Origin of the sequence: Streptomyces sp. NPDC127092, from assembly GCF_042722475.1 — a bacterium.
Classification (GTDB): domain Bacteria; phylum Actinomycetota; class Actinomycetes; order Streptomycetales; family Streptomycetaceae; genus Streptomyces.
This window is the reverse complement of the sequence record NZ_JBHXFE010000008.1, coordinates 134,581-192,251: the sequence shown is the minus strand read 5'-3', so window position 1 is coordinate 192,251 and position 57,671 is coordinate 134,581. Positions and strand designations below refer to the sequence as shown.

46 protein-coding genes (1 of these 46 running past the window's edge) are annotated in these 57,671 nt (G+C 72.6%); 38 read left to right on the top strand and 8 right to left on the bottom strand.

Translation table 11 applies throughout. The features are described from left to right. The 11 genes from ACFWJO_RS09815 to gatB form a co-directional block, all read left to right on the top strand. Nucleotides 1–817, top strand: partial view of an alpha/beta hydrolase gene (locus tag ACFWJO_RS09815; RefSeq protein WP_386864202.1) — the 3' portion only. 995 nt of this gene lie to the left of the window's left edge; only the last 817 of its 1,812 coding nucleotides appear in the window; its start codon lies off the left edge, out of view; the stop codon is at nt 815–817. 98 nt (nt 818–915) lie between these two features. Continuing rightward, entirely contained in the window at nt 916–1,395 is a 480-nt protein-coding gene (locus ACFWJO_RS09810) for a hypothetical protein (RefSeq protein WP_386864201.1), read from the top strand. 24 nt (nt 1,396–1,419) lie between these two features. Beyond that, nucleotides 1,420–2,109, top strand: coding sequence for an SDR family oxidoreductase (locus tag ACFWJO_RS09805; protein ID WP_386864200.1), 690 nt, complete (start codon nt 1,420–1,422; stop codon nt 2,107–2,109). Nucleotides 2,110–2,116: 7 nt separating this feature from the next. Beyond that, the gene (locus ACFWJO_RS09800; RefSeq protein ID WP_386864199.1) at nt 2,117–4,162 is read left to right on the top strand and encodes a tetratricopeptide repeat protein; all 2,046 of its coding nucleotides are present in this window, start codon (nt 2,117–2,119) and stop codon (nt 4,160–4,162) included. Further along, on the top strand, nt 4,159–5,181 hold the full coding sequence (locus ACFWJO_RS09795; protein WP_386864198.1) for a methionine synthase: 1,023 nt from the start codon (nt 4,159–4,161) through the stop codon (nt 5,179–5,181). The genes ACFWJO_RS09800 and ACFWJO_RS09795 overlap by 4 nt, the downstream gene beginning before the upstream one ends. Before the next feature lie 32 nt (nt 5,182–5,213). Further along, entirely contained in the window at nt 5,214–7,391 is a 2,178-nt protein-coding gene (gene ligA, locus ACFWJO_RS09790) for an NAD-dependent DNA ligase LigA (protein ID WP_386864197.1), read from the top strand. Nucleotides 7,392–7,744: 353 nt separating this feature from the next. After that, nucleotides 7,745–9,868, top strand: coding sequence for a putative bifunctional diguanylate cyclase/phosphodiesterase (locus ACFWJO_RS09785; RefSeq protein ID WP_386864196.1), 2,124 nt, complete (start codon nt 7,745–7,747; stop codon nt 9,866–9,868). A 164-nt stretch (nt 9,869–10,032) separates the two neighbouring features. After that, nucleotides 10,033–10,329: an Asp-tRNA(Asn)/Glu-tRNA(Gln) amidotransferase subunit GatC gene (gene gatC / locus ACFWJO_RS09780; RefSeq protein ID WP_046905390.1), complete on the top strand. Its 297-nt coding sequence runs from the start codon at nt 10,033–10,035 to the stop codon at nt 10,327–10,329. Between the two features lie 6 nt (nt 10,330–10,335). Continuing rightward, nucleotides 10,336–11,838, top strand: coding sequence for an Asp-tRNA(Asn)/Glu-tRNA(Gln) amidotransferase subunit GatA (gene gatA / locus ACFWJO_RS09775; protein WP_386864195.1), 1,503 nt, complete (start codon nt 10,336–10,338; stop codon nt 11,836–11,838). Next, nucleotides 11,835–12,080: a hypothetical protein gene (locus ACFWJO_RS09770; protein WP_386864194.1), complete on the top strand. Its 246-nt coding sequence runs from the start codon at nt 11,835–11,837 to the stop codon at nt 12,078–12,080. The genes gatA and ACFWJO_RS09770 overlap by 4 nt, the downstream gene beginning before the upstream one ends. A gap of 15 nt (nt 12,081–12,095) precedes the next feature. Continuing rightward, nucleotides 12,096–13,607: an Asp-tRNA(Asn)/Glu-tRNA(Gln) amidotransferase subunit GatB gene (gene gatB, locus ACFWJO_RS09765; protein ID WP_384422872.1), complete on the top strand. Its 1,512-nt coding sequence runs from the start codon at nt 12,096–12,098 to the stop codon at nt 13,605–13,607. 93 nt (nt 13,608–13,700) lie between these two features. Here gatB and ACFWJO_RS09760 read toward each other — a convergent pair whose 3' ends face one another. Beyond that, the gene (locus tag ACFWJO_RS09760) at nt 13,701–14,165 is read right to left on the bottom strand and encodes a peptidase inhibitor family I36 protein (protein WP_386864193.1); all 465 of its coding nucleotides are present in this window, start codon (nt 14,163–14,165) and stop codon (nt 13,701–13,703) included. Between the two features lie 101 nt (nt 14,166–14,266). Next, nucleotides 14,267–15,226 (bottom strand): hypothetical protein, encoded by a 960-nt coding sequence (locus tag ACFWJO_RS09755; protein ID WP_386864192.1) that lies wholly within the window; start codon nt 15,224–15,226, stop codon nt 14,267–14,269. A gap of 129 nt (nt 15,227–15,355) precedes the next feature. On the opposite strand from ACFWJO_RS09755, the gene ACFWJO_RS09750 reads away from it, so the two are divergent. The 6 genes from ACFWJO_RS09750 (at nt 15,356) to ACFWJO_RS09725 (ending at nt 25,207) form a co-directional block, all read left to right on the top strand. After that, entirely contained in the window at nt 15,356–16,366 is a 1,011-nt protein-coding gene (locus ACFWJO_RS09750) for an ArsR/SmtB family transcription factor (protein WP_386864191.1), read from the top strand. A 250-nt stretch (nt 16,367–16,616) separates the two neighbouring features. Beyond that, nucleotides 16,617–18,305: a TROVE domain-containing protein gene (locus ACFWJO_RS09745; protein ID WP_386864190.1), complete on the top strand. Its 1,689-nt coding sequence runs from the start codon at nt 16,617–16,619 to the stop codon at nt 18,303–18,305. Nucleotides 18,306–18,960: 655 nt separating this feature from the next. Next, the gene (locus tag ACFWJO_RS09740; RefSeq protein ID WP_386864189.1) at nt 18,961–21,210 is read left to right on the top strand and encodes an MMPL family transporter; all 2,250 of its coding nucleotides are present in this window, start codon (nt 18,961–18,963) and stop codon (nt 21,208–21,210) included. Continuing rightward, the gene (locus ACFWJO_RS09735) at nt 21,188–21,790 is read left to right on the top strand and encodes a GNAT family N-acetyltransferase (protein ID WP_386864188.1); all 603 of its coding nucleotides are present in this window, start codon (nt 21,188–21,190) and stop codon (nt 21,788–21,790) included. The genes ACFWJO_RS09740 and ACFWJO_RS09735 overlap by 23 nt, the downstream gene beginning before the upstream one ends. A gap of 153 nt (nt 21,791–21,943) precedes the next feature. Then, nucleotides 21,944–22,117 carry a hypothetical protein gene (locus ACFWJO_RS09730; protein ID WP_386864187.1) on the top strand — a complete coding sequence of 58 codons (174 nt, stop codon included), beginning with the start codon at nt 21,944–21,946 and terminating at the stop codon, nt 22,115–22,117. A 48-nt stretch (nt 22,118–22,165) separates the two neighbouring features. Beyond that, nucleotides 22,166–25,207, top strand: a complete 3,042-nt coding sequence (locus ACFWJO_RS09725; protein ID WP_386864186.1) for an AAA family ATPase — start codon at nt 22,166–22,168, stop codon at nt 25,205–25,207. On the opposite strand, the gene ACFWJO_RS09720 is transcribed toward ACFWJO_RS09725, so the two are convergent. The 3 genes from ACFWJO_RS09720 to ACFWJO_RS09710 all read right to left on the bottom strand — a co-directional run bounded on the left by ACFWJO_RS09720 (nt 25,091) and on the right by ACFWJO_RS09710 (nt 27,819). After that, entirely contained in the window at nt 25,091–25,492 is a 402-nt protein-coding gene (locus ACFWJO_RS09720) for a DUF6191 domain-containing protein (RefSeq protein ID WP_386864185.1), read from the bottom strand. The two genes, ACFWJO_RS09725 and ACFWJO_RS09720, sit on opposite strands and share 117 nt — an antisense overlap. A 44-nt stretch (nt 25,493–25,536) precedes the next feature. Continuing rightward, nucleotides 25,537–26,625 carry a PQQ-dependent sugar dehydrogenase gene (locus ACFWJO_RS09715; RefSeq protein WP_386864220.1) on the bottom strand — a complete coding sequence of 363 codons (1,089 nt, stop codon included), beginning with the start codon at nt 26,623–26,625 and terminating at the stop codon, nt 25,537–25,539. A 192-nt stretch (nt 26,626–26,817) separates the two neighbouring features. Next, a complete protein-coding gene (locus ACFWJO_RS09710; protein WP_386864184.1) occupies nt 26,818–27,819 on the bottom strand; it encodes an aldo/keto reductase in 1,002 nt (333 codons plus the stop codon). A gap of 74 nt (nt 27,820–27,893) precedes the next feature. Between ACFWJO_RS09710 and ACFWJO_RS09705 the strand changes: the two genes are divergently transcribed. The 9 genes from ACFWJO_RS09705 to ACFWJO_RS09665 all read left to right on the top strand — a co-directional run bounded on the left by ACFWJO_RS09705 (nt 27,894) and on the right by ACFWJO_RS09665 (nt 41,122). Then, nucleotides 27,894–28,856 carry a 2-hydroxyacid dehydrogenase gene (locus ACFWJO_RS09705; RefSeq protein WP_386864183.1) on the top strand — a complete coding sequence of 321 codons (963 nt, stop codon included), beginning with the start codon at nt 27,894–27,896 and terminating at the stop codon, nt 28,854–28,856. Nucleotides 28,857–29,584: 728 nt separating this feature from the next. Then, a complete protein-coding gene (locus ACFWJO_RS09700; RefSeq protein WP_386864219.1) occupies nt 29,585–32,350 on the top strand; it encodes a putative bifunctional diguanylate cyclase/phosphodiesterase in 2,766 nt (921 codons plus the stop codon). 241 nt (nt 32,351–32,591) lie between these two features. Next, nucleotides 32,592–34,445 (top strand): acetolactate synthase large subunit, encoded by a 1,854-nt coding sequence (locus tag ACFWJO_RS09695; RefSeq protein ID WP_386864182.1) that lies wholly within the window; start codon nt 32,592–32,594, stop codon nt 34,443–34,445. Nucleotides 34,446–34,474: 29 nt separating this feature from the next. Continuing rightward, on the top strand, nt 34,475–35,002 hold the full coding sequence (ilvN, locus tag ACFWJO_RS09690) for an acetolactate synthase small subunit (protein ID WP_128978596.1): 528 nt from the start codon (nt 34,475–34,477) through the stop codon (nt 35,000–35,002). 125 nt (nt 35,003–35,127) lie between these two features. Beyond that, the gene (gene ilvC, locus ACFWJO_RS09685; RefSeq protein ID WP_385692667.1) at nt 35,128–36,129 is read left to right on the top strand and encodes a ketol-acid reductoisomerase; all 1,002 of its coding nucleotides are present in this window, start codon (nt 35,128–35,130) and stop codon (nt 36,127–36,129) included. A 235-nt stretch (nt 36,130–36,364) separates the two neighbouring features. After that, nucleotides 36,365–37,954 (top strand): phosphoglycerate dehydrogenase, encoded by a 1,590-nt coding sequence (gene serA / locus ACFWJO_RS09680; RefSeq protein ID WP_386864181.1) that lies wholly within the window; start codon nt 36,365–36,367, stop codon nt 37,952–37,954. 80 nt (nt 37,955–38,034) lie between these two features. After that, complete coding sequence (locus tag ACFWJO_RS09675) at nt 38,035–38,613, top strand: TetR/AcrR family transcriptional regulator (protein ID WP_386864180.1); 579 nt, start codon at nt 38,035–38,037, stop codon at nt 38,611–38,613. A gap of 378 nt (nt 38,614–38,991) precedes the next feature. Continuing rightward, nucleotides 38,992–39,942, top strand: a complete 951-nt coding sequence (locus ACFWJO_RS09670; protein WP_386864179.1) for a hypothetical protein — start codon at nt 38,992–38,994, stop codon at nt 39,940–39,942. A gap of 4 nt (nt 39,943–39,946) precedes the next feature. After that, the gene (locus ACFWJO_RS09665; RefSeq protein ID WP_386864178.1) at nt 39,947–41,122 is read left to right on the top strand and encodes a hypothetical protein; all 1,176 of its coding nucleotides are present in this window, start codon (nt 39,947–39,949) and stop codon (nt 41,120–41,122) included. 42 nt (nt 41,123–41,164) lie between these two features. Here the strand turns inward: ACFWJO_RS09665 and ACFWJO_RS09660 are convergent, their stop codons facing one another. Beyond that, entirely contained in the window at nt 41,165–42,637 is a 1,473-nt protein-coding gene (locus ACFWJO_RS09660) for a PucR family transcriptional regulator (protein WP_386864177.1), read from the bottom strand. A gap of 194 nt (nt 42,638–42,831) precedes the next feature. Between ACFWJO_RS09660 and ACFWJO_RS09655 the strand changes: the two genes are divergently transcribed. Next, entirely contained in the window at nt 42,832–43,758 is a 927-nt protein-coding gene (locus ACFWJO_RS09655; protein ID WP_386864176.1) for a proline dehydrogenase family protein, read from the top strand. 33 nt (nt 43,759–43,791) lie between these two features. Then, nucleotides 43,792–45,423: an L-glutamate gamma-semialdehyde dehydrogenase gene (gene pruA / locus ACFWJO_RS09650; RefSeq protein WP_386864175.1), complete on the top strand. Its 1,632-nt coding sequence runs from the start codon at nt 43,792–43,794 to the stop codon at nt 45,421–45,423. Between the two features lie 79 nt (nt 45,424–45,502). Here pruA and ACFWJO_RS09645 read toward each other — a convergent pair whose 3' ends face one another. Next, a complete protein-coding gene (locus ACFWJO_RS09645; protein ID WP_386864174.1) occupies nt 45,503–46,384 on the bottom strand; it encodes an alpha/beta fold hydrolase in 882 nt (293 codons plus the stop codon). Nucleotides 46,385–46,497: 113 nt separating this feature from the next. Between ACFWJO_RS09645 and ACFWJO_RS09640 the strand changes: the two genes are divergently transcribed. From ACFWJO_RS09640 to ACFWJO_RS09625, 4 genes are all read left to right on the top strand, one after another. Next, on the top strand, nt 46,498–47,034 hold the full coding sequence (locus ACFWJO_RS09640; protein WP_386864173.1) for a GNAT family N-acetyltransferase: 537 nt from the start codon (nt 46,498–46,500) through the stop codon (nt 47,032–47,034). Between the two features lie 242 nt (nt 47,035–47,276). Next, on the top strand, nt 47,277–47,408 hold the full coding sequence (locus ACFWJO_RS09635) for a hypothetical protein (protein WP_386864172.1): 132 nt from the start codon (nt 47,277–47,279) through the stop codon (nt 47,406–47,408). 77 nt (nt 47,409–47,485) lie between these two features. After that, on the top strand, nt 47,486–48,526 hold the full coding sequence (locus tag ACFWJO_RS09630; protein ID WP_385692677.1) for a 3-isopropylmalate dehydrogenase: 1,041 nt from the start codon (nt 47,486–47,488) through the stop codon (nt 48,524–48,526). Between the two features lie 249 nt (nt 48,527–48,775). Beyond that, the gene (locus ACFWJO_RS09625) at nt 48,776–49,867 is read left to right on the top strand and encodes a branched-chain amino acid aminotransferase (RefSeq protein WP_384416886.1); all 1,092 of its coding nucleotides are present in this window, start codon (nt 48,776–48,778) and stop codon (nt 49,865–49,867) included. Nucleotides 49,868–49,882: 15 nt separating this feature from the next. Here ACFWJO_RS09625 and ACFWJO_RS09620 read toward each other — a convergent pair whose 3' ends face one another. After that, a complete protein-coding gene (locus ACFWJO_RS09620) occupies nt 49,883–51,328 on the bottom strand; it encodes a cytosine permease (RefSeq protein ID WP_386864171.1) in 1,446 nt (481 codons plus the stop codon). Between the two features lie 204 nt (nt 51,329–51,532). Between ACFWJO_RS09620 and ureA the strand changes: the two genes are divergently transcribed. From ureA to ACFWJO_RS09590, 6 genes are all read left to right on the top strand, one after another. Next, nucleotides 51,533–52,267 (top strand): urease subunit gamma, encoded by a 735-nt coding sequence (gene ureA / locus ACFWJO_RS09615; protein WP_386864170.1) that lies wholly within the window; start codon nt 51,533–51,535, stop codon nt 52,265–52,267. Next, nucleotides 52,267–53,949, top strand: a complete 1,683-nt coding sequence (locus ACFWJO_RS09610) for an urease subunit alpha (protein ID WP_386864169.1) — start codon at nt 52,267–52,269, stop codon at nt 53,947–53,949. The genes ureA and ACFWJO_RS09610 overlap by 1 nt, the downstream gene beginning before the upstream one ends. A gap of 20 nt (nt 53,950–53,969) precedes the next feature. Next, on the top strand, nt 53,970–54,989 hold the full coding sequence (locus ACFWJO_RS09605; RefSeq protein ID WP_386864168.1) for an agmatine/peptidylarginine deiminase: 1,020 nt from the start codon (nt 53,970–53,972) through the stop codon (nt 54,987–54,989). 45 nt (nt 54,990–55,034) lie between these two features. Then, the gene (locus tag ACFWJO_RS09600) at nt 55,035–55,478 is read left to right on the top strand and encodes a hypothetical protein (protein WP_386864167.1); all 444 of its coding nucleotides are present in this window, start codon (nt 55,035–55,037) and stop codon (nt 55,476–55,478) included. 113 nt (nt 55,479–55,591) lie between these two features. Beyond that, the gene (locus ACFWJO_RS09595; RefSeq protein WP_386864218.1) at nt 55,592–56,131 is read left to right on the top strand and encodes a TetR/AcrR family transcriptional regulator; all 540 of its coding nucleotides are present in this window, start codon (nt 55,592–55,594) and stop codon (nt 56,129–56,131) included. An 81-nt stretch (nt 56,132–56,212) separates the two neighbouring features. After that, complete coding sequence (locus ACFWJO_RS09590) at nt 56,213–57,565, top strand: MFS transporter (protein ID WP_386864166.1); 1,353 nt, start codon at nt 56,213–56,215, stop codon at nt 57,563–57,565. Nucleotides 57,566–57,671 lie beyond the last annotated feature (106 nt).

Sequence of the window (57,671 nt, the reverse complement as noted above, 5' to 3'; positions counted from 1 at the left end):
GCTGGGCATCGGGGACGAGGGCAACGGCCGCGCGATCGTGGCGTACGGCAACCCGGACACGTCGAAGAACGTGTCCGCGTACGTGCCGGGTCTGGGGACCAAGCTCGACGACGAGTTCGTCAAGGAAACGATGATTCGCGCTCAGGACACGGCGCTCGGGGCGCGGGAAGTGGATCCGTCCAGTGCGGCGATCGTCTGGCTGGGGTACGACGCTCCCCAGAGCGTGGACGTCATGACCAAGGGTGATGCCGAGCGAGGCGCCCCGGCGTACAACCGGTTCATGGCCGGGCTGTCGGCGACGAACGAGAGCCCGGACCCGCACGTGACGGCCATCGGGCACTCCTACGGTTCGCTCACCGTGGGCACGGCGGCCAAGCAGTCCGGAGGAATTCCGGGAGTGGACGACATCATCCTGCTCGGCAGTCCGGGCGTCGGCGTGGACAAGGCGCAGGACCTGGGAGTCGGCAAGGACCATGTCTTCGTGGGCTCCGCGGAGAACGACCCCGTCACCCACCTGCCCACGAAGGACGAGGTCGTCCTCGCCGGACCGATCGGCTCGCTCATCTACGGCGACGTGTTCGACTGGGGCGACGACGACATCTACTTCGGCAAGGATCCGTCGAGCGAGGCCTTCGGAGCCCGTCGCTTCAAGGTGGACGACGGACCCCATCCTGTTCTCGAACTGGGAGGCTTCGACGCCCACTCCCAGTACTTCACGCCGGGGTCGGGCCCGGGGACGGACCAGGAGTCGGCGGACAACATCGCCTTCATCGTCGGCGGGAGTCCCCACAAGATCAGCACGGAGGAGTACCGGTGAATCGACGAGGACGGCAGTTTCGGGCTGCCCTCGCCCTGGCTCTGGCGAGCGTGGTGCTGACGGGGTGTGGAATGGTGAGTGAGGGAGCCAAGGCCGACATGAACATGCAGGAAGCGGCAGAGCGTGCAGACTCGATGCTGGACGCCACCTTCAAGGGGATCGTCCCCGAAGTCGTATGGGTCCATGGCACGACCACGACACACAAGTGCGACGTGATCCGACGGCGAACGGTGATGACCATCGTCTCCGAGCAACGGCGTGGAGGTTTCCTCGGCGTGGTTCAGCGGCATTGGGAGCAGAGCGGCTACACCATCAAGAGCATCAGGCCGGACAGGGAGATGCCGGCCGTTTACGCCGTCTCGCCGGACGGGTTCCAGATCCGCCTCCTTTTCGGGTACAAGGGGCAAGCGTTCCTGCAGGTCAACACGCCCTGCGTGGAGCAGTCCGAGGTCGCCGAGCCCTCCAGCAGGGCCAACGGCCCCTCCTACCCTCCGCCGGCCGAGATCCCCACCCCCAACGTCCGCTCCGACTTCTGGTCCGCCACCGCGCCCCTGCCCTCGCCCGCCCCCTCCTCCTGACCCGGCGGTGAGAGCATGGGCCCCATGGCTACTCATGTGATCACCGGAGCCGGCTCCGGCATCGGCGCGGCCGTCGCGCGGCGGCTGCACGTGCGCGGGGACGAGCTCGTGCTGCACGCGCGCGATGCCGGCCGGGCCAAGGAGCTGGCGGCGGAGTTTCCCGGCGCCCGGACGCTCGTCGGGGACCTGGCGGACCCGGACCGGCTGTCCTGGGCCTTCTCGCACCAGTCGCTGCCCGAGCGGGTCGACACCCTCCTGCACATCGCGGGCGTCGTCGACCTCGGCCCGGTCGGCGAGCTCACCCCGAAGACCTGGCACCACCAGCTCAACGTCAACCTCGTCGCCCCCGCCGAGCTGACCCGGCACTTCCTGCCCCAGCTGCGGGTCTCCAAGGGCCACGTGCTCTTCGTCAACTCGGGCGCCGGGCTCAACGCGCACGCCGAGTGGAGCGCGTACGCCGCCTCCAAGCACGGGCTCAAGGCCCTCGCCGACTCGCTGCGCCACGAGGAGCACGGCAACGGCGTGCGGGTCACGTCCGTCTACCCGGGGCGGACCTCCACGCCCATGCAGGCGAAGGTGCATCAGCAGGAGGGCAAGGAGTACGACTCCGAGAAGTGGATCGACCCCGAGTCGGTGGCCACGACCATCGTCATGGCGATCGATCTGCCGCGCGACGCCGAGGTCAACGACCTGACGGTACGGCCCGGACACTGACGGCGCGATGACCACGGGGGCGGGCGGCAACTCGATCACCGGCGGGACCCAGGGGACCGTCGTCCAGGCCGGGCACATCGAACACCTGGTGGTGCGTCAGGCGCCGCCCCCGGCCGACGAGGTGACCGTCGCCCCGCCCTGGGGCCTGCGCGGCGCCCCGCTGCGCGGCCGCGCCGAGCTGCTCGCCCGGCTCCGCGCCGCGTCCGGCACCCACGTCCTGTACGGCCTCGGCGGCGTCGGCAAGACCAGCCTCGCACTGGCGGTCGCCGACGTCCTGGCGGCGGACGGCGCGCCCGTGTGGTGGGTGGCCGCGCAGGACGCCGGGCGGCTCGCGGGCGGGCTCCGGGCGGTCGCCCGGCGGCTCGGGCTGAGCGAGGACGAGCTGGCCGCGGGCCAGACCGCCGACCTGCTGTGGGAGCGGCTCGCCGGCCTGCCCGGGCGCTGGCTCCTCGTCCTCGACAACGCCGACGATCTCGCGCTGCTCGACGGGCCCGGCTCCCTAGCCGCCGGTACGGGCTGGGTGCGCGCCCCCGCCGGGGCCGCCGGGCTCGTCCTCGTCACCACCCGCGACGGCGACCCCGCCGCCTGGGGCACCGGTCCCGTCCTCCACTCGCTCGGCGCCCTGCCCGCCCCCGAGGGCGCCCGCGTCCTCGCCGACCGGGCGGGCGCGGAGGCCGGCGCCGAGACGGACGCCGCCGACCTCTCCGCACGCCTCGGCGGCCTGCCGCTCGCCCTGGACAGCGCCGGTCGCTACCTGGCCTCGGTCGCCGAACGCCCGGCCTTCCTCCGTACGGACGGCGAGCCCGCCACCTACGCCGCCTACCTGGCCGCCCTCGGCGCGGGCGACCTCGCCGTCGACGGCGACGGCACCCTCGCCCGCATCTGGGCCATGTCGCTGCGGCTGCTGCGCGACCGTGGGCACGCCCGCGCCGAGGAGCTGCTGCGGCTGCTCGCCGGCTTCGCCGACGCGCCGGTACCGCTGCGGGTGTGCGCACCGGGCCGGGTCGCCGTCCCGCCGGGGGAGCTGTGGGCGTGCCTGCAGGCCCTGGACCGGCTGGGCCTCGCGTCGCTGCGGACGGAGGGCGAGCCGGTGGTGACGCTCCATCCGCTGGTGCGGGACGCGTTCCGGGGGGAACGGGAGCGGTTGTCGGCGGCGCTGGCGCTGGAGCTGAAGAACCCGGAGGAGCAGGAGCCGTTGTGGCCGCTGCTCGTCCCGCACCTGCTCGACGACCTGGGGCCGGAGGTGCCCGAGGAGTGCTGGGAAGCAGCGATCTACGCCCTCCGCTCACTGGGCGCGCGCGGACTGGTGCACGAGACGGTGACCGCGGCCCGGGCGGTGTGTGACGGCGCGCGGCGCGCGCTGACGGCGGGGCACCCTCTCGTGAGCGTCGCCTCGGTGGAGCACGGCCGGGCGCTGTTGAAGGCCGGCCGCACCCGGGAAGCCCTCGCCGTGCTCGGGGCGCTGGCCGAGGCGTGCGCCGCCGCGTTCGGGCCGGAGAACGCGTTCACCCTGGAGGTCCGGTACGAGCGAGCGATGGCCCTCCAGTTGTCCGGTGACGTAGAGGGCGCGCTGCGGGAGAACGAGACGATTCTCCGGGTCCGCTTGCGAACGGAGGGGCCGCAGCACGAGGGCACGCTGTTCGCACGGCACAACCGGGCCATGTGCCTGGCACGGCTCGGCCGCGGGCGGGAGGCGCTCGCCGAGCTGGACACGGTGCTCGCCGCCGAGAGCCGCGCCCTCGGGGCGGACCATCCGAGAACACTGATCACCCGGGAGAACCGCGCCTGCGTTCTGCGAGGCCTGGGAGACCGGGCAGCGGCCCGTCCGGAACTGGAGGCCGTCGCCGAGGCCCGGCACCGTCTCCTCGGCCCCGATCATCCCGACACCCTCTCCGCCCGGTACAACCTCGCCACCGTCCTGCCGCCCGGCCCCGCCCGCACGGAACTCACCGCGGTTCTCGAGGCCCGCACCCGCGTCCTCGGCCCCCGCCACCCCGTCACCGTCGCCACCCGCGAGTCGCTGGAGGCGTCGGCACGTACGCTTCCCGGGTGAGCGAGAACAGCGAGAAGAACCCATTCCCCTGGGGCCCCGCCACCGGCGTCGGGTCCATGCCCGGCGGCGACGCCCGGGAGGCCGCCAAGACCGTGACCGGGTCCTTCGAGGACTTCCCGTTCCTCGCGGAGCTGCCCGCCCGCGGGCCCGGCGCGGACATGATCGGGCGGACCACCGGGATGCTCGTCGAGCTGTACGCGCACGTGGAGCCGAGCGGCTGGCGGATCAGCGACCGGCCCGGGCGGGACACCCGCCGCGCGCGGTCCTGGCTCGGGGAGGACCTGGACGCCCTGGAGGAGTTCACCCAGGGGTACGAGGGCGCGCTGAAGGTGCAGGCCGTGGGGCCGTGGACCCTGGCGGCGGCCCTGGAGCTGCGCGGCGGCGAGGCGGCGCTCGGCGACGCGGGGGCCTGCCGGGACCTGGCCGGTTCGCTCGCCGAGGGACTGCGCCTGCACCTCGCCGAACTCGGGAAGCGCGTGCCCGGCGCCCGGATCGTGCTCCAGCTGGACGAGCCCTCGCTGACCGCGGTCCTGCTCGGGCAGGTCCGCACGGCGAGCGGCTACCGCACCCACCGGGCCGTGGACCGGCAGGTCGTGGAGGGCGCGCTGCGGGACGTGATCGCGGTCCACGACGGGCCCGTGATCGTGCACTCGTGCGCGCCGGGCGTGCCGTTCGGGCTGCTGCGGCGGGCCGGGGCCGCCGGGGTGTCGTTCGACTTCTCCCTGCTCACCGAGCGTGACGAGGAGCCGGTCGGGGAGGCCGTGGAGGCCGGGACGAAGCTCTTCGCCGGTGTGGTGCCGTCCACGGACCCGGCCTCGGGGGCATTGTCAGACCCGGGAGGTAGCGTCATGGGTGTCAGGACGCTGTGGCGCAGGCTGGGGCTGAATCCGGGGACTCTCGCGGAGTCCGTCGTGGTCACACCCGCCTGCGGTCTCGCGGGTGCCTCGCCGGCGTACGCCCGCAAGGCCCTCGCGCACTGCGCCCGGGCGGCGAGATCGCTCGCGGACAACCCAGAGTGACCGGGTTTCAGGACACGGGAGGACGAGGAACGGTGGCAGTCGAACAGGGGGCCCCCGCCGAGGCGCGGGAGAAGCACGCCGAGCTGGCGGAGCAGGTCGAGGAGCACCGCTTCCGGTACTACGTGAAGGACCAGCCGGTCATCAGCGACGCGGAGTTCGACAGGCTCCTGCGGTCCCTGGAGGCCCTGGAGGAGGAGTATCCGGAGCTGCGGACGCCGGATTCGCCGACCCAGAAGGTCGCGGGGTCGTACGAGACGGAGTTCACCTCCGTGGAGCACCGGGAGCGGATGCTCTCGCTGGACAACGCGTTCGACGACGCGGAGCTGTCGGCCTGGGCCGACCGGGTCGCGAAGGACGTCGGTACGTCCGACTACCACTTCCTGTGCGAGCTCAAGGTCGACGGCCTCGCGGTGAACCTCACGTACGAGCACGGCCGGCTGACCCGGGCGGCGACCCGTGGCGACGGGCGTACGGGCGAGGACATCACGTCGAACGTGCGGACGATCGCGGACGTCCCGGAGCGGCTGCGCGGCGACCGCATCCCGGCGCTCGTGGAGATCCGCGGCGAGGTCTACTTCCCGATGGAGGCCTTCGAGGGGCTGAACGCGCGCCTGGTGGAGGCCGGCGACAAGCCCTTCGCCAATCCGCGGAACGCGGCGGCGGGGTCGCTGCGCCAGAAGGACCCGAAGGTGACGGCGACCCGCCCGCTGCACATGGTGGTGCACGGGATCGGCGCCCGCGAGGGCTTCGACATCTCGCGCCTCTCGGAGACGTACGAGCTGCTGCACGAGTGGGGGCTGCCCACCGCCCGGCACAACAAGGTCGTGGACTCCCTCGACGGGGTGCGGGAGTTCATCACGCACTTCGGCGAGAACCGGCACTCGGTGGAGCACGAGATCGACGGTGTCGTCGTCAAGCTCGACGAGATCGCGCTCCAGGGCCGCCTCGGCTCCACGGCGCGCGCGCCGCGCTGGGCCATCGCGTGGAAGTACGCGCCGGAGGAGGTCAACACCAAGCTGGTCGACATCAAGGTCGGTGTCGGCCGCACCGGCCGCGTCACGCCGTACGCGCAGGTGGAGCCGGTGACGGTGGCCGGCTCCGAGGTCGAGTTCGCCACCCTGCACAACCAGGAGGTGGTGAAGGCCAAGGGCGTGCTGATCGGCGACACGGTCGTGCTGCGCAAGGCCGGTGACGTGATCCCGGAGATCCTGGGCCCGGTGGCGGACCTGCGGGACGGCACCGAGCGCGAGTTCGTGATGCCGGCCGAGTGCCCGGAGTGCGGGACGCCCCTGAAGCCGATGAAGGAGGGGGACATCGACCTGCGCTGCCCCAACGCGCGGTCGTGTCCGGCCCAGCTGCGCGAGCGGCTGTTCTTCCTGGCGGGCCGCCAGTGCCTGGACATCGAGAACTTCGGCATGGTCGCCGCGGCGGCCCTGACCCGGCCGCTGGAGCCGGCGGAGCCGCCGCTCCTCGACGAGGGCGACCTCTTCGACCTGACGATCGAGCAGCTGCTGCCGATCCGGGCGTACGTCCTGGACCCCGACAGCGGGCTCCCGAGGCGCGACCCGAAGACCGGCGAGGAGAAGATCGTCTCCGTCTTCGCCAACCAGAAGGGCGAGCCGAAGAAGAACGCGCTGGCGATGCTGGAGAACATCGCGGCGGCGAAGACGCGCCCGCTGGCCCGGTTCCTCAACGGTCTGTCGATCCGTCACGTGGGCCCGGTCGCCGCCGAGGCGCTGGCCCGCGAGTTCCGCTCCCTGGAGCGGATCGAGCAGGCGACGGAGGAGGAGCTGGCGGCGGTCGACGGCGTCGGCGGGATCATCGCCGCCGCCGTGAAGCAGTGGTTCGCCGAGGAATGGCACCGGGAGATCGTGCGCAAGTGGCGTGCGGCCGGGGTCAGTTTCGAGGACGAGGGCGCGGGCGAGGAGCAGGGGCCGCGTCCGCTGGAGGGCCTGACCGTGGTGGTCACGGGCACCCTGCAGAACTACACGCGGGATGGCGCAAAAGAGTCGCTGCAATCCCTCGGAGCCAAGGTCGCCGGTTCCGTTTCGAAGAAGACCTCCTTCGTCGTGGTCGGTGACAACCCGGGCTCCAAGTACGACAAGGCGATGCAGCTGAAGGTTCCGGTTCTCGACGAGGACGGGTTCGTGATCCTGCTCGAACAAGGTCCCGAAGCCGCTCAGGAGGCCGCTCTGCCCGTCGCGGAGTAGCCGCCCGCCCGCCGTCGCCCGGGGGCGGCGGCGGGCGCGGAAGAGGCGCGCGGGGGGCGCGAAAGGGCCGCGGAGGTTCACCCGTTCGGCGCATACCAGATCGTTACGGGTGGCCGGGTCGCATTCGGGCAAGAGATGGAGAGCGCTGCCCGTAGCAGCCCTCCGCGGCCTAGTGTGGTGACCGTGCGTCCGTCGCACACGGCCGTGCGAGGGCCCTGCCGGCGCGCAGGAGCAGGACACGCGGTACGGCGCGCGACGGGACGACGACCCAGTGGCATGACACCAGTGCATGACAGTGGCATCACGACGGCCCCCGCGTTGCGACGGCACCGCCGGCTGTGAGAGGGACGGGAATGAAACCGACCGAGAGTGCCGCCCCGGTCGCACGGCCCCAGGGCCGTGCGGCGTTCGTGGGCATCACCTCCGGGCTGCCCGGAGCGCTCGTGGGCATCGCCGCCGTCGTGCTCACCGCCGGTCTCTACCGGACGCTGAGCACCGGGCAGGGCCTCTTCCCCGGCGGCGCCACCGGCTGGTCCCTCGCCGTCCTCACCGGCCTCATCGTGGGCCACCTGGTCGCGCTCGGCCGCGACCGCTGGTGGGGCGGCACGGGCTCCGGCGCCGCCCTCACCCTCGCCGTCCTGCTCCTGTACGGCTGGGTGCCGGCCTGCCTGGTCTCCGTCACCGTCGTCGTCCTCGTCGCCGCCGCCCGCCGGCACCGCTGGCGCCAGGGCCTGCTGCACGGCGCCGTGGACGTCATCGGCGCGGGCGCCGCCGCCCTCGTGCTCGCCACCTTCGGCGACGTCCCCACCGTCGCCGAGCCCTGGCAGCCCCTCGACTGGGGGATCGCCGACGTACCGGAAGTGATGCTCGCCGCCGTCGCCTATCTCGTGGCGACCCGCCTCCTGCTGTGGTACGCGCTCGCCCCGCACGGCGGCGGGCTGCCCACCGCCGCCCGCACCGCCCTGCTCCGCCAGGGCCTGGTCGCCGTCGCGCTGCTCGGGATCGCCCCGCTCATCTGCGTCGTCGCCGCCTCCCGGCCCCCGCTCCTGCCGCTCTTCGCCGTACCGCTCATCGCCCTCGACTCCACCCTGTGGATCGCCCGGGCCCGCGCCGAGGAACAGCTGCGCGACCCGCTCACCGGACTGCCCAACCGCCAGTGGCTCCTGGAGCGCACCTGGACCGCCCTGGAGGAGGCCGAGGGCGAGGGCGTCCGCTCCGCGCTCGTCCTGATCGACCTCGACCGCTTCCGGTCCGTCAACGACACCCTCGGGCACCTCGCCGGCGACCGGCTGCTCCTCCAGATCGCCGAGCGGCTCCGGCTCGCCCTGCCGCGCGGCGCCGAGACCGCACGGCTCGGCGGCGACGAGTTCGCGGTCCTGCTGCCCACCGCCGACTCCACCACCAGCGCCCAGCGCGTCGCCCGTCACCTCGTCGCCGAGCTGTCCTCGCCGCTCGACCTCGACGGGCTCACGCTCGTCCTGGAGGCCAGCGCCGGCGTCGCCGTCTTCCCCGACCACGCCCTCGACGCCGAGGGCCTGCTGCGCCGCGCCGACGTGGCGATGTACCAGGCCAAGCGCGACCGCACCGGTGTCGAGGTCTACGAGTCCAAGCGCGACTCCAACACGCCCGACCGCCTCGGCCTGCTCGGCGACCTGCGGCGCGCCCTCGACGCCGGCGAGGTCGAGCTGCACTACCAGCCCAAGGTCCGCTTCGACGGCCAGGTCGCCGGCCTGGAGGCCCTGGTCCGCTGGGTCCACCCGGAGCGCGGAAAGGTCCCGCCGGACGAGTTCATCGCCATCGCCGAGTCCTCCGGTCTCATGCCGCACCTCACCGAGTACGTCCTGGAGACCGCCCTCGCCCAGGTGGCCCGCTGGCGCGCCCAGGGCCTCGACGTGCCCGTCGCCGTGAACGTCTCCCCGCGCGACGTCCACACCCCCGGCTTCGCCGGCGCCGTCGCCGCCCGTCTCGCCCGGCACGGCGTCCCGGCCGGCGCGCTGCAGCTGGAGATAACGGAGCACGTGCTCCTGGAGGACCCGCAGCGGGCCGCCGACACCATGGCCGGCCTCACCGGCCACGGCGTGAAGATGTCCCTCGACGACTTCGGCACCGGCTATTCCTCCCTCGTACACCTGCGCCGCCTCCCGGTGAGCGAGCTGAAGATCGACCGCTCCTTCGTCGCCCGGCTCGCCGTCGACACCGAGGACGCCGAGATCGTCCGCTGCACCGTCGACCTCGCCCACTCGCTCGGCCTGCTCGTGGTCGCCGAGGGCGTCGAGGACGACGAGACCTGGGAACGCCTGCGTGACCTGGGCTGCGACGCCGTCCAGGGCTGGCTGGTCGCCGCCGCCATGCCGCCCGCCGAGACCACCGCCTGGCTCCGCGCCCGCGGCGAGCACGGCTGGCGCCGCCCTTCGGAGATCGCCGCGAGCGCCGCGATCGTGGAGGTCGACCACTCCTCCGGCCAGGTCGTACAGTGACGGCCTCCCCCGTTGCGGGGGATGCTCCCAGCGAGGAACTCGACCATTTCGCCGGGCAACTCTGCTCCCCGCCCAAGCGGGGATGAACGGGCGTGTTCGTGGCGATGGCCCGCGCCCCATAGGATTGCGGTACATCCGACAAGACTCACCCTGAGGATCGCTGCATGCCTGGCATCACGCGCGAGGAGGTCGCCCACCTCGCTCGGCTGGCGCGTCTGGAACTCGCCGACGAAGAGCTCGACCACTTCGCCGGTCAGCTCGACGACATCATCGGCGCGGTCGCCCGCGTCTCCGAGGTCGCCGACCAAGACGTACCGCCGACCTCCCACCCGCTGCCGCTGACCAATGTCATGCGCGCGGACGAGGTCCGTCCGTCGCTCACCCCCGAGCAGGCGCTCTCCGGCGCCCCGGCCCAGGAGCAGCAGCGTTTCAAGGTGCCGCAGATCCTGGGGGAGGACTAACAAGCCATGACGGACAACAGCACCATCATCAAGCTCACCGCCGCCGAGATCGCGGCGAAGATCGCCTCCGGCGAGCTCACCGCCGTCGAGGTGACCGAGGCCCACCTCGCCCGCATCGACGCCGTCGACGAGAAGGTCCACGCCTTCCTGCACGTCGACCGCGAGGGCGCCCTCGCCCAGGCCCGCGCCGTGGACGAGAAGCGGGCCCGCGGCGAGAAGCTGGGCCCGCTGGCCGGTGTGCCGCTCGCGCTCAAGGACATCTTCACCACCATGGGCGTGCCCACGACGGTCGGCTCGAAGATGCTCGAGGGCTGGATCCCGCCGTACGACGCGACCCTGGTCAAGAAGCTCAAGGCCGCCGACGTGGTCATCCTGGGCAAGACCAACATGGACGAGTTCGCGATGGGCTCCTCCACCGAGAACAGCGCCTACGGCCCGACCGGCAACCCCTGGGACCTCACCCGCATCCCGGGCGGCTCCGGCGGCGGCTCCTCGGCCGCCCTCGCCGCGTACGAGGCCCCGCTCGCCATCGGCACGGACACCGGCGGCTCGATCCGCCAGCCCGCCGCCGTCACCGGCACCGTCGGCGTCAAGCCGACCTACGGCGCGGTCTCCCGCTACGGCATGGTGGCCTTCTCCTCCTCGCTCGACCAGGGCGGCCCCTGTGCCCGTACGGTCCTCGACGCGGCCCTGCTGCACGAGGCGATCGCCGGGCACGACCCGCTCGACTCGACCTCCATCGACGCGCCGGTCCCGCCGGTCGTCGAGGCCGCCCGCAACGGCTCCGTGGCCGGGATGCGCGTCGGCATCGTCAAGCAGTTCCGCGGCGAGGGCTACCAGGCCGGCGTCGTGCAGCGCTTCGACGAGTCCGTGGAGCTGCTCAAGTCGCTCGGCGCCGAGATCGTCGAGCTGGACTGCCCGTCCTTCGACCTCGCGCTCTCCGCGTACTACATCGTCGCGCCGTCCGAGTGCTCCTCGAACCTGGCCCGCTTCGACGGCCTGCGCTACGGCCTGCGCAGCGGCGACGACGGCACCCGCTCGGCGGAGGACGTCACGGCGCTCACCCGCGAGGCCGGCTTCGGCCCCGAGGTCAAGCGCCGCATCATCCTCGGCACCTACGCCCTGAGCTCCGGCTACTACGACGCCTGGTTCGGCTCGGCGCAGAAGGTCCGCACGCTCATCACCCGCGAGTTCGAGAAGGCCTTCGAGCAGGTCGACGTCATCGTGTCGCCGACCACGCCGACCACCGCCTTCCCCATCGGCGAGCGCGCCGACGACCCGATGGCGATGTACCTCGCGGACCTGTGCACCATCCCGACCAACCTGGCGGGCAACTCCGCCATGTCGCTGCCCTGCGGCCTGGCGCCGGAGGACGGTCTGCCCGTCGGTCTGCAGATCATCGCCCCCGCCCTGAAGGACGACCGTCTCTACAAGGTCGGTGCCGCCGTCGAGGCCGCCTTCGTGGAAAAGTGGGGCCACCCGCTGCTCGAGGAGGCTCCGTCGCTGTGAGTACCAGTGCACTGCAGAAGGCCAAGGGCTTCAAGAAGTCCAGGACCGGCACGTACCTGTCCATGGGCACCACCGCCTTCGGCGCCATCACCGTGTTCAAGCAGATCAAGAAGGCGCGCGCCGAGCACGACACGCTGAAGCTCGTCGACGCCGTGGTGTCCGGCGCCGCCATCGTCACCGGCCTCGCGATCCTGTACCGCGAGCTGAAGCGCCTCGGCGACGACGACGTCCTGCTGGGCTGAGAGGGAAGTTCCACCGTGACTGTCACTGAACTGCTGTCGTACGAGGCGGCGCTCGCCGAGTACGACCCCGTCATGGGCCTGGAGGTCCATGTCGAGCTCGGCACGAAGACCAAGATGTTCTGCGGCTGCTCGACCGAGCTCGGCCAGGACGCCAACGCGCAGACCTGCCCGACCTGCCTCGGCCTGCCCGGCGCGCTGCCGGTCGTCAACGCCGTCGGCGTCGAGTCCGCCATCAAGATCGGTCTCGCGCTGCACTGCGAGATCGCCGAGTGGTGCCGCTTCGCCCGGAAGAACTACTTCTATCCGGACATGCCGAAGAACTTCCAGACCTCCCAGTACGACGAGCCGATCGCCTTCAACGGCTATCTGGACGTCCAGCTGGAGGACGGCGAGGTCTTCCGCGTGGAGATCGAGCGCGCCCACATGGAGGAGGACACCGGCAAGTCCACCCACATCGGTGGCGCGACCGGTCGCATCCACGGCGCCTCGCACTCGCTGCTCGACTACAACCGGGCCGGCATCCCGCTCATCGAGATCGTCACCAAGCCGATCGTCGGTGCCGGCGAGCGTGCCCCCGAGGTCGCCAAGGCGTACGTGGCCGAGCTGCGCGAGCTGATCCGCGCCCTGGGCGTCTCCGAGGCGCGCATGGACAAGGGCCAGATGCGCTGCGACGTCAACCTGTCGCTGATGCGCAAGGGCGCGCCGGAGTTCGGCACGCGCTCGGAGACGAAGAACGTGAACTCGCTCCGCTCGGTCGAGCGGGCGGCGCGCTTCGAGATCCAGCGCCACGCGGCGATCCTGGAGGCCGGCGGCTCGGTCGTCCAGGAGACCCGGCACTTCCACGAGGACGACGGCACCACCACCGCCGGCCGCATCAAGGACAACGCCGAGGACTACCGCTACTTCCCCGAGCCGGACCTGGTGCCGGTGGCCCCCTCCCGTGAGTGGGTCGAGGAGCTGCGCAAGGGCCTGCCCGAGCTGCCGCGCGTGCGCCGCAACCGGCTGCGCGAGGAGTGGGGCGTGTCCGAGCTGGACATGCAGGCCATCCTCAACGCGGGTGCGGTCGACGCCATCGTCGCCACGACCGAGGCGGGAGCGGACGCCGCCTCCGCCCGCAAGTGGTGGATGGGCGAGCTGGCCCGCAACGCCAACGAGCAGGGCGTCTCCCTGGAGGAGCTCCCGATCACCCCGGCGGACGTCGCCCGCGTGTCGGCCCTGGTCGCCTCCGGCGACCTGAACGACAAGCTGGCCCGTCAGGTCATCGAGGGCGTCCTCGCGGGCGAGGGCACCCCGGACGAGGTCGTCGAGAAGCGTGGTCTGAAGGTCGTCTCCGACGACAGCGCGCTCGGCGCGGCCGTCGACGAGGCCATCGCCGGCAACGCGGCCATCGCCGACAAGATCCGCGGCGGCAAGGTCGCCGCGGTCGGCGCCCTGGTCGGCGCGGTCATGAAGGCCACCCGCGGCCAGGCCGACGCGGCGAAGGTCAAGGACCTGATCCTGGAGAAGCTGGGCGTCAGCGAGGGCTGATCCGGCTCTCGTACGGATCGTCCGTACGGCTCACGGGGGCGGCCCCGCACCGGAGTTCCGGTGCGGGGCCGCCTCGCGTGCGGGTGTGACGGCTCAGAAGCAGGAGACCGAGGTCGTCGGCCGCAGCAGGAGCGAGGTGGACTCGTCACGCTGGCCGACGCCGTTTCCGTCCACGAAGTCGTCCGTCAGCCGGTCGTGGGTGACGTAGCTGCCGGGGTTCACGCAGAAGTTGAAGTTCTGGTAGCCGGGGTCGCGGTAGTAGTGGCTCTCGTAGCCGCTGTTGCTGGAGTTGCTGGCGGACCACGAGTTGTCGTTCACGGTGGCGCCGCTCGGGTAGAACGCGTCGTCCCTGAAGTCGGCGTCGCTGTTGAAGTAGTTGTGCGCGGAGGTACCGATGCTGCCTTCGAAGACGCAGTGGTAGCCCGAGGGGCAGCTGGGGCCGGCGGCCGCGGACGAGGCGGCCGCGATGCCGCCGCCGAGGAGGAGGGCGGTCGCCCCGGCGACGACGGCGAACTTCCTGCGGAGCCCGGACTTCACGCCAGTGTTCATCATGGACATGCCAATCTCGCTTCCGTGTGATGTGGGTGTGGGTGTTGGTGTGGGTGTTGGTTGGTGTTGTCGTCGGTGACAGGGGTGTCGGTGACGATCCGCTCCTGGGTTCAGGGGCGGAAGACTGTGGTGGTGGCGGTGGTGGCTAGGACCTCTCCGGCCGCCTTCTCCTGGCGGGCGGAGAGCTTCTTCCAGTCCCGGCCGATGTCGGGGTGCGCGTCCAGCCAGCGCTGCTGAACGGCGGCGAGCCGCTCGTACGCGGTGGTCAGGTATCCCGTCTCCGCCTTGCAGCGCAGGTCCGCCGCGGCGACGGGACTCGTCCGCCGCTCCTCGTCCGAGCGCAGTGAACGCCGCACCTGTACGGGGTCCTCGGCCTTGACCCGGGCCCGGTCCATGCACTCCCGCCAGCGCGTGGTGACCGCACGGAACGCGGAGTCCTTCTCCACGTCCTGGCGGGCGTCCTCCTGTGCCTCGAAGAGCCTGATCCGGACCTGGAGCCAGCGCATCCGCCCGTCGCCGAGCAGGCGCGTCTCCGCTTCGGCGAGGCAGCCGTCGCCCGGCCGGGAGACGCTCAGCCGCAGGCCTCTGGCGGTGACCCGCCTGGCCTCGTCGCCGAAGAGCGCACGCGCGTACGCGTCGGTGCTCTCCGGGCTGCCGGGCTTCGGCGGTGCCTCGGGGGAGGCCGCGGGGGCGGCGGCGCGGGACGGAGCCGTGGACTCGAGACCGAAGGGCTGCGGGCGCTCGTCGTCACCGCCCTCGCCGCCCGGGCTCCTGGGCGGTGGAACCGGGGCGTACCGGTAGCCCCGCTCGGCCATGCAGGCGATGGCGACCTTCTGCTGTGCCTCGGCGCCGCGGACGTGAGGGGTGAAGAGGAGGCCGGTCACGGGCGGCAGCCGGTGCAGCGCGGCCAGCTCGGCGGGGGCCGCGGCCCGCACCGGGCCGGAACCCGCCGCCGCGCCCGAGGCCGTACCCGTACCCGTACCGGTGACCGCTCCCGAACATCCGGCGGATGCGGCGATGACCGCCCCGGCCGCCACCGCGCGGACGAGCTTCGTCAGGGCCTCGGGCATTTTTCGGTCCACCGTCCTGTTGGAGAGTCGTGCTGATCAGCACCGGACGGATCAGAGTCTGCGCGGACGGGGGGACTGCCGTGAACATGTGTGCGCTGGAGCGCAATTTCGCAGGTGGGAGGGGCTGAGATGTTGCGCATTCACTTCACGGGGGAAGACCTCGCGCGGATGCGGATCGCCCCCGACCCCGACCCGATGTGGGAGATGCTGCTCAGCCTCCACCGGCTGCAGAGGAGGGACGCGGGCGTGGTCCTCGGGCCGTGGTTACGGGAGTCGCTGCCCCGGGTTCCCCCGGCGACAAGGCTGTTGACGGCTCTCGTGCCCCCGGCCGGCTTCGCGCCGGACTTCCTGACACCCGCGGTCGGCGGAGGCCTCGCCGCCCAGCTGGAGGCGCTGCGCTCCACACCGCGGCACCAACTGTTGCAAGATCTCCGCGAGTTCACCCGGCAGAACCTCTCACGGCGGCTGCCGACGTGGGTCCGCGAGCTGGCGGAGGGGGAGCCCGAGGGGATCGGCCGGGTCGCGGACGCGGCGCAGGCGTACGTCGACGCCGTGATCGGTCCGTTCTGGGAGCGCATCCGGGCGCAGGTGAGCCGTGACCGGGTGCGGCGCTCGGCGGTGCTCGCCGAGGGAGGATGGGACGCGGTCCTCAGTACGCTCCATCCGTCGGTGCACTGGGAGTATCCGGTGCTCCGGGTGGAGGGTCTGCACGACGGCGATCTCCACCTCGGCGGACGTGGTCTGCGGCTCCAGCCCGCGTTCTTCCGCCGCTGCGGGCCGACGGCGCTCTGTGACCCGACGCTGTCCCCGGTCCTCGTCCACCCGATCGAGCACGACGTCCGCTGGGCCACCCCGGACGCGAGCCCGGCGGACGGGCGGGCGCTCGCCAATCTCCTCGGCCCGACCCGGGCCACCCTGCTGTCCGCGCTGGCCGACGGCGTCGCCAACACGGGCGAACTCGCCCGCCTCGCCGGCACCACCGCGCCCAACGCCAGCCGGCACATCACGGCCCTGCGCGAGGCGGCGCTGGTCTCCAGCCAGCGCCACCGCAACGCGACGCTTCACTCGGTCACCGACCTCGGTCTCGCCCTCCTGGAGGGTGGAAGAAATTCGGATGCGCGATCCGAGCCGCCCGGGTAGCGTCCTTCATGACGTCTCCCGATGCGCCGTGCCCCGGTTACTTCTGACAAAAAACACACCGTGGCACACCTTTGATCCCGGGAGGCGTCCTTCGGTCGTCTCCGCTGTCCTGGGCTCTCTCCTGCGTTCTCCTGCGTTCTCTCCTCCGGATTCCGTCCTCGGCGTTCGCGTCTTCCGCACGCACTCTTCCGCACGCACTCTTCCGCGTGCGCCTTCTGTCTTCCGTTTCCCGATCGGGGGGATTCTCTGCATGACCCGGTTCAACCGTCAGCGGGCCAAGGTCGAGGCGCGACACGAGATCGAGGCCGAGGTACCGGGGTTGACCAGGCGGGGTGTGGCCCTGCCGCTGTCCACGCACGGGGAGTGGACCGTGACCTCCCCGGGGGCCGCGCGGAAGGTGACCGTCTTTCCGACCTCCGTGCTCCGCAACCACGAGGGCGGGGCCGGGTTCGCCCGGCCGCCGAAGCAGGAGTTGTTCCTCCTGGCCGTCAGCAACATGGTGGGGCAGGAGAGTTTCTACGAGGGCGCCGCACTGCGCGACCTCCGCTATGCGCGGCTGGTGCGGCAGCTCGCGGTCAGTGACCCGGTCTGGACGCTGGGGCTGCTGCGCTGGCTGCGGACCGAGGCGCACATGCGGACCGCCTCCGTCGTCGGCGCCGCCGAGTTCGTACGGGCTCGGACCGAGGTGCGGGCCGTCGGGTTCTCCCGGCAGGCCGTCGACGCCGTGCTGCAACGGCCGGACGAGCCCGGCGAGTTGCTGGCCTACTGGACCGCCCGCTACGGGCGGCGGCTGCCGCAGCCGCTGCGGCGCGGGGTCGCCGACGCCGTGCGCCGCCTCTACACCGGCCGCGCCCTGCTCAAGTACGACACCGGCGCGCGCGCCTTCCGCTTCGGCGACGTCCTCGAACTGACCCATCCCGCGCCCGCCCACCCCCGGCAGGGCGAACTGTTCCGGTACGCGCTCGACCGCCGGCACCGGCCCGACCGTGCCGTGCCGCCCGCGGGTGACGCGCTCCTCGTCGCCCACCACGCCCTGCTCGCCGTGCCGGTCGCCGAGCGGTACGCCCTGGTGACGGGGGCCGGCGGCGCCGAGCGGCTGCGGGACGCCGGGATGACCTGGGAGTCGGTCGCCGGCTGGCTGCAGGGTCCCCTGGACGCCGCCGTCTGGGAGGCGCTGATTCCCTCGATGGGCGCCATGGCCCTCGTACGGAACCTGCGCAACTTCGATCTCGCCGGGATCGGCGACAGCGCCGCCGCCGACGTCGCCCGCCGGATCTCCGACCCGGACGAGGTGCGCCGCTCCCGCCAGTTCCCCTTCCGCTACCTCGCCGCGCACCGCAACGCGCCCTCCCCGCGCTGGCACGAGGCCCTGGAGGCGGCCCTGCAGCACTCCCTGTCCCAGGTGCCCGAGCTGTCCGGCCGGACGCTGGTCCTGGTCGACCGGTCCGGCTCGATGTTCGACGCGCCGAGCGCCAGGAGCCTGCTCAACCGGGCCGACTCCGCCGCCATCTTCGGCAGCGCCCTCGCGCTGCGCGCCGAGCACGCCGACCTCGTCGAGTTCGGCACCACCAGCCGCGCCGTGCCCCTCACCCGCGGCGAGTCCGTGCTGCGCGCGCTCGACCGGTTCCACGACCTCGGTGGCACCAACACCGCCGAGGCCGTGCGGCGGCACTACGACGGGCACGACCGCGTCGTCGTGGTCACCGACGAGCAGGCCTACTGGACGCCCCGCGTCGACCCGCTGGCCGTCGTCCCCGAGCACGTCCCCGTCTACACCTGGAACCTCGCCGGCTACTCCCAGGGCCACACCGCGTCCGGCCCCCACCGCCACACGTTCGGCGGGCTCAGCGACGCCGCGTTCCGCCTCGTACCGCTCCTCGAATCCGGCGCCGCGGCCGCCTGGCCGTGGGAGGCCGACGGCTCCGTCCGCCGGGCGTGACCGCCGTCACCGCCCTGTCCTCGGCGTCCTGCCACCGTGGAGCGCCCTAAGGCTCGCCGTCCCGCAGCACCGGGACGACAAGGGCAGGGGACGGTCGGCGATCCCCCTTACGCGTGATCGTCACCGCTTCACGATCACCGGTCCCCCGGGCTTCCGCGGCGCGCCCGAGGGTCCGCCGGCCGCCACCGCCGGGCCGGCCTCGCGCGGCCGCCACGGCCGTGACCTGCGTCTCCCCGTGCGCGACGACTCCGCGGCCCCGGCGTCCTCACCGTCGGACCGGTCGGCCGCGGCGACTGCGAGCCCTCGACCGGCGCGGCCGGCCGACACGCACGGACACGCACCGTGACCGCGAAGCCCGGCAAGATCCGTACCGTCGTCCACTCCGCCGCTGACGCGTACGGCCGGCACGACGTCGAGGTGACCGGTCCCGACGGCTGCCGCCGCCGGCTCACGGGCCACATCGGGAACGGGCGCCCCGGCCTCCCCGGACAGGTCCGCTCGTCCGGGGGAGGCCGGGACCTCGGTCCCGACCTCCCGGGCATCCCTGTGAGGATCGCCACGAAAGGGGCAAACGATCACGTTTGGCTGCGACAGTGGGCGGAGCGCCGGGCCACGGCAGTGGGCGGAGCACCGAACCATCCAGGGAGTACGTTCTTTGGCAGCCATCGCCCGGTGGTGCGTCAAGCACCGCCTCGTAGCCGTCCTGCTCTGGCTCCTCGCCCTCGGCGGGGTCGTCACCGGAGCGGCGATCGCCGGCAGCGCGTACTCCAACGACTACGAGGTCCCCGGTACCGAGTCGGGCCGCGCCACCGCGCTCCTCGACGAGGGCTTCCACGGCGCCGGCGGCGACACCGACACGATCGTCTGGCACACCGACCGCGGCAGCGTGCGCGCCGCCGACGTCGAGCAGCGGATGTCCGCCATGCTCAAGAAGGTCGAGGCGCTGCCCGGCATCGCCTCCGTCACCTCCCCTTACGGCTCCGCCCAGGGCCAGATCAGCGAGGACGGCCGCACCGCCTACGCCGCCGTCACCTTCGACGCCCAGGCCGACGACATCCCGAAGGCCGAGGCCCAGGCCCTCGTCGACACCGCCAAGGCCGCCGCCACGGACCAGGTGCGGGTGGAGCTCGGCGGCGGCGCCGTCGCGCTCACCGAGGCGCCCGGCGGACACATCGCCGAGGCCGTCGGCGTGGCCGTCGCGGCCGTCGTCCTCTTCCTCGCCTTCGGCTCGCTCGCCGCCTCCCTGCTGCCCATCGCGACCGCCCTGGTCAGCGTGGGCATCGCCTATTCCGGGATCGTGCTCCTCGGCCACGTCATGACGGTCGCCGACTTCGCGCCCATGCTGGGCATGCTCATCGGCCTCGGCGTCGGCATCGACTACGCGCTGTTCATCGTCACCCGGCACCGCAAGGGCCTCAAACGCGGCCTGCCCGTCGCCGAGGCCGCCCGGATCGCCGTCGCCACCACCGGACGCGCCGTGGTCTTCGCCGGCGCCACCGTCTGCATCGCGCTGCTCGGCATGCTGATCCTGCGGCTCGGCTTCCTCAACGGCGTGGCCATCGCCGCCTCCCTGACCGTCGTCCTCACCGTCGCCGCCTCCGTCACCCTGCTGCCCGCGCTGCTCTCGCTCATCGGCATGCGCGCCCTCAGCCGCCGCGAACGGCGACAGCTCGCCGAGCACGGACCGCAGCCCGAGCTGCCCACCGGCTTCGCCGCCCGCTGGTCCGCCTTCGTCGAGCGGCACCCCAAGCTGCTCGGCGCGGTCGCCGCCGTCGTGATGGCCGTCCTCGCCCTGCCGACGTTCGCCCTCCACCTCGGCACCTCCGACCAGGGCAACAACCCGGCCACCGCGACCACCCGCCAGGCCTACGACCTGATCGCCGAGGGCTTCGGGCCGGGCGTCAACGGGCCCCTCACCCTCGCGGCCCGGCTCGACGGCGCCGACGACCGGGTCGCGCTCGACGCGCTCCCGGCCGAGCTCGCGCACACCAAGGGCGTCGCGTCCGTCTCGCCGGTCACGTACAACAGCGGCGGCGACACCGCCGTCCTGACCGTCGTCCCCGACTCCGCGCCGCAGTCGAAGGCCACCAGCGAGCTCGTCGACCGGCTCCGCGACGACGTCCTGCCGACGGCCGCGGACGGCACCTCGCTCCAGGTCCACGTCGGCGGCGTCACCGCCTCCTACGACGACTTCGCGGAGATCATCATCGGCAAGCTGCCGCTCTTCGTCGGCGTCGTGATCGCCCTCGGCTGCGTCCTGCTGCTGCTCGCCTTCCGCTCGATCGGCATCCCGCTCAAGGCCGCGCTGATGAACGTCGCCGCCGTCGCCTCCGCCTTCGGCGTCGTCGTCGCGATCTTCCAGTGGGGCTGGGGCAGCGAGCTGCTCGGCCTCGGCAGCGCCGGGCCCATCGAACCCTTCCTGCCGGTGATCATGGTCTCGGTGCTCTTCGGGCTCTCGATGGACTACCAGGTCTTCCTGGTCAGCCGGATGTACGAGGAGTGGCTGGAGACCGGCGACAACCGGCGCGCGGTCCGGGTCGGCCTCGCCGAGACCAGCCGGGTGATCAACTCGGCGGCGGTCATCATGATCTCCGTCTTCCTCGCCTTCGTCCTCTCCGGCGACCGGGTCATCGCGATGTTCGGCATCGCCCTCGCCGCCGCCGTCGCCCTGGACGCCTTCGTCCTGCGCACCCTCCTCGTCCCCGCCCTCATGCACATGCTCGGCGGCGCCAACTGGTGGCTGCCCCGCCGGCTCGACCGCCGACTGCCCCGGATCAGCATCGAGCCGCCCGAGTCCCGGGTCGCCGCCGACGCCCGTGCGAAGATCGCCGCGAAGATACCCGTACAGCGAGTGGTCATCGGACAGGCAGAGGAGAACCAGGATGTTCGCGATACCGCTGGGTGACGACGGAGCCGAGCTGACGCCGCTCGCGCCCTGGCAGGCCGGGGAGTTCCTGGCCCACATCGACCGCGGCCGCGAGTTCATCGGCGCCCACGTCGGACTGCCCGACATCGTCACCGACCTCGACACGGCCCGCGCCCACCTCGTCCGCTACGCCGACAAGGCCGCCCGGGACGCCGGCTACCTCTACGGCATCCGCGTCGACGGACTCCTCGTCGGCGGCGTCCTCTTCGTCACCTTCGACACCGCGAGCGGGGTCGCCGAGGCCGGCTGCTGGATCGAGCCCGCCTACGCCGGGCGGGGCCTGGTCACCCGGGCCTGCCGGGCCATCCTCGACTGGGCCGTCGAGCGGCGCGGCATCCACCGCGTCGAATGGCACGTCGCCCCCGAGAACACGCCCAGCATCGCCGTCGCCCGCCGCCTCGGCATGACCAAGGAGGGCGTGCTCCGCGAGAACTACCCCTACCGCGGCAAGCGCGCCGACACGGAGATCTGGTCCGTCCTCGCCCCTGAGTGGAGGGCCGCGAAGGCCGCGTCCGAGGCCGCCGCGGACCCGGCCCGGGCCGCGTCCGGCACCGCCTAGGACCGTACGGGCAGGGGCCTAAGGACCCTGCCGAGACGCCTAAGGCCCTCCGTACGCCGAACATGCGGCACTCTCCCCATGTGCCCGACCCCTCTGGGAGACGAAGGTAGAGGCATCGCAAGGAGCGATACCGAAACCCCCGAGGAGCACGACATGTTCGAGTACGAGCTGCACCAGGCCCGCCACGCCGAGCTGGTCCGCGAGGCCGCCGCCGAGCGCCTCTCCCGCGAGGCGGGCCGGGTCGCCAGGACCCGCCGGGCAAGCCGCCGCCAGGATCCGGAAGGGCGGGTGAGCGCCGCGAAGCACCGCTTCGTCCGGGCCGCGTGACCTCGCATGCACCACCCCCGTACGAGCGGCAGGGCGCATGCCTGTGCGATGCTCGGCGCCGTGGAGACCAGGTCAGTCAGCCCCGTCTTCGTCGGCCGGGCCGGCGAACTCACCGCCCTCACCGAGGCGCTCTCCCGCGCGGGCGCGGGAGAGCCCCAGGCCCTCCTCGTCGGCGGCGAGGCCGGAGTCGGCAAGACCCGCCTCGTCGAGGAGTTCACCACCCGCGCCCGCGCGGCCGGCGCTGTCGTCGCCCTCGGCGGCTGCGTCGAGATCGGCGCCGACGGACTGCCCTTCGCCCCCTTCTCCGCCGCCCTGCGCGCCCTGCGCCGCGAACTCCCCGAGGAGTTCGCCGCCGCCGCCGACGGACAGGAGGGCGAACTCGCCCGCCTGCTGCCCGAACTCGGCGACCCGCTCGGCCACGAACCCGCCGCCGAGGACGCCACCGCCCGCCTCTTCGAGCTGACCGTACGGCTCCTGGAGCGCGTCGCCGCCGACCGCGCCGTCGCCCTCGTCCTGGAGGACCTGCACTGGGCCGACGCCTCCACCCGGCACCTCCTCGCCTACCTCTTCCGCACCCTGCGCGGCGGCCGCGTCGCCGTCGTCGCCACCTACCGCGCCGACGACATCCACCGCCGCCACCCGCTGCGCCCGCTGCTCGCGGAGCTCGACCGGCTGCGCTCCGTCCGCCGCATCGAACTCGCCCGCTTCACCCGCGGCGAGGTGCACCGCCAGCTCACCGGCATCCTCGCCGCCGAACCCGACGCGGCACTCCTCGACGAGGTCTTCGAACGCTCCGACGGCAACGCCTTCTTCGTCGAGGAACTCGTCGCCTCCCACGAGTCCGGCTGCGCCGCCGCCCACCTCAGCGACTCCCTCCGCGACCTCCTCCTGGTGCGCGTCGAGACCCTCCCCGAAGCGGCCCAGCGGGTCGTCAGGACCGTCGCCGAGGGCGGCTCCACCGTCGAGTTCGACCTGCTCGCCGCCGTCGCCCGGCTCTCCGAGGACGAACTCATCGAGGCGCTGCGCGCCGCGGTCGGCGCCAACATCCTGCTCGCCGCACCCGACGGCGACGGCTACCGCTTCCGCCACTCCCTGGTCCGCGAGGCCGTCAGCGACGACCTGCTCCCCGGCGAACGCTCCCGCCTCAACCGGCGCTACGCCGAAGCCCTGGAGACCGACCCCGGCCTCGTCCGCACCGACGAGCGCGCCACCCGGCTCGCCACGTACTGGTACCACGCCCACGACGCCGCCCGCGCCCTGCCCGCCGTCCTGCGCGCCTCCGTCGAGACCCGCAAGCGCCACGCCTACGCCGAGCAGCTCCGGCTCCTCGAACGCGCCATGGAACTCTGGGACAAGGTCCCCGACGAGGTCCGCGGCGCGCTGCGCCCCATCGACTACGCCGAGGCCTACCCGGCCTGCGGCTGCGACCCCGAGACCACGCCGCTGCGCTTCCTCGACCTGCTCGCCGAGGCCGCCGTCGCCGCCCGGCTGTGCGGCGAACGCGAACGCGCCCTGAAGATCGGCAAGACCGCGCTGCGGATCCTCGAAGGCGAGGGAGAGCCCGACCCGCTGCGCGCCGCCTGGTTCTACGTCGAACGGGCCCGCATCCAGTCCAACCTGGGCCGCGGCAACGGCTGGCCCGAGATCGCCCGCGCCGAGGAACTCGTCCGCGGCCTGCCGCCGTCCGCCGTCCACGCCGTGGTCCTCGCCGTCTCCGCCGGCTGGGGCATGCTCCGCAACCCCGGCCCCGAGGCGATCGCCGCGGCGGAACGCGCCGTCGAATACGCCCGCCTGGTCAAGGCGGAGTCGATCGAACTCACCGCCCGCGGCACCCTCGGCACCATCATGGTGGCCGCCGGCGACACCGAGCGCGGCCTCGCCGAACTGCACGCGGTCCGCGAACGCACCATGGCCCTCGGCCAGTTCCACGAGGCGTCCCGCACCCATGTGAACCTCTCCTCCTGCCTCGAAGGCCTCGGCCGCTCCCACGAGGCCGTGGAGGTCGCCACCGCGGGCATCGAGATGTGCCGCGTCCGCGGCCTCGCCGACAGCGCCGGCTGGATCCGCGCCAACCTCGCCGAGTCGCTGCACTCCCTCGGCGAGTGGGACCGGGCCAGGGACGAGGCGGAACTGCTGCTCCGCTCCGGAGCCGCCGGCACCAAGCCCGGCGGCACGGCCCTGCTCCAGCTGGCCGTCCTCGCCGTCACCCGCGGCGAACCGACCACGGCCGCCGCCCGCCTCGCCGAGGCCGGCGCCCGCTACGGCACCGCCCGCGACCCCATGCCGCAGTACACCCTGCCGATGGCCGAGGCCGCCGTGCTCGTCGCCGCCGCCGAAGGCCGCCTCGCCGACGTACGGACCGAGGTCGCGGCCGCGGCCGAGGCCGGCTTCCCGCCCGGCACCCACCGCTACGGCTGGCCGCTGATGCTCGCCGCCGTCACCGCGGAGGCCGACGCCCGTGGCCTCCCGGCCGCCGCCGAGGGCCGCCCCGCCGCCCTCGACCTGATACGCCGCCACACCCGCGGCCTGGCCGCCCCCGCGCCCGTCTGGCAGGCCTACGCGCTGTACGTCTCCGCCGAACTGGCCCGCGCCGAGGACCGCGTCACCGCCGAACGCTGGACCGAGGTCGTCACCGCCTTCGAAGCCCTCGACCGCCCCTACGACCTGGCCCGGGTCCGGCACCGGCTCGCCGACGCCCTCCTCGCCGAGGGCGGCCGACGGGAGGAGGCCGCGGCCCTGCTCCGCGCGGCCCACGCCACCGCCGCCCGGCTCGGCGCCCACCCGCTGCGCGAGGACGTCGAGCTGCTCGCCGCCCGCGCCCGGCTCGCCCCGCTGACCGCCGACCCGGCGGCTCCGGCGGAGGCCGCCGAGCCCGAGGACGACGCCTTCGGCCTCACCCCGCGCGAGCAGGACGTCCTGCGTCTGGTCGCCGAGGGCCGCACCAACCGTCAGATCGCCGAGGAGCTGTTCATCTCACCGAAGACCGCCAGCGTCCACGTCTCCAACATCCTCGCCAAGCTCGGCGTCGCCGGCCGCGGCGAGGCCGCCGCCCTCGCCCACCGCCTCCGCCTCCTCGACGCCCCGGCCTGACCGCGCGGCGCCCTCGCGCGGGCCGTCCCCGGGCGAGGCGTCCTCGCGCGGTCCGTTTTCGGGCGAGGCGTCCTGGGGCGAGGCGTCCCCGGTCGAGGAGTCCTCAGGCGTGGTGTCCTCGGGCGAGGCCGGTATGCGTATCGTCACCTTGCCCGAGGCCAGGTCTATCGGCCCCCGGTGCGGATCGCCGTCGCCGATGTCCTCCCGCGTCAGGGCGAGCCGCTGCCGCTCCTCGTCCGTGTGCTTCCGGCCCGGCGCGAAAAGCTCTTCCATCAGGTTGAACACGTGCCCGCCTCCCTCTGAGGTGCCCCCCGCCCGTCCCGGCGGACCTACCCGACCTCCAGCCGGAGGATCCGGTCGTCCCCGGACTCCGGAGTGCCCCTGGTGTCGGTCTCGCTGGTCACCAGCCACATCCGGGAGCCGTCGCCGGTCGCCAGGACCGTGCGCAGCCGCCCGTACTCACCCTTCAGGAACGCCTGCGGCTCCCCGGATCGTTCCGCACCGGCGAGCGGGATCCGCCACAGCCGCTCGCCCCGCAGACCGGCCATCCAGACCGCGCCGCGGGCATGGGCGATGCCGCTGGGCGAGGCCTCCTCGGTCCGCCACTGGGCCACCGGGTCCGTGAACCCGGCCCGCCCGGCCCGGCCCTCCACCTCCGGCCACCCGTAGTTCCGCCCGGGCTCGATCCGGTTCAGCTCGTCCCAGGTGTCCTGCCCGAACTCGGACGCCCACAGCCGCCCTTCCCCGTCCCAGGCGAGGCCCTGCACGTTGCGGTGGCCGTACGAGTAGACGACGGAGTCCGGGAACGGGTTGCCCGGTGCCGGGCGGCCCTCCGGCGTCATGCGCAGGATCTTCCCGCCGAGCGAGCCCTTGTCCTGGGCCAGTCCGGTCCGGCCCGTCTCGCCCGTCCCCGCGTACAGCATCCCGTCCGGCCCGAACGCGATCCGCCCGCCGTTGTGGACGAAGCCCTTCGGGATGCCCGTCAGGACCGGTTCCGGCGCCCCGAGCCGGTCGCCTGCCCCGCCCCCGTACCGCATGCGGACGATCCGGTTGTCCTCGGCCGCCGTCAGATACGCGTACACCCAGCCGTCCCGCACGGCCAGGCCCATCAGCCCGCCCTCACCGCCGGGCACCACCCCGGGCACCTTGCCGAGCGAGGTCTGCCGCCCCGTCCGCCCGTCGACCCGGGTGATCGTCCGCTCGTCGCGCGAGGAGACGAGCAGGTCGCCGCCGGGCAGCTCGGCCAGCCCCCACGGCGATCTCAGCCCCTCGGTCAGCGTGCCCGCGACCCGCACCGTGCCCGCGGCGGGCTTCGGCCGCGCCGACGGGGCCGAAGAGGCCGGCGGCGACGAGACGGACGGCCCGGCCGTCCGGCCGCCGTCCCCTCCCGAGGACGAGGAGCACCCGGCCAGCAGCATCAGCGCGGCGGCGCCTCCCGCCACGCCTCTCACGACGACGCGGCCCCGCACCCGGCCCCGCACCCGGCCTCGAACTCGGTACCGACCCATGCTCCCGACCCCTTCCAGCGGCGATCTCCACTCTTGATACACCGCTCGGCCCGATCAGGTTCCCGCCTCCACGGCGCGTCGCCGGGCCTGTCCGGCGGCCCTCTAGTCCCAGGATCCCCTGGCCGCCGGCAGCGCCGCGATCTCCGCGAGGTCCGCCGCCGCGAGCCGCAGATCCGCGGCCCGCGCGTTCTCCACCGCCCACCGCTCCCGCTTCGCGCCCGGGACCGGGATGACGTGCGGGCCCTGGGACAGCACCCAGGCCAGCGCGACCTGCGCCGGGGTGACGTCCGCGCCGTGCCGGGCCGCGATCCTGCGCAGCCCCGCCACCAGCGGCTGGTTGGCCGCCATCATCTCGGCCGTGAAGCGCGGGTGCCGGGCGCGCGGGTCGTCCGCCTCGAAACCCCCGCCGGGAGTCAGCGTCCCGGTGAGGAAACCGCTGCCCAGCGGCATCGCGGCCAGGAAGCCGACACCGCGCGCCGCGCACCACGGAAGGAGCCGTGCCAGGGCCTCGGGCGACCACACCGACAGCTCCGCCTCGACCGCGCTCACCGGGAAGACCTGCTGGATCCGCTCCAGCTGCCGGATCGTTCCCTCATAGCCGCCGCCCGGCGCGCCCCGCCGTGCCGACCGGGCACCCACGGCGCACAGACCGAGCGCCCGCACCTTGCCGGCCCGCACCAGGTCCGCCATCGCGCCCCAGGTTTCCTCCACCGGCACCTCGGGGTCGGCCCGGTGCAGCTGGTAGAGGTCGATCACGTCGGTCTGCAGCCGTCGCAGCGAGGCGTCACAGGCCCTGCGGACGTACGAGGGGCGACCGTTGGCCACCACGTGCCCGTCGCCCACGAGCAGCCCGCACTTCGTCGACACGAAGGCGTCCGACCGGCGCTCCTTCAACACCCGCCCGAGCAGCAGCTCGTTGGTGAACGGACCGTACATGTCGGCGGTGTCGAGCAGGCTCACCCCGGCGTCCAGGGCCGCGTGCACCGTCCGCAGCGAGCGGTCGCCCCGCCGCTGCGAGGCGCTGTACGCCCAGCTCATCGGCATGCATCCGAGGCCCACCGCCCCCACACCGAGCGCCGCCGCCCCGATCGTCCTGCGCTCCACCTGCCGGTACCCCTCCCTGTGCAGCCCCCAAAGTAACCAATGGCGCACGGGATTCTTCGCATAGCCTCCCGGTCATGACACTCGATGACACCGCCGCTGACGTGTGGCTTCCGATCCCCGCGGACGAGATCGACGGACTTCCGGCGCCGGGCGCGTCGGGCCTGAACTACCGTTTCTGGGACGGCGGACCGGAGTTCCCGGCCGATCCCGCCCGCTGCGCCTTCTACGTCGTGCCGTACATGAAGGGCGAGGCGATCGCCGTGCGGCCGCTCGCCGGGATGTCCTCGGTACGGGTCGTGCAGACGCTCTCCGCGGGCGTCGACCACGTCACCCCTGGTCTCGACCTGCTGCCCCCGGGCGCGAGGCTGTGCAACGCCAGGGGCGTGCACGAGGCCAGCACCGCCGAGCTGGCGCTCGCCCTGATCCTCGCCTCGCTGCGCGGGATCCCCGGCTTCGTGCGCGGCCAGGACGCCGAGGAGTGGCGGGCCGGCTTCTACCCGGCGCTCGCCGACAAGACCGTGCTGATCGTGGGCTACGGATCGATCGGCGCCGCCATCGAGGACCGGCTCGCGCCCTTCGAGTGCGCGCGGGTCCTGCGCGTCGCGCGCTCGGCGCGCACCACCGGACGCGGTCCGGTCCACCCGCTCACGGAGCTGCCCGCGCTGCTGCCCGAGGCCGACGTGGTCGTGCTCGCGACGCCGCTCACCCCGCAGACCCGGCACCTGGCCGACGCCGGGTTCCTCACCCGGATGAAGGACGGCGCCCTGCTGGTCAACATGGCGCGCGGCCCGGTGGTGGACACCGCCGCGCTCCTGAAGGAGGTGGAGAGCGGCCGGATCACCGCGGCACTCGACGTCACCGACCCGGAACCGCTGCCGGCCGGACACCCGCTGTGGCACGCTCCCGGTGTGCTGATCAGCCCTCATGTGGGCGGTTCCACCTCGGCGTTCATGCCGCGGGCCAAGCGGCTGATCGCGGCGCAGGTCACCCGGTTCGCCGCGGGCGAGGAGCCCGCGAACGTGGTGCTGACCACCTGAGCCGGCCGCGGACGGCGTGCGCCCCCCGAACGCGCTCCTCACAAGCCCCCTGGCCGTCACGGAGAGTACTGCACCCCTGTCCCTGAGTGACGATCCTGGTGTATGGTCCGGGAGCGGGGGACTGCGTCGGGAACGGGCAGACGCTGGGGAGCGAAGTGACGGGACATCAGATTCCGAGGGGGGCGACGGGTGAAGCACGGCCGGGCGACCCACGATCCGACGCGGCGGTGCCGCCGGCCATCCCCGCGCGCCTCGCAGCCGCCCTGCCGGGCCGGGCGGTCCCGGACCAGCCCGACCGCGCCGTCGGGCCCGACGGCCCGCCGCCGACCGCGCCCGGCGCCGAACGCCACCCCGCCGATCCGGTCACCGTGGCCGTCCCCGCCCCTCGCGCGGCCGACGACCCGCCCGGCGCGGACGGCGGCAGCGGCAGGGACACCGGCGCCGACGCGGCACCGGCGGCCGCCGTCGGCCCCGTACCGGGCGGCTCCCCGCCCGACACCCTCTGCGGCCGGCACGACGACGTCTCCGGCGGCTGCGGCGGGCACGAGGTGGCCGAGCAGGACCGGTCGCGCGACGGCCTCGGCATGCAGCCGGCGCACGAGCACCCCGGCGAGGCGCCGGAGGAAGCGGTGACGACCGGCACGCTCGCCCGGCGGCGGCCCGTCGCCGGCGGGGCCGGGCCGCGGGCCGGTGCCGGGGCGCCCGGACCCGGACGGCAGGGTCCCGACATGGGAGGGGTGCTCGCCCAGATCGGCCTCGGGCTCGTCTGCGGGGGATACGCCACGGGCGCGGCCCTCGGCTGGGGCTCGCAGCAGCTCGCGCTCTTCATGGGCGACTTCGGCCTGAGCGCCGCCGCGCTCGCCGCCGCCGTCTCCTGCTTCCGCTACGCGCGGGACCACGGGCACAGCTTCCGCCCGGCCTGGTACCTCTTCGCCTTCTCGTCCTTCATGGCCGCCGTCGGCAACGCCGTCTGGGGCTGGTACGAGGTCGTGCTCCGCCAGGCGGTGCCGAGCCCGTCCGTCGCCGACCTGTGCTTCTTACTCTTCGCCCCGCCCGCCATCGTCGGGCTGCTCGTCCTCGCCAAGAAGCCCGTCACCCGGGCCGGCTGGGTCTGCCTCGGCCTCGACTCCTGGCTGATCGGCGGATCCCTGCTCACCCTGTCCTGGAGCCTCGCCCTCGCCCACACCGCGTACGTGCCGGGCGAGAGCGTGGCCCGGGCGGCGCTCTCCCTCGCGTACCCGCTGCTCGACATCGTCCTCGTCAGCATGGTGCTCGCGCTGCACTTCCGCCGCTCCCACATCAACCGCTCGGCGATCAACACCGCCATCGCCGCCCTCGCGCTCACCGTGCTGTGCGACGCGCTGTTCACCTCGCCGCTGCTGCGCGAGCACTACAGCTCGGGCCAGCTCCTCGACGCCGGCTGGTTCGCCGGGTCGCTGCTGCTCGCCTACGCGCCCTGGGGCGTGCGCCGGCCCGCCGACGCGCCGCCGCCCGCCGCCGTGCGCGCCCGGCAGCCCCACAGCCGCCCCCTCGCCGGGTCGCTCGCCGCCCTCACCCCGTACCTCGCGGCCGCGGTCTGCACGCTCGGCATCCTGTACAACGTCGTCGAGGGACGCAGAGTGGACCGCGTCGTCGTCTTCACCGGCTGCACGGTCGTGCTCGCGCTGGTCGTCCGGCAGGGCATCATGCTGCTCGACAACATCGCCCTCACCCACGAACTGGCCCAGAAGGAGAACCACTTCAGGTCCCTCGTGCAGGGTTCCAGCGACGTCATCATGATCGCCGCACCCACCGGCATACTCCGCTACGTCAGTCCCGCCGCGTCCGGGGTGTACGGCCGGGAGGCGGAGGAGCTGATCGGGTCCGAGCTGGCCTCCCTGATCCACCCCGAGGACCTGGGCGCCGTCGTCCACGAGGTGCGCCGCTTCCTGGCCGCGCCGCCGTCCGAGGAGCCCACCACCCGGATCGAGTGCCGCTTCCGCTCCGGCCGCGGCGAATGGCTCAACGTCGAGTCCACCGTCAACCGCCACCAGGGCGGGCTGATCTTCAACAGCCGTGACGTGACCGAACGCGTGCGCCTCCAGGCCCAGTTGCGGCACAACGCGGAGCACGACCCGCTCACCGACCTGCCCAACCGGGCGCTGTTCACCGAGCGGGTCCGCGGCGCCCTGAGCGGCCGCCGGGCCTCCGACGCGGGCACCGCCGTGCTCTTCATCGACCTGGACGGCTTCAAGGCCGTCAACGACCGGCTCGGGCACCAGGCGGGCGACGAGCTGCTCGTCCAGGCCGCGCGCCGGCTCCACGACTCGGTACGGGCGGGCGACACCGCGGCCCGGCTCGGCGGCGACGAGTTCGCCGCGCTCATCCTCGGCGACGGCACCCGCGACCGGGCCGAGCGCGAGCGCCGGGTGCACGAGATCGCCGACCGGCTGCGGGGCACGCTCTCCCAGCCGTACCGCGTCGACGGCGGTGAGGTGCGGGTCGCCGCCTCCATCGGCGTCGCCTTCGCCGAGCCCGGCATCAGCGCGGGCGACCTGCTGCGCAACGCCGACCTCGCCATGTACCGGGCCAAGGCCGCCGGCAAGGACCGGGTCGAGCTCTACGCCCCGCAGATGCAGGCCGAGGTGGTCCGCCGCACCGAGCTGGCCGCCCGGCTGCGCACCGCGCTGCACGACGGCGAGTTCGCCCTGCTGCACCAGCCGGTGGTGGACCTGAACACCGGCCGGATCTCCGCCGTCGCCGCGCAGGCCCGCTGGCGCTCCGCCCAGGGCATCCTCTTCACGCCGGCCGAGTTCCTGCGGGTCGCCGACGACAGCGAGCGCACCGCAGAGCTGGGCCGCTGGCTCCTGGAGGAGGCCGTCGAACAGGCCGCCGAACGGGCCGGAATCGGCCATCGCACGCCGGTGACCGTCCGGCTTTCCGCGCGCCGCCTGCTCGACCGCTCCATGCCCCTCGGCTCCGTGGAGTCGCTGCTCACCCGCCACGGGCTGCCCTCGGGCTCCCTGATCATCGAACTCGCCGACAGCGACCCCCGGGACCCTCGGGTCTCCTTCGACGAGCTGGAGCAGCGGCTGGCCGCCCTGCGCCGGCTGGGCGTCAAGATCGCCCTCGACGGATTCGGCAGCGGACATGCCGCGATCAACGCCCTCCGGCGGCTTCCGGTCGACATACTGAAGCTGGACCGCGGCCTGGTCGAGGGCATCGTGGAATCGGCCAGACTGCGGAAGATCACCAGCGGTCTGCTGCGCATCGCGGGTGACCTGGGCATGCAGTCCGTCGCCGACGGCGTGGACATGCCCGAGCAGGTGCTCGCCCTGCGCTCCATGGGCTGCACCCACGGGCAGGGCATGGCCTTCTCCGGCCCGCTCGACGAGTACCGGCTGCGCCGGGCACTGGTCCGCGACGAGTACCCGCTGCCCGGCGAGGTGGCGCTGACCGGCGGAAACCGTCCCCCGTCCCGCTCACATTCTGAGACTCCCGTCCCACCCACTTGACACTGACCGTCCGTCGGGGGGAGGGTCAGTGCCATGCGCACCCGAATTCTCGTACTTGGAAAGCGCGTCGGCTGAGGCGGGCCCGGTAGAAGGCCCGCCTGAAACGCACCCGACGCGCTCCCCTCGCTTGCCTCCCGGCACGAGGGGTTTTTTGTTGCACCGGATCAACGCAAAATCGACTTAAACCCTCGCAAAACGCCTCGCACACCACCTGGCACCAACCCTCTGCTTCGAGAAGAGAATGCTGATGACCGAGCAGGCCACCGGGCACCATCCGCAGCCGCGGACCCGTAGCGGCGCACAGCCCGCCACCACCGTCGAGCACGTCACGGGTGCGCAGTCCCTCATTCGCTCTCTCGAGGAAGTGGGCGCCGACACCGTCTTCGGCATCCCGGGCGGCGCGATCCTCCCGGCGTACGACCCGATGATGGACTCCCAGCGGGTGCGCCACATCCTGGTCCGCCACGAGCAGGGCGCGGGGCACGCCGCCACCGGCTACGCGCAGGCCACCGGCAAGGTCGGCGTCTGCATGGCGACCTCGGGACCGGGCGCCACCAACCTGGTCACCCCGATCGCCGACGCCCACATGGACTCCGTCCCGCTGGTCGCGATCACCGGCCAGGTCGCCTCCAAGGCGATCGGCACGGACGCCTTCCAGGAGGCGGACATCTGCGGCATCACGATGCCGATCACCAAGCACAACTTCCTGGTCACCAAGGCCGAGGACATCCCGCGGACGATCGCCGAGGCCTTCCACATCGCCTCGACCGGCCGCCCCGGCCCGGTCCTGGTCGACATCGCCAAGGACGCCCTCCAGGCGAAGACCACCTTCAGCTGGCCCCCGCAGACCGACCTGCCCGGCTACCGCCCGGTCACCAAGCCGCACGCCAAGCAGATCCGCGAGGCCGCCAAGCTGATCACCGCCGCCAAGCGGCCCGTCCTGTACGTCGGCGGCGGCGTCCTCAAGGCCGGCGCCACCGCCGAGCTGAAGGTCCTCGCGGAGCTCACCGGCGCCCCGGTCACCACCACCCTGATGGCCCTGGGCGCGTTCCCCGACAGCCACCCGCTGCACGTGGGCATGCCGGGCATGCACGGTTCGGTCACCGCCGTCACCGCGCTGCAGAAGGCCGACCTGATCGTCGCCCTCGGAGCCCGCTTCGACGACCGCGTCACCGGCAAGCTGGACAGCTTCGCCCCGTACGCCAAGATCGTCCACGCCGACATCGACCCGGCCGAGATCGGCAAGAACCGCACCGCCGACGTCCCGATCGTCGGTGACGCCCGCGAGGTCATCGCCGACCTGGTCCAGGCCGTCCAGGCCGAGCACAGCGAGGGCAACAAGGGCGACTACACCGCCTGGTGGAGCGACCTCAACCGCTGGCGCGAGACCTACCCGCTCGGCTACGACCTGCCGGAGGACGGCAGCCTGTCGCCGCAGCAGGTCATCCAGCGGGTCGGCCAGCTCGCGCCCGAGGGCACGATCTTCGCCGCGGGCGTCGGCCAGCACCAGATGTGGGCCGCCCACTTCATCGACTACGAGCGCCCCGCCACCTGGCTCAACTCCGGCGGCGCCGGAACGATGGGCTACGCGGTCCCCGCCGCGATGGGCGCCAAGGCCGGCATGCCGGACCGCACGGTCTGGGCGATCGACGGCGACGGCTGCTTCCAGATGACCAACCAGGAACTGGTCACCTGCGCGCTCAACAACATCCCGATCAAGGTCGCCATCATCAACAACGGCGCCCTCGGCATGGTCCGCCAGTGGCAGACCCTGTTCTACAACCAGCGCTACTCCAACACGGTGCTGCACTCCGGCCCGGACGACGTCAACCCGGACGCGCGGGGCACCCGCATCCCGGACTTCGTCAAGCTGTCCGAGGCCATGGGCTGCGTCGCCCTGCGCTGCGAGGACCCGGCCGACCTCGACAAGGTCATCGAGGAGGCCAACGCCATCAACGACCGCCCGGTCGTGATCGACTTCATCGTCCACGAGGACGCCCAGGTCTGGCCGATGGTCGCCGCGGGCACCTCGAACGACGAGGTCATGGCCGCCCGGGGCGTCCGCCCCGACTTCGGCGACGGCGAAGACGACTGAGACGAAGAGCGAAGGAAGAGACCCACACCATGTCCACCAAGCACACGCTCTCCGTCCTGGTCGAGAACACGCCCGGCATCCTCGCCAGGATCGCCGCCCTCTTCTCCCGTCGCGGCTTCAACATCGACTCGCTCGCCGTCGGTGTCACCGAGCACCCCGACATCTCCCGCATCACCATCGTGGTCAGTGTCGAGGACCTGCCGCTGGAGCAGGTGACCAAGCAGCTCAACAAGCTGGTCAACGTCCTGAAGATCGTCGAACTCGAGCCCAGCGCTGCGATCCAGCGCGAGCTCGTCCTGGTGAAGGTCCGCGCCGACAACGAGACCCGCTCCCAGATCGTCGAGATCGTCCAGCTGTTCCGCGCCAAGACCGTGGACGTGTCGCCCGAGGCCGTCACCATCGAGGCCACCGGATCGAGTGACAAGCTGGAGGCGATGCTCAAGATGCTGGAGCAGTTCGGCATCAAGGAGCTCGTCCAGTCCGGCACGATCGCCATAGGGCGTGGCGCCCGGTCCATCACGGACCGTTCGCTGCGCGCCCTCGACCGCAGCGCCTGACAGCAGTCCGCAGGCGACGGCGGACCACGGGTCCACGCCCCGGTCCGCCTGTCGAGACCAGAAAACTCACCTCCCGCACCCCGCCGTACGGTGGGAGCAACACCAGCACCTCAAGGAGATTCCCAGTGGCCGAGCTGTTCTACGACGACGACGCCGACCTGTCCATCATCCAGGGCCGCAAGGTCGCGGTGATCGGTTACGGCAGCCAGGGCCACGCCCACGCGCTGTCGCTCCGTGACTCGGGTGTCGACGTGCGTGTCGGTCTGCACGAGGGCTCCAAGTCCAAGGCCAAGGCCGAGGAGCAGGGCCTGCGCGTGGTCTCGCCCGCCGAGGCCGCGGCCGAGGCCGACGTCATCATGATCCTGATCCCGGACCCGATCCAGGCCAAGGTCTACGAGGAGTCGATCGCCCCGAACCTGAAGGACGGCGACGCCCTCTTCTTCGCCCACGGCTTCAACGTCCGCTTCGGCTTCATCAAGCCCCCGGCCGGCGTCGACGTCGCCCTGGTCGCCCCGAAGGGCCCGGGCCACCTGGTCCGCCGCCAGTACGAGGAGGGTCGCGGCGTCCCGGCGATCGCGGCCGTCGAGCAGGACGCCACCGGCAACGCCTTCGCGCTCGCCCTGTCGTACGCCAAGGCCATCGGCGGCACCCGCGCCGGTGTCATCAAGACGACCTTCACCGAGGAGACGGAGACCGACCTCTTCGGCGAGCAGGCCGTCCTCTGCGGTGGCGCCAGCGCCCTGGTGAAGGCGGGCTTCGAGACCCTGGTCGAGGCCGGCTACCAGCCGGAGATCGCGTACTTCGAGTGCCTCCACGAGCTGAAGCTGATCGTGGACCTCATGTACGAGGGCGGCCTGGAGAAGATGCGCTGGTCCGTCTCCGAGACCGCCGAGTGGGGCGACTACATCACCGGCCCGCGCATCATCACGGACGCCACCAAGGCCGAGATGAAGAAGGTCCTCACCGACATCCAGGACGGCACCTTCGCCAAGAACTGGATGGACGAGTACCACGGCGGTCTGAAGAAGTACAACGAGTACAAGACCCAGGACGAGAAGCACCTCCTGGAGACCACCGGCAAGGAGCTGCGCAAGCTCATGAGCTGGGTGAACGACGAGGAGGCGTAAGCCTTCCGGTGCGGGGCCGGACAGCCTGTCCGGCCCCGCGCCACATCCTTGGACACCCCGTCCAACCACGGACGGGTGATCCTTCCATCGAGGCGTACGACTCGTGTCGACGCACCACTACACTGCTCAACAACATCGCGTCTGGCCCACAGCGTCGTGCGCTTTCACGCGGCAAGCCCCCTCCACCGCTGCGGCCGTCGGGACGGCCGTCCGCACTGCCTTTGTGAGGACTCACGTGAGCTCGAAACCCGTCGTACTCATCGCTGAAGAGCTGTCGCCCGCCACCGTCGACGCACTGGGCCCGGACTTCGAGATCCGGCACTGCAACGGCGCCGACCGCGCCGAGCTGCTCCCCGCGATCGCCGACGTCGACGCCATCCTGATCCGCTCGGCGACGAAGGTCGACGCGGAGGCCATCGCCGCCGCCAAGAAGCTCCGGGTCGTCGCCCGCGCCGGTGTCGGCCTGGACAACGTGGACGTCTCCGCCGCCACCAAGGCCGGCGTGATGGTCGTGAACGCCCCGACCTCCAACATCGTCACCGCCGCCGAGCTCGCCTGCGGTCTGCTCGTCGCCACCGCGCGCAACATCCCGCAGGCGAACACCGCGCTGAAGAACGGCGAGTGGAAGCGCTCGAAGTACACGGGCGTCGAGCTCAGCGAGAAGACCCTCGGCGTCGTCGGCCTCGGCCGCATCGGTGTCCTGGTCGCCCAGCGCATGTCCGCCTTCGGCATGAAGATCGTCGCGTACGACCCCTACGTGCAGCCGGCCCGCGCCGCCCAGATGGGCGTGAAGCTGCTGGCCCTGGACGAGCTGCTCGAGGTCGCCGACTTCATCACCGTCCACCTGCCCAAGACGCCGGAGACCCTCGGCCTCATCGGCGACGAGGCGCTGCACAAGGTCAAGCCGTCCGTCCGGATCGTCAACGCCGCGCGCGGCGGGATCGTGGACGAGGCCGCGCTGTACTCGGCGCTCAAGGAGGGCCGGGTCGCCGGCGCGGGCCTCGACGTGTACGCGAAGGAGCCCTGCACGGACTCCCCGCTCTTCGAGCTCGACCAGGTCGTCTGCACCCCGCACCTGGGCGCCTCCACGGACGAGGCCCAGGAGAAGGCCGGTATCGCGGTCGCCCGTTCGGTGCGCCTGGCGCTCGCGGGCGAGCTGGTCCCGGACGCGGTCAACGTCCAGGGCGGTGTCATCGCCGAGGACGTGAAGCCGGGTCTGCCGCTGGCCGAGAAGCTCGGCCGGATCTTCACGGCCCTGGCCGGCGAGGTCGCGGCCCGCCTCGACGTCGAGGTGTACGGCGAGATCACCCAGCACGACGTGAAGGTGCTCGAACTCTCGGCGCTCAAGGGCGTGTTCGAGGACGTGGTCGACGAGACCGTGTCGTACGTCAACGCCCCGCTGTTCGCGCAGGAGCGCGGCGTCGAGGTGCGTCTGACCACCAGCTCCGAGTCGCCCGACCACCGCAACATGGTCACCGTGCGCGGCACGCTGGCGAGCGGCCAGGAGGTCTCGGTCTCCGGCACGCTCGCGGGCCCGAAGCACCTGCAGAAGATCGTCGCGGTCGGCGACTACGACGTGGACCTCGCGCTCGCCGACCACATGGTGGTGCTGCGCTACGAGGACCGTCCGGGTGTCGTCGGCACGGTCGGCCGGATCCTCGGCGAGGCCGGTCTGAACATCGCGGGCATGCAGGTCTCCCGGACGAACGAGGGCGGCGAGGCGCTGGTCGTGCTGACCGTCGACGAGACCGTCCCGGCCAACGTGCTCTCGGAGATCGCCGAGGAGATCGGCGCGGCCTCGGCCCGCTCCGTCAACCTGGTCTGATCCGGTCCGCTCCACGCCTCGTACCCGGCCGATAGACATCCGTCTTACACGGACGTCTATCGGCCGGGTACAGTGCTGTCATGGGACACAAGGAAGACCTGCTCGAAGGCGCCAAGCGCTGTCTCCTGGAGAAGGGCTACGCCCGCACCACCGCCCGTGACGTGGTGGCCGCGTCGGGCACCAACCTCGCCTCCATCGGCTACCACTACGGCTCCAAGGACGCCCTGCTCCAGCAGGCCTTCCTGGCGCTGACGGAGGAGTGGGGCGAGCGGGTCGGCGGAGCCGACGCCGAGGGTGCCGGGAACCTTCCCGACGATCCGTACGAGCGCTTCCGCGCCGTCTGGGAGCCGCTGATCGGAGCCGCCGAGGCCAGCCGCCCCGTGTGGAAGCTGCAGACCGAGGTCGTCACCCGTCTCGACGACGACGAGAAGCTCCGCGAGGCGATCAAGGAGCCGCAGCGGGAAGGCCGCCTCGGCATGGCCGAGGGCATGATCGGCATCGACCCGGAGGCGGAGCCCGAGAAGGCCCGGGTGGCCGGGCTGCTCCTCCAGGCCCTCGCGACCGGGGTGATGATCCAGTGGGTCGTCGACCCGGACACGGCCCCGACGGCGGACGACCTCACCGCAGGCCTCAGGGTGCTGATGGGGGAGCGGGGCTGAGTCAACCCGTGGGCGGGGCTCGGGAGTTGTCCGGGCGTTTGTCTAGGCTGGGGGACGTCACCGCTCCTCGTCCCCGACCCGTCGACAGAGAGGCCCCGCATGCCGGCGACGCCACCGCAGGGATCTCCGCCGGACCCGGACCCGGCACCGATACCGTCGGCGTCGCCGGCAGCGCCGGACCGGACGCCCGCGGGCGCGCCGGCGTCGCCGTCGGCGCCCGCACCCGCACCTGCTTCCGCTCCCGCAGCGTCCGAAGCGCCCGCACCGGCGCCCACGCCGGCGCCCGCACCTCCCGCGCCCACCCCTGCTGCGGCGCCCGCGGCAGCGCCCGCGTCACCGCCCGAGCCGTCCGTCGGTGCCCTCGTCGCCGAATCCCTGGTGCCGAACACCCTCCACCTGTCGGCCGCCAAGCGGCGGCGGACGATCGGCGTCCGCGTGGCCGTCGGTGTCGGCCTCGCCTGCGTCGCGGCCGTCGGGGCCACGTTATGGCAGCTCATGGCCCAGCCGGCCGTGACGAAGTCGGAGCAGGAGGCCCAGGACGCGCTGGACAAGCAGGAGGCGCCGTTCACCGTCGGCGTCGACTACGACCAGACCCCGCCCCAGGGCTGGAAGGTCGCCCTCGACCGGCCGCTGACCGAGGCGGAACGCCAGGGGCTTGCCGCCAGGAGGGACCCGGAGAAGGCGCGGGCCTACCTCCTGTCGCTCGGCGGGCGCACCGTCCGGTATCCGTCCGCCTTCGAGAAGCGCGCCGACCTGGCCATGAAGCACACCGGGGCCGACGCGACCGCCCTCCACCTCAATCTGTTCAGCAAGCGGCAGGCCCAGCTGACGATCACGTCCATGGAGGCCGTCAACGTCTCCTGCCACGCGCCCACCGCGAAGACGGTCGTCGTCTGGGAGTCCCAGGGCGGCGCCGCGTACGAGGGCGTGCTGTTCGACCTGACGACGCCGGGCGCCACTCCGGTCATCACCGACGAGGGGGACGACCAGGGCGCGCCCTACTTCGGAGTCAGGAAGATCGACCTGGGCGGCGGCGCCTCGCCCGGCGGGCTCCGGGTCGAGGCACTCACCCGCGGGCAATCCTGCACCTGGGAGATCAAGGCCAAGTACCGTGACGCGTACCAGGGTTTCGGCACGGTGACGCTCAAGGACGGCGAGAAGCCCTTCGCCGCGGAGGCGACCCCGGCCCGGCCCGAGCAGCTCTGGATCATGGACGCGTCCAAGCCCGACGCGGAGCAGTGGGTGCCCTGTCACGACCGGCCGGAGGACACCAGCTGCCGGGCCTGGCGCGAGGGACGCGCGGCCGACGTCTCCGCATCGGGGGGATGACCGCATGCCGTCGACACGCGTCAGGGCGGTCCTCGCGGCCGTCGCCGCTCTCCTCACCCTGGCGGGATGCAGCCAGGAGGACCGGGGCCGCGCCCCGGACACCGCCCGCACCCCCTCGTACGGTCCCTCGCCCCGGCCCGCGCCCGGACCCTGGGGGCGGGACCGGGTGGTGTCCGCGGACTGCGTGAAGGGCGGCCGGTTCACGGCCGTCAGCGTCCGGTCATGGGACCCGAACGGCTGGAAGCCGGTCGCGGAGCGGTCGTTCGACGTCCCCGCGTCCGTCGTCTTCTGGCAGGAGCCGGGCCGGGAGGCGGTGCTGACACCGCTGTTCGACCTCTGCCGGGAGAACCCCTCGGACGCCGTGTACACGTCCGACGCCCTGGAGCGCGTCGTGCCGCGCGTGCGAGCCGTCTTCGACCGGGACTTCACCAGGATGGCGGTGGTCCTGCGGACTCCGGACGGGAAGGGGACGCACGTCGGCTTCGTGGACGAGAAGGGGCTGACCGACCTCACCGCCCGGGACGGGCGGGCCGGGGCGGGCCGACGGGAGCAGAACGCGGTCTTCGCGCCCGACGGGAGCCGCGTCTGGTTCACCTACGAGACCCCCGACGGCCGCGCCCGCATCGGCAGTCGCGCCGTGACCGGCAGCGCCGCCCTGCGCGACGAGGGCCCGGCCGCCGCCGCGAACCTGCCGCTCGTCGTGCTGGACGGGCCGCCCCGCGCCGTCCAGGCGGAGATGGTGCACGTGTCCCCGGACGGGCGCCGGACGACGGCGTCGGCGGAGGACCTCGGTCAGGTCCTGCTCGACGTGCCGGCGCGCTCCACGGCGCTGACGGGCGCCGCCGCGCGGGCCGAGAGCCTGGGGGAGTGCCTGCACGCGGTCGGCTGGGCGGGCCCCGACCGACTGCTGTGCCGCACGCGGGCGGGCACCTTCAGGACCTTCGGCACCGCGCCGGGCGCCGCGCCCGGGCCCGTCCTGGCGGCGGCCGGCGGCGGAGGGAGCGAGGGGCTCGTGGTCTCCCCGGACGGCAGCCGCTTCGTCCTCGTCGAGCACCCGCCCGGTGATCCGTACGCGGGTTTCCGCGGCTTCCGTGTGGCGGGTACGGCGCCGGGCGCGCCGTCCGCGAAGGTGCCGGCCGAGGCCCTGAACGGGCAGAGTCTGCTCCTCGAATGGCGCTGAGCCGGCCGCGGTCGGCGGATCGGCGGCCTGGGGTGTCTCGCCCTAGAGCTTCGCCGCCTTCAGCGCCATGTGCAGCAGCAGCCGGTCCTCGCCCGCGTCCAGGTCGAGGCCGGTGAGCTGTTCGACGCGGGAGAGGCGGTAGTACAGGGTCTGGCGGTGGATGCCCAGAGCGGTGGCCGTGCGGCCCGCCTGGCCGGCGTGGTCGAGGAACACCTCGGCCGTCCGGGCCAGTTCGGCCTGGGCGGGGGCGAGCAGGGCGCGTACGGCCGGGTCCGGCTCGGCCGGGGGCAGTGCGGTGAGCATCCGGTACGGGCCGATGGCGGCCCACTCCGCGAGCGGACCCAGGTGCGGCTGCGCGGTCGCCGCGCGGGCGGCGGACGAGGCCTCGCGCCAGGACGCGTCGAGGTCCGCGAGCCCGCGGCGGGGTGCGGCGATGCCGGCGACGGCCGCCGGACCCGCGGTGTCGCGCAGGCGGCCGGCCGCGGTGGTGGCGGGGGAGAGGTTGTCGCCCGACCGCAGACGCACGAGCACCGCGAGCGCGCGGGACGCGCCGCCCTCGGCGGGGACGGCACCCGGGGCGTAGGGGGCCGGGCCGGAAGCGTACGGACCGGAAACGTACGGGCCGGCGGGGAACGCCGAAGCCTGGGCACCCGGACCCGAGCCCGCACCGGCCGAGGGGCCCGCGCCCGGGCGTCGCCCGGAGCCCGCGCCCGTACCGGCCCCCTGGGCCGAGCCCGGACCTGACCCCGCGCCCGCGCCCGCACCGGTCGCGTGCGCCGTACCCGTACCCGTACCCGAGCCGGAGCCCGTGCCCGCGCCCCTGCGTCGGCCCGCGCCCCGGATCAGGTCGGCGCCGACCGTGGGCGGGGCGCCCGGCGTGGCCGGCGGTCGCCACGGCACGGCGCACAGGGCCGCCGCAGCGGGGACCGCGCGCGGGGACGGGGCGTCCTCGCCGGGCCAGGGCGCGAGGCAGACCAGCGCGTGCAGGCCGTCGGCGCCGGGGCCGAGGGCGGTGCGCAGGGCGGCGACGGCCATGTCGTACTGCCAGCCGCGTTCCGCCGTCAGGGTGGCGCGCAGCTCGCGGGAGAGGTCCGCGCCGGCACGCTCCTCGTCGGCGAGCAGTTCGCCGATCCGCGCGGCGACGTCCATGGCGGCGCTCAGCCGCTCGTGCGAGGGCCCCGGCTCGGCGTCGAGCAGCCAGACGTATCCGAGGACCACGCCCCGATGGCGTACGGGCAGGCAGATGCGGGCCCGGAACACGCCCGCGTCCGGGGCGGCCGGGATGCGCACCGGGCCGGTCGCCCGGGTGATGCCGAAGCCCTCGAACCAGGACCGCACCGCCGGGGTCGACTTCCTGGTCAGGATGGACCGCGTGCGGACCGGGTCCATGGCCGTGTCGTCATCGCTGTCGTGCGCGCCGAAGGCGATCAGCCCGAAGTCGCGGTTCTCCAAGGTCGCCGGAGTGCCGAGCAGCGCCGAGATCTCGTCGACCAGCTCCTGGTAATCGCCCTTCACGCCGCCATTCTCGCACCGATCCCGCCGCTCCTTCAGACAGATGTCTGAGAGCGGGGCCATGGATGCGTGACAGCTGTAGATGGCGGACGATCGGAGCGATCCTTAGGTTTCACGGTGGTTATCCGTGCTGTTCCCGGTTGGTTCCGAAAGACCGGGTACGGCACTTTTCGTCACCCTGCCCTCTGGAGGTCCCCGTGCTGGGTCCCGTGATCCTCGCCGCGTCGCGCAGCGACAAGATGCGCCGTTTCGTGTCGGCCGCCCCCGGGACCAAGCAGGTCGTGGCGCGTTTCATCGCCGGCGAGACGGTGAACGACGTCGTCCCGATCGTGCAGGACCTGGCCGCCCGCGGTCTGGAGGTCACCCTCGACGTCGTGGGTGAGGACATCACCACCGTCGAGCAGTCCTACGCCGCCCGCGACGCGTACCTGGAGCTGATCGAGCGCCTGAAGGAGCTCGAGCTCGGTGAGCGCGCCGAGATGTCGGTCAAGCTGTCGATGTTCGGCCAGTCCCTGGAGAACGGCCACGAGCTGGCCCTGGCCAACGTCCGCCCGGTCGTCGCGGCCGCCGCCGAGATCGGCACCACGGTCACCCTCGACGCCGAGGACCACACCACCCTCGACTCGATGTTCGCCATCCACGAGGAGCTGCGGAAGGACTTCCCGCAGACCGGCTGCGTCATCCAGGCGTACCTCTTCCGCACCGAGGAGGACGCCCGCCGCCTCGCCGCCAACGGCTCGCGCGTGCGGATCGTGAAGGGCGCCTACAAGGAGCCCGCGTCCGTCGCCCTCCAGGACAAGGCCGAGATCGACAAGGCGTACGTCCGGATCATGAAGATCCTCATGGAGGGCGAGGGCTACCCGATGATCGGGTCCCACGACCCGCGGCTCATCGCCGTCGGCCAGGAGCTCGCCCGCCGCGCCGGGCGCAAGCTGGACGAGTACGAGTTCCAGATGCTCTACGGCATCCGCACCGAGGAGCAGAACCGGCTCGCGGCCGAGGGCCACCGGATGCGCGTCTACACGGCCTACGGCACCGACTGGTACGGCTACTTCATGCGCCGCCTCGCGGAGAAGCCGGCCAACCTCCTCTTCTTCGTCCGCTCGATCCTCACCAAGGGCTGAGCCCCACACCCCTCAGAAGGAGTTCCGAGAACCATGGACGCTGTGACCCAGGTCCCCACTCCCGTCAACGAGCCGGTGCACGGCTACGCCCCCGGCTCCGCCGAGCGCACCCGTCTGGAGGCCAAGCTCAAGGAGCTGGCCGACAACCCGCGCGACCTGCCGATGACCATCGGCGGCGAGAAGCGCATGGGCGGCGGCGAGGAGTTCAAGGTCGTCCAGCCGCACAACCACAAGGCCGTCATCGGCACCTTCCGCGGTGCCACGCAGCAGGACGCCCAGGACGCGATCGACGCCGCCCTGGCCGCCGCCCCGGCCTGGCGCGCGATGTCCTTCGACGACCGCGCCGCGATCATCCTGCGCGCCGCCGAGCTGCTCGCCGGCCCGTGGCGCGAGACGCTGGCCGCCTCCACCATGCTCGGCCAGTCGAAGACCGCCCAGCAGGCCGAGATCGACACCCCGTGCGAGCTCGTCGACTTCTGGCGCTTCAACGTGGCGTACGCCCGCCAGATCCTGGCCGAGCAGCCGCCGGCCAACTCCCCGGGCGTGTGGAACCGTCTGGACCACCGCCCGCTGGAGGGCTTCGTCTACGCGATCACGCCGTTCAACTTCACGGCCATCGCGGGCAACCTGCCCACCGCCCCCGCCCTCATGGGCAACGTCGTGGTCTGGAAGCCGTCCCCGACCCAGACCCACTCCGCCGTGCTCCTCATGGAGCTCCTGGAGGAGGCCGGCCTGCCGAAGGGCGTCATCAACCTGGTGACCGGCGACGGCATCGCCGTCTCCGAGGTGGCCCTCAACCACCCCGACCTGGCCGGCATCCACTTCACCGGCTCGACCAAGACCTTCCAGCACCTGTGGAAGACGGTCGGCAACAACATCGAGAAGTACCGCTCCTACCCGCGGATCGTCGGCGAGACCGGCGGCAAGGACTTCGTCGTCGCCCACCCGAGCGCCGACCGCGCCGTCCTGAAGACCGCGCTGACCCGCGGTTCCTTCGAGTTCCAGGGCCAGAAGTGCTCCGCGTCCTCGCGGGCGTACATCCCGGCCTCCATCTGGAACGACGGCTTCAAGGAGGAGTTCGCGGCCGAGGTCGACGGCATCAAGATGGGTGACGTCACCGACCTGTCGAACTTCATCGGCGCCGTCATCGACGAGCGTGCCTTCGCCAAGAACAAGGCCGCGATCGACCGCGCCAAGGCCGACGCCTCGTGCACGATCGTCGCCGGCGGCACGTACGACGACTCCGAGGGCTGGTTCGTCCGCCCGACCGTCATCGAGTGCACCGACCCGGAGAACGAGGTCTTCACGACCGAGTACTTCGGCCCGATCCTCGCGGTGTACGTCTACGACGACGAGAAGTACGACGAGATGCTGACCCAGATGGAGTCCGTCTCCGACTACGCCCTCACCGGCTCGGTCATTTCCAACGACCGCGCCGCCGCCGCGTACACGATGGAGAAGCTCCGCTTCGCCGCGGGCAACTTCTACATCAACGACAAGTCGACCGGCGCCGTGGTCGGCCAGCAGCCCTTCGGCGGCGGCCGCGCCTCCGGCACCAACGACAAGGCGGGCGCCCCGCAGAACCTGATGCGCTGGACGCTGACCCGCGCCATCAAGGAGACGCTGGTGCCGCCGACGGAGTACGGCTACCCGCACATGGGCTGACGCCTCCGCGCCGCCCAGCGACGGCGTCCCTGATCACCGCCCCCCTCCTCGGTCCCCCAACTGAGGACGGGGGCGGTTCTCATGCGCCGGCCCGGCGCTTGAGGAAGTCGCCGACGAGCTCGGCGACCAGCGGGGCGTGGGTCTCCAGGGCGAAGTGGCCCGTGGGCAGGAGGTGGACCTCGGCGTCCGGGAGGTCGCGGCGGAAGGCCTCGGCACCGGCCGGGACGAAGACCTCGTCGCCCTCGCCCCAGACGGCGAGGAGCGGGACCCGGGAGCTGCGGAAGTACTCCTGGAAGGCGGGATACAGGGCGAAGTTGGAGCCGTAGTCCGCGATCAGGCGGGTCTGGATCTCGTCCTGGCCCGGCCGGGCCATCAGGGCGGCGTCGTGGTGCCAGGCGTCGGGGCTGAGCAGCTCCCGGTACTCGGCGGGCACGCCCGTCTCGTACTGCCACCGGATGCCGTCGAGGGAGCGGATGGCGCGGACGGCCGCCTCCGTCTCGGGGGTGCGCTCGGCGATCAGGGCGAGGACGGGGGCCCAGGCCTCCGCGCCCAGGCCTTCCTCGTAGGCGTTGCCGTTCTGGCTGATGATCGCGGTGATCCGCTCGGGATGCGCGAGGGCGAGGCGCAGGCCGATGGGGGCGCCGTAGTCCTGGATGTAGAGGGCGAACCGGTCGAGGCCCAGTGCGCGGGTGAACTCGTCGGTGAGCGCGGCCAGGGCGGCGAAGGTGTAGTCGAAGTCGGCGGCGTCGGGCGCGGCGCTGCGGCCGAAGCCCAGGTGGTCGGGGGCGATGAGACGGTGGCTCCCGGAGAGCCGCGGCATCAGGTCCCGGAACATGTGCGAGCTGGTCGGGAAGCCGTGCAGCAGGAGCAGCACGGGCGCGTCGGCGGGGCCCGCCTCCCGGTAGTGGATCTCGTGGCCGCGGACGGTGACGCTGCGGTGGTGGACCGGGAGCACGGACATCGTCTCTAACCCCTTACGTGGCGTTGAGTGGTTGCGAGGAGAGTCAAGCGCTCCATGTCTAACCTGTCAATAAACAATTGAGGGTTAGGTGTGGGCGGTGTGAGACTGGGGGCGTGAAGCTGTGGACCGCACCCACCCATGAACTCGGCTCCCGCAGGCTCCGTGCCGTGCGGGACCTTCTCGAGATCGCCTTCGAGGGCGTCTTCTCGGACGACGACTGGGACCACACCCTCGGCGGCGTGCACGTCTGGATCGAGGACGAACGGGGCCTCGCCGCGCACGGGGCCGTCGGCCAGCGGCGTGTGCTGCACCGGGGGCGCTCGTACCGCGTCGGGTACGTGGAGGGCGTCGCCGTCCGGGCCGACGTGCGGCGTCAGGGGCTCGGGGGCGCGGTGACGGGGGAGCTGGAGCGGGTGATCGACGGCGCGTACGCCTTCGGGGCACTCTCGGCCTCGGAGGCCGGCGCCGGGCTCTACCGGGGGCGCGGCTGGCGGGTTTGGGAGGGGCGGATCGAGACGCTGAGCCCGGACGGGATCGTCCGGCTCCCCGACGAGGAGGGCTCCACCTACCTCCGTCCGGCCGCCGGGCGCCCGCTTCCGGACGCCGCCGCCCCGCTCGTCTTCGACTGGCGGGACGGCGACGTGATGTGACGGGCCTATCGCCGTCTCAGATAGTAGGAAGTCCGAGTAATTGTGGAGACAGATGCGGGGTTCTCGCCTAGCTTTGTAGAAGCCGAACGTCCCGCTCCATCGAGCGCGGGCGGACGCGAGCGCGACGCCCCCAGGCAGGCAACCCCTGCGGCGGCGCTCCCCGCCCCTTTCCGGCGCCTTCGATCACCACGCCACTCCGCACCCGCACGTCCGGAGCACTGATCTCAAGGAGTCGATCCCTCATGGCCGCTCAGACCGCCCGCCGCGTCCGCCACTCCGCCCCCCACTCCAGCGACGAGGCCCGCAAGAACGCCGCCGCCGCTCTCCAGCGCGCCCTCGACCGCCGGGACAACGGCGGCTCCACCGGCCACTGACCCTTCGTACGGCTGTCCGTTCGTCCACATGGTGGACGGAGCGTGTCAGACGATGGGACGAAGAGTAGGGTGCCGACATGTCTCACAGCATCAATCTCGCAGTCATTCCCGGCGACGGCATCGGCCAGGAGGTCGTGGCCCAGGGCCTGAAGGTCCTCGCGGCCGCGCTTCCCCAGGACGTGAAGCTGGAGACGAAGGAGTACGACTTCGGCGCCCGGCGCTACCACGCCACCGGTGAGACCCTCACCGACGCCGACCTCGACGCCCTCAAGCAGCACGACGCGATCCTGCTCGGCGCGATCGGCGACCCGTCGGTCCCGTCCGGCGTCCTGGAGCGCGGCTTCCTGCTGAAGCTGCGCTTCGCGTTCGACCACCACGTCAACCTGCGTCCCTCGAAGCTGCTCCCCGGCGTCGCGACCCCGCTCGCCGGCCAGCCCGCGATCGACTTCGTCGTGGTCCGCGAGGGCACCGAGGGCCCGTACACCGGCAACGGCGGCACCATCCGCAAGGGCACCGAGCACGAGGTCGCCACCGAGGTCTCCGTCAACACGGCCTACGGTGTCGAGCGCGTGGTCCGGGACGCCTTCGCCCGCGCCCAGGCCCGCCCCCGCAAGAAGCTGACGCTGGTCCACAAGAACAACGTGCTGACCTTCGCGGGCCACCTGTGGACGAACATCTTCAACAAGGTCGCGGCCGAGTTCCCCGAGGTCACGACCGACTACCTGCACGTCGACGCCGCGACGATCTTCCTCGTCACCGACCCGGCCCGCTTCGACGTCATCGTCACCGACAACCTGTTCGGCGACATCATCACGGACCTCGCCGCGGCCGTCTCCGGCGGCATCGGCGTCGCCGCCTCGGGCAACATCAACCCGAGCGGTGAGTTCCCGTCCATGTTCGAGCCGGTCCACGGCTCCGCGCCGGACATCGCGGGCCAGGGCAAGGCCGACCCGACGGCCACGGTCCTCTCCGTCGCCCTCCTCCTGCGGCACCTCGGATACGAGTCCGAGGCCGCCCGGATCGAGGCGGCCGTCGCCGCCGACCTCACCGAGCGCGGTGACGCGGTCCGCAGCACGGACGAGATCGGCGACGCGCTCGCGGTACGAGTAGCGAGCTGACCCGCCGCTGACATCACCCAGCCGCCGGGTCGCACCTCGCACCCGGCGGCTGTACCTGTGCGGTCGCGGGGTGCCACCATCGAACCCTGGACCGTGCACACACCGTTTCGTGCACCGGCCCCCACGCGCGATAATCGAACGTGGGGCCGCGGCATGCGGGAAAGCTCGGACGTCCTAGCAGTGACTTGCGTGGCTGCGGAGCGGCGTGAGCGCGGTCCGACCCACACAACCGGTGAAGGACAAGCACCCATGACGACGCCCACCATCGAGCTCAAGCCCTCCTCCAGCCCGCTGTCCGACGCGGAGCGCGAGGCGATCCTGGCCAACCCGGGATTCGGCCGGCACTTCACCGACCACATGGTCACCATCCGCTGGACCGAGGGCCGCGGCTGGCACGACGGCCAGCTCGTGCCGTACGGCCCGCTCTCCCTCGACCCGGCGACCAACGTCCTGCACTACGCCCAGGAGATCTTCGAGGGCCTGAAGGCCTACCGCCGTCCCGACGGTTCCGTCGCCAGCTTCCGTCCCGACGCCAACGCCCGCCGCTTCCAGCGCTCCGCGCACCGGCTCGGCATGCCCGAGCTGCCGGTCGAGACCTTCATCGAGGCCTGCGACGTCCTGGTCCGGCAGGACGAGGCCTGGGTCCCGGCGCACGGCGGCGAGGCCTCGCTCTACCTGCGCCCGTTCATGATCGCGACGGAGGTCGGCCTGGGCGTCCGCCCGGCCAACGAGTACCTCTTCGTCGTCATCGCCTCGCCGGCCGGCCCGTACTTCCCCGGCGGCGTCAAGCCCGTCTCCATCTGGGCCTCCGAGGACCGCGTCCGCGCCGTCCCCGGCGGCATGGGCGACGCCAAGACCGGCGGCAACTACGCCGCCTCGCTGCTCGCGCAGGCCGAGGCGGCGGAGAAGGGCTGCGACCAGGTCTGCTACCTCGACGCGGTCGAGCACAAGTGGGTCGAGGAACTCGGCGGCATGAACCTGTACTTCGTGTACGGCGACAAGATCGTCACCCCGACCCTCAGCGGTTCCATCCTGGAGGGCATCACCCGCGACTCGCTGCTCCAGGTCGCCAAGGACCTCGGCTACGAGTCCGAGGAGGCCCGCGTCTCCATCGACCAGTGGCAGGCCGACACCGAGAACGGCTCGCTCACCGAGGTCTTCGCCTGCGGCACCGCCGCCGTCATCACCCCGGTCGGCACGGTCAAGTCCGCCCGGGGCGAGTGGCAGCAGTCGGGCGGCGAGCCCGGCGAGGTCACGATGAAGCTGCGCGAGGCGCTGCTCGCCATCCAGACCGGGACGGCCGAGGACGTCCACGGCTGGATGCACGAGCTGGGCAGGTAGGACCCGACTCCGGAGCTACGACTCCGAGTCCACCAGGGCGCCCGGGACGGTCACCGTCCCGGGCGTTTCCGTGTCGCCGGCGGCCTGCTGAGCCGGCGTCAGCACCGCGTACAGCACGCCGCCCACGATCCCGGACAGCACGAAGCTGCAGTCGATGCCGCCGGTGAGGGCGAGCAGCGGGCCCTCGTAGAGCGGGGTCGAGACGGCGGCCAGGCCCACGGCCGCGCCGATCACCCAGGAGAACGTGGCACGCGGGTGCCAGCCGGCCGAGAACCAGTAGGCGCCGCCGCGCGCACGCCGGTTGTAGACCTGGAGCGCCTCCGCGTCGTACGTGCCGCCGCACCGCCGGTGCCCGATCAGGGTGATGACCGCCCACGGCGTGCCGATCGCGGTGAGCAGCAGCACGAAGGAGGTCATCGCGGTCTGCGCGTCCGAGGCGAAGTGGCCGAGGAAGACGAAGGCCGTGGCGACGGCCGCGACGACCAGGGTCGCGCGGGCCCGGGTGGCCTTCGGCAGGATCGCGTCGAGGTCCAGGCCCATCGAGTAGAGCATCAGTCCGGCGTTGCCGACGGAGCCGGCGGTGGCGGCGAGCAGCAGCGGGACCAGGTACCAGACCGGCGAGGCCGCGACCAGCGGCCCGGCGTAGTCGGCGCCGGCGCCGGCCGCGAGCGCGGTGAAGGTGCCGAAGAGCTGGGGCACGAGCAGGCCGACGACCAGGCCGAGACAGGTGGCCCGCCAGACCTTCTTCGGGCTGTGCTTCTCCGGCGAGATGTAGCGGGTGTAGTCGCCGAGCAGGGTGATGAAGGCGACCGGGCCGCTGAGTCCGGCGGCGACCGCCGAGAGCAGCCAGGTCGGCCAGAACGAGCCGAGCAGGTACGGCGTGTCCGCCACGGGCGCGGCGGTGAAGTCACCGGCGTACGCGACGAGGCCGATCGCGAGCAGCACGGTCATGCCGATCGCCAGGGCCTGGCTCAGCTTGAGCAGCAGCCGGTAGCCGTAGACGGCGCCGACCACGGTGAGGGCGGCGAGCAGCCCGTACACGGCGGCGTGCGTCGCGCCGCCGGTGGGCAGGCCGATCAGGCGCTCCAGCGTGCCGACCATCACGTCGCCGCCGATCCACAGGGTCAGCGCGGTGTAGCCGAGCGAGAGCAGCAGGCCGACGACCGAGCCGACCAGCCGGCCGCGCACGCCGAAGAAGGCGCCGGACGAGGTGGAGAGGTTGGTGGCGGTGCGCAGCGAGATCAGCGCGAGCGGGGCGGTGACGGCGACGCCGACGAGGGTGCCGGCGACGACGGAGGTCACCGAGGCCCAGAGGCCGAGGCCGAAGGAGACCGGCAGCCAGCCGAAGACGATCACGCCGAGGCAGAGGTTGGAGCCGAGCAGGATCGAGACGAGGTCGCGGGGACCGCTGGTGCGTTCCACCTCGGGGATGGTGTCGACTCCGCGCTGTTCTATCGCCATGGGGACTCCCGGGGGCAGGGGTGGGGGCGGGGCGGGGGAGTGGGGGGTAGGGGCCGGATCCGCCGTGAGGGGATCCGCTGCGAGCGACGTTTTTAGAGTGACGCTCAATGTCAGCCAATGTGACCCATTCCTGTCGGCCACGTCAATGCTTGGAAGATGGCTCACCAACATTTAGAGTGTCACTCAAACAGGAGGTGTACGGAAGTGCGACTGACCCCCACGGAACGCGACCGGCTGCTGCTCTTCGGCGCCGCCGAGCTCGCCCGGGCCCGCCGGGCCCGCGGCCTTCGGCTCAACGTGCCCGAGGCGACGGCCCTCATCGCGGACACGGTCTGCGAGGCGGCCCGCGACGGCAAGCGACTCGCCGAGGCGATCGAGGCCGCCCGCTCCGTCCTCGGACCCGAGGACGTGCTGCCCGGCGTCGCCGACGTCGTCACCGAGGTCCACGTCGAGGCCGTCTTCGACGACGGATCCCGGCTCGCCGTCGTCTCCGACCCGATCGGCGGCGGCTCGCTCGGAGCGGACGCGCCCGGCGCGCTGCTGCCCGGGCCCGCGTCCGAGGAGACCACTCCGGCGGTCACGCTGACCGTCCGCAACACCGCAGCCGTCCCGGTCAGCGTCACCTCGCACTTCCACTTCTTCGAGGCCAACCCGCGCCTCGACTTCGACCGCGCCGCCGCCTACGGCATGCGGCTCGCGATCCCGGCCGGCGCCTCCTTCCGCTTCGACCCGGGCGGCGAGGCCGAGGTCGGCCTGGTGCCCATCGGCGGCGCCCGGGTCGCCATCGGCTTCGCGGGCCTCGTCGACGGCCCGCTGGACGCCCCCGGGGCGAGGGAAGAGGCCCTCCGCAGGGCCGCGGCGTGCGGATATCTCGGCGCGGGCGCCACCCCCGACTACCTGTCCTCGGCGCCGTTCGCGACCCCGAAGGAGGAGGACTGATGGACCCCTACGAGTACGCCTCCGTGCACGGCCCGCGCGCCGGTGACCGGGTGGTCCTCGGTGACTCCGGCCTCGTCGTGCGCGTCGAGTCCGACTCCCAGAAGCCCGGCGACGAGTTCCTCGCCGGCTTCGGCAAGACCGCCCGCGACGGGCTCCACCTGAAGGCCGCGGCCGTCCGCGAGACCTGCGACGTGGTGATCAGCAACGTCCTCGTGATCGACGCCGTCCAGGGCATCCGCAAGGTGTCCATCGGCATCCGCGAGGGCCGCATCCACGCCATCGGCCGCGCCGGCAACCCCGACACCCTCGACGGCGTCGACGTCGTCGTGGGCACCGGCACCTCGATCGTCTCCGGCGAGGGCCTGATCGCCACCGCGGGAGCCGTCGACACCCACGTCCACCTGCTGTCGCCGCGCATCATGGAGGCGTCCCTCGCCAGCGGTGTCACGACCGTCATCGGCCAGGAGTTCGGCCCCGTCTGGGGCGTCGGCGTCAACTCGCCCTGGGCCCTGCGCCACGCCTTCAACGCCTTCGACGCCTGGCCGGTCAACATCGGCTTCCTCGGCCGCGGCTCCTCCTCCGACCCGGCCCCGCTGGTCGAGGCGCTCGCCGAGGGCGGCGCGTCCGGCTTCAAGGTCCACGAGGACATGGGCGCCCACACCCGCGCCCTCGACACCGCGCTGCGGGTCGCCGAGGAGTACGACGTCCAGGTGGCGCTGCACTCCGACGGCCTGAACGAGTGCCTGTCGGTCGAGGACACCCTCAAGGTCCTCGACGGCCGGACGATCCACGCCTTCCACATCGAGGGCTGCGGCGGCGGACACGTACCGAACGTCCTCAAGATGGCGGGCGTGCCGAACGTCATCGGCTCCTCCACCAACCCCACGCTGCCCTTCGGCCGTGACGCGGTCGCCGAGCACTACGGCATGATCGTCTCCGTCCACGACCTGAAGACCGACCTGCCCGGCGACGCGGCCATGGCGCGCGACCGGATCAGGTCCGGGACGATGGGCGCGGAGGACGTCCTGCACGACCTCGGCGCGATCGGCATCACGTCGTCGGACGCGCAGGGAATGGGAAGGGCCGGCGAGACCGTACGCCGGACCTTCGCCATGGCCGGGAAGATGAAGGCCGAGCTCGGCCCCATGGAGGGCGACGGCGCGCACGACGACAACGCGCGCGTCCTGCGCTACATGGCCAAGCTCACCATCAACCCGGCGATCGCCCACGGCCTCGCGCACGAGATCGGCTCGATCGAGGTCGGCAAGCTGGCCGACATCGTGCTGTGGCGGCCGGAGTTCTTCGGCGCCAAGCCGCAGCTGGTGCTGAAGTCCGGCTTCCCCGCGTGGGGGGTCGTGGGCGATCCGAACGCGGCCACCGACACCTGTGAACCGCTCGTCCTCGGTCCGCTGTTCGGCGGGCACGGCGCGACCGCCGCCGACATCTCGGTCGCGTTCGTCGCCCAGGCCGCCGTCGACCTCGGCGGCGACCGGCTGCCCACCCGGCGCCGTCGCGTCCCGGTCCGCGGCACCCGCGGCATCGGCCCCGCCGACCTGCTGCTCAACTCGCGCATCGGAGACGTCCAGGTCGACGGCCACACCGGCCTCGTCTCGCTGGACGGCTCGCCGATCCGCTCCGAGGCGGCCGACTCCGTCTCCCTCAACCGCCTCTACTTCCTCTGATCCCGCTAGGACCTGAATCCATGACGTACCGCATGCCCGCCGAGTGGACGCCGCACGAGCGCACCTGGATGGCGTGGCCCACGCACAACTCCACGTTCACGAACGAGGAGGAGCTGGCACGGTCGCGTGCCGCCTGGGCCTCCGTGGCCCGGGCCGTACGCCGCTTCGAGCCGGTCACGCTGGTGGTCGCCCCTGGCGAGGCGGGCTCCGCCCGCGCCCTCCTCGGCGAGGACGTCGAGATCCTGGAGCGCGAGCTGGACGACGCCTGGATGCGCGACATCGGCCCCACCTTCGTGAAGGACGAGGAGGGCCGGCTGGCCGCCGTGGACTGGGTGTTCAACGGCTGGGGAGCCCAGGACTGGGCCAGCTGGGAACACGACTCCAAGATCGCCCGCCACGTGGCGGACGCGGCGGGCGTCCCGGTGCTGAGCAGCGCCCTGGTGAACGAGGGCGGCGCGATCCACGTGGACGGCGAGGGGACCGTACTCCTCACCGACACCGTGCAGCTCGGCGCGGGCCGCAACCCCGAGTGGAACCGCCAGGAGGTCGAGGCCGAGATCCACGCGAAGCTCGGCACCACCAAGGCGATCTGGCTCCCGCACGGCCTGGCCGGCGACTACGGCCTGTTCGGCACGCAGGGCCACGTCGACATCGTCGCCGCCTTCGCCCGCCCCGGCACCGTCCTGGTCCACAGCCAGCAGAACCCGCTCCACCCCGACTTCGAGCGCTCCCGCCTCTACGTCAACCTCCTCCGCGGCCAGACCGACGCCCAGGGCCGCCCCCTGGAGGTCATCGAGGTCCCGGCCCCGACCGTCCTCAAGGACGAGGAGGGCGACTGGGTCGACTACTCGTACATCAACCACTACCTCTGCAACGGCGGCGTCGTGCTCTGCGCCTTCGACGACCCGCACGACGAGGTCGCCGCGGAGATCTTCCGCCGCCTCTTCCCGGAGCGCGAGGTGGTCCTGGTCGACGCCCGCGAGATCTTCGCGGGCGGGGGCGGCATCCACTGCATCACCCAGCAGCAGCCGGCGGTCTGAGAAACCCGCTGGTCGTGGCCGCACGCCCTGTGACAGCGTGCGGCCATGAGCATCCACCCCTCCGGCCGGTACGTCCTGACCTACCTGTACTCCGTCGTCGACGACGCCTGGTACGTGGAGCTGGACGAGGTGGCGGGGCAGCGGCAGCTGGCGATCGGGATCGTGCCCGACGAGGACCCGGCGCGGGAGCCCACGGTCTGGTTCGCCGAGCGGCGGAGCGGGCGGGACGTCCCGTACGACGTCGTGCGCTGGTTCATGGACGCGGTGGAGCGGGAGATCCGTACCTCCCGGGACTGGATGGAGCTGCGGCCCGAGATCGTCGAGGTGATCCACGAGCTGCGGCAGGAGCACCTGGGCGTGATCGACGACGAGGACCTGCCGCCCGTGCTCGCGGGGCTGCGCGCCCGGGTGCCCGAGGCCGACCTGGCCGACGTGATGCTGCACGCCTTCGGTCGCGGGCCCGACGGCGGGATCCCGGACAACGGATGATCCTGTAGAACGTACGAGTGAGTCAGAGCAGCGACCCGACCCCGACCCCGGCCCCCCACCCGCGCCGCCGCAACCAGGCCGCCCCGCCCCGCGAGGAGGTGCTCGCCGCGGCCATGGACACCATCGCCGAGCGCGGGCTAGACGGGCTGACCATGGCCGGGCTCGGGCGGCAGGTCGGGATGAGCAGCGGGCACCTGCTCTACTACTTCGGCACCAAGGACGAGCTGCTGCTGCAGACGCTCGAATGGAGCGAGGGCCGGCTCGGGGCCGAGCGCAGCGCGCTGCTCTCCGCCCCCGGGACCGCGCGGGAGCGGCTCGACGGATACGTGGACGTGTACGTGCCGGACGGCCCGCGCGACCCGCACTGGACGCTCTGGCTCGAGGTGTGGAACCGCTCGCAGAACGCCGACGACGACGCCCGCGCCCGGCAGGCCGCCATCGAGGGCGCCTGGCACCGCGACCTCGTCGCGATCCTCGCAGAGGGCGTCTCGCGCGGCGAGTTCCGGCCGATCGACCCGGACCGTTTCGCGCACCGGATGCGCGCCCTGCTCGACGGCTTCAGCGTGCACGTGGCGGTCGGCATCCCGGGCACGGGGCGCGACCAAGTCCTCGCTCATGTAAGGGAGTTCGTCGCCGAAACGCTGCTTCCGTGACCGTTAGGCACGTAAGTACTCCTGATCGTTGTCCCGTGCACCCTTGTTGCCGCCCGGGCGCCTCCGGCACGGTTCGGGGCCATGGGACGAGAACACTGGAAGAAGATCTGGGTCGGTTCGGCCGGCAACATGGTCGAGTGGTTCGACTGGTTCGTCTACGCGAGCTTCGCGACCTACTTCGCGGGGGCGTTCTTCCCCGAGGGCAACGACACCGCCAAGCTCATGAACACGGCCGGCATCTTCGCCGTCGGCTTCTTCATGCGCCCGGTCGGCGGCTGGCTGCTCGGCCGGGTCGGTGACCGCAAGGGCCGCAAGGCGGCCCTGACCCTCACCGTGACGCTCATGTCCGCCTCGGCGCTGCTCATCGCCGTCGCCCCGACCTACGCCGTCGCCGGATACGGCGGCGCCGCGGTCCTCCTCGTCGCCCGCCTCCTCCAGGGCCTCTCCGTCGGCGGCGAGTACGCCGCCAGCGCCACCTACCTCACCGAGGCGTCCGCACCGAAGCACCGGGGCTTCGCCTCCAGCTTCCAGTACGTGTCGATGACGGCCGGCCAGATCCTCGGCCTGGGCCTGCAGATCGTCCTCCAGCGGACCATGTCCGCCGAGGCCCTGCACAGCTGGGGCTGGCGCATCCCCTTCATCGTCGGCGCCCTCGGCGCGGCCGTCGTCTTCTACCTGCGGCGCAGCATGCTGGAGACGGAGGTGTACGAGGAGACCGCGGACGCCGGGGTCGCGAGCGGCGACAAGGGCACCGTCAGGGCCCTGTGGGCGCACAGGCGCGAGGCCTTCCTCGTCATCGCGCTCACCATGGGCGGCACGGTGGCCTACTACACGTACACCACCTACCTCACCAAGTACCTGTCCAACTCCGCCGGACTGCCCAAGCAGACCGCGACCCTGGTCTCCTTCTGCGCGCTGATCGTCTTCGCCTGCCTCCAGCCGCTCGCCGGCCGGCTCTCCGACCGGATCGGCCGCCGCCCGCTGCTCATCACCTTCGCGGTCGGCTCCACCCTCCTCACCGTGCCGATCATGACGATGCTCCAGCACGCGGGCTCCTTCTGGCCGGCCCTCGGCCTCTCCCTGCTCGCCCTCGTCGTCGTCACCGGCTACACCTCGATCAACGCCTGCGTGAAGGCCGAGCTCTTCCCGACCGGCATCCGCGCGCTCGGGGTCGCCCTGCCGTACGCGATCGCCAACGCCCTGTTCGGCGGCACCGCCGAGTACGTGGCGCTGTGGTTCAAGGACGCGGGCGCCGAGTCCGGCTACTACTGGTACGTCGCCGGCTGCGCCGCCGTGTCGCTGGTCGTCTACGTCACCATGCGCGAGACCCGGGACATCGACCTCGGCCGGGTGGGCCGCGACGCCCCGGGCGGGGCCGGGGCCGCCGCCCCGCCCGTACGGACGAGGGAAGCCGCCGCCGATTCCGCATCGTGAGATCCGCGTCCATGGCCGCGCGCGGGTGTGGCAGACTGCCGGCGTGCTTGCTACCGCCATGATTATCGGCAGCAGCGCGCCGGTCCGCAGTGACCGCTGACCGTGG

Coding starts and splice junctions, on each gene's coding strand:
- ACFWJO_RS09755 (WP_386864192.1), bottom strand. CDS start 15,226: ATGCCCGAGGCCCTGACGAAGCTCGTCCGCGCGGTGGCGGCCGGGGCG.
- gatA (WP_386864195.1), top strand. CDS start 10,336: ATGACGGACAACAGCACCATCATCAAGCTCACCGCCGCCGAGATCGCG.
- ACFWJO_RS09595 (WP_386864218.1), top strand. CDS start 55,592: ATGGACACCATCGCCGAGCGCGGGCTAGACGGGCTGACCATGGCCGGG.
- ACFWJO_RS09730 (WP_386864187.1), top strand. CDS start 21,944: ATGTTCGAGTACGAGCTGCACCAGGCCCGCCACGCCGAGCTGGTCCGC.
- ACFWJO_RS09785 (WP_386864196.1), top strand. CDS start 7,745: ATGAAACCGACCGAGAGTGCCGCCCCGGTCGCACGGCCCCAGGGCCGT.
- ACFWJO_RS09725 (WP_386864186.1), top strand. CDS start 22,166: ATGCTCGGCGCCGTGGAGACCAGGTCAGTCAGCCCCGTCTTCGTCGGC.
- ACFWJO_RS09810 (WP_386864201.1), top strand. CDS start 916: ATGAACATGCAGGAAGCGGCAGAGCGTGCAGACTCGATGCTGGACGCC.
- ACFWJO_RS09735 (WP_386864188.1), top strand. CDS start 21,188: ATGTTCGCGATACCGCTGGGTGACGACGGAGCCGAGCTGACGCCGCTC.
- ACFWJO_RS09600 (WP_386864167.1), top strand. CDS start 55,035: ATGAGCATCCACCCCTCCGGCCGGTACGTCCTGACCTACCTGTACTCC.
- ACFWJO_RS09645 (WP_386864174.1), bottom strand. CDS start 46,384: ATGTCCGTGCTCCCGGTCCACCACCGCAGCGTCACCGTCCGCGGCCAC.
- ACFWJO_RS09695 (WP_386864182.1), top strand. CDS start 32,592: ATGCTGATGACCGAGCAGGCCACCGGGCACCATCCGCAGCCGCGGACC.
- ACFWJO_RS09800 (WP_386864199.1), top strand. CDS start 2,117: ATGACCACGGGGGCGGGCGGCAACTCGATCACCGGCGGGACCCAGGGG.
- ACFWJO_RS09665 (WP_386864178.1), top strand. CDS start 39,947: ATGCCGTCGACACGCGTCAGGGCGGTCCTCGCGGCCGTCGCCGCTCTC.
- ACFWJO_RS09625 (WP_384416886.1), top strand. CDS start 48,776: ATGACGACGCCCACCATCGAGCTCAAGCCCTCCTCCAGCCCGCTGTCC.
- ACFWJO_RS09620 (WP_386864171.1), bottom strand. CDS start 51,328: ATGGCGATAGAACAGCGCGGAGTCGACACCATCCCCGAGGTGGAACGC.
- ACFWJO_RS09610 (WP_386864169.1), top strand. CDS start 52,267: ATGGACCCCTACGAGTACGCCTCCGTGCACGGCCCGCGCGCCGGTGAC.
- ACFWJO_RS09805 (WP_386864200.1), top strand. CDS start 1,420: ATGGCTACTCATGTGATCACCGGAGCCGGCTCCGGCATCGGCGCGGCC.
- ACFWJO_RS09590 (WP_386864166.1), top strand. CDS start 56,213: ATGGGACGAGAACACTGGAAGAAGATCTGGGTCGGTTCGGCCGGCAAC.
- ACFWJO_RS09750 (WP_386864191.1), top strand. CDS start 15,356: ATGTTGCGCATTCACTTCACGGGGGAAGACCTCGCGCGGATGCGGATC.
- ACFWJO_RS09705 (WP_386864183.1), top strand. CDS start 27,894: ATGACACTCGATGACACCGCCGCTGACGTGTGGCTTCCGATCCCCGCG.
- gatC (WP_046905390.1), top strand. CDS start 10,033: ATGCCTGGCATCACGCGCGAGGAGGTCGCCCACCTCGCTCGGCTGGCG.
- pruA (WP_386864175.1), top strand. CDS start 43,792: ATGGACGCTGTGACCCAGGTCCCCACTCCCGTCAACGAGCCGGTGCAC.
- ACFWJO_RS09675 (WP_386864180.1), top strand. CDS start 38,035: ATGGGACACAAGGAAGACCTGCTCGAAGGCGCCAAGCGCTGTCTCCTG.
- ACFWJO_RS09745 (WP_386864190.1), top strand. CDS start 16,617: ATGACCCGGTTCAACCGTCAGCGGGCCAAGGTCGAGGCGCGACACGAG.
- ACFWJO_RS09635 (WP_386864172.1), top strand. CDS start 47,277: ATGGCCGCTCAGACCGCCCGCCGCGTCCGCCACTCCGCCCCCCACTCC.
- ACFWJO_RS09630 (WP_385692677.1), top strand. CDS start 47,486: ATGTCTCACAGCATCAATCTCGCAGTCATTCCCGGCGACGGCATCGGC.
- ACFWJO_RS09760 (WP_386864193.1), bottom strand. CDS start 14,165: ATGTCCATGATGAACACTGGCGTGAAGTCCGGGCTCCGCAGGAAGTTC.
- ACFWJO_RS09700 (WP_386864219.1), top strand. CDS start 29,585: ATGGGAGGGGTGCTCGCCCAGATCGGCCTCGGGCTCGTCTGCGGGGGA.
- ilvN (WP_128978596.1), top strand. CDS start 34,475: ATGTCCACCAAGCACACGCTCTCCGTCCTGGTCGAGAACACGCCCGGC.
- ACFWJO_RS09715 (WP_386864220.1), bottom strand. CDS start 26,625: ATGCTGCTGGCCGGGTGCTCCTCGTCCTCGGGAGGGGACGGCGGCCGG.
- ACFWJO_RS09605 (WP_386864168.1), top strand. CDS start 53,970: ATGACGTACCGCATGCCCGCCGAGTGGACGCCGCACGAGCGCACCTGG.